The following is a 57,671-nucleotide window of genomic DNA, read 5'->3' on the forward strand; positions in this document are numbered from 1 at the left end:
GATGCCAAAAACTGGTACGGCTGCATTTCAGGCCTCTTTCACATGCTTTCATCCAGACATGTTCTGTAGAGAGTGCCCCTTCAGCGATCTGTTGAAAAGCCCATTTCATATAGCTGGCCTGCGGTTCGTGAATGGCAATGTATTTTTTGCCGTATTCAGTGATCTTGTTTTTGTACCCTACTGGTGCCAGTCCCATCCAGCGGCCTTCCTTTTTCGCCCGGCGCATACCATAGGTGACATTTAATGCTCTTCGTTCGTTCTCTACTTCCGGCATAGACAGGTATACAGCCAGAATGGTCTTGCTCAGGAACACTTAGGTCTAAGTGCTGTTCAATGGCTATAGGTTCAATCTGATAATCTACGGTCAGGGTACGGATCATTTGATAAGCATCAGCTCTGCCAGTAATTTTATCCATTCGGGGCGGTTAAAGGTTTTGGCGGAATAATCTTCAAAAATGATCTTTTTGACATCAATATCATTTTTCGCACAGTGGATTTGCAGGCGTTCCGCCTGGTCTCTTTGTGAAAAACCTTTGTCAGCCTGTTCGTCGGTACTTACCCTGATATATAAACATGCTTTTTTTATGCAATTTCTCCTTTCATTTTTAGTTTTAAATTCGTTTTATCTGAACTGGTCCCGTGGTGTTTTTTTGTCGGACATTTTTTTATCTAAATGCCTGTTAATGAACTGTTCGGCTGATAATTTAGCGAATAAAGAAAATACAAAATAAGATATACACTTTCCGGGCTAATATCTGTATCAAACTTGTACAAACGATTTAACTGCTTTTTGACTGGTTATATTTCGCCTGCCAGTTGGGATGAAATTTTTCATAATACCAATACTCAGGCATTCAAAAATTAAAACTACGCTAGTAGCGATAAATAAATGTTTCCTTTGGCCTTTAAAAAAAACAGGATATCTCTACTAGTGATGAACAGATGTTTTCTTAAATCTTATTTCATTGATCATGATGTATTTAGGCAAAAGTGGTGAAGAACCTGTTTAGTCTTTTTTATAGTTATAAAGAAGTACGATAGTTTGCAACATTTCTGGCTCGTCTATCGTTTCCAGTGCAAAGTTGGCTTTCTGATATTGGTTTAATATATTAAGTTTGTTAAAAAAATCATGTCTAAGTTTTTTGCGTTTTTAACAGTCCTTTTTATTTTAGTATCCTGCAAAAAAGATAAATCACGGGAAGTGTCTTTCAATGAAAGTATATTGCAATTAAGCACACACAACCTGGCAACCTATTCCTTTAGGTCAAACAGTAAATATCTTGTTGTTTTTGAATCAGGGCTTGGCAATGATCATTCAATATGGCAAACCAAGAGAGTTGCTGAAAGTATTGGTGCTAAAATGAACGTCTTGATTTATGACAGGGCAGGCTACGGAAAATCTACCATTGATGATACACCAAGGGATATCAATAGACTCAGGATTGAGCTCGAATTAGTAGTAGAGAAATACGCTAATGGCCGAAAAGTGATATTGGTTGGACATTCTTTAGGAGGAATGGTCATAAGGGATTTCGCCATTAAAAACCCCGGCATGATTGCAGGATTATTGTTCGTTGATCCCTCACACGAAAACGTTCTTCGTCTGACACAGGAAACCGAGGATAAACTTTATAATTCCATCAATAACAGTAATGGTCCAGATTTTGGAGGAACGAGAGAAACCAGACAATTAATTGAAGATGTACAATACATGACAGCCTTACCCAATCTACCAGATGTTCCGGTGGTTGTTTTGACTGGAATGAAATCAGATCCCGGTTCAACGGGAAACACTCAAGATCTGTATAACGCCCACGAATTGTTAAAAAATGGTGTTAGTGACTTCACTCATATCTCAGATACAAATTCCGGGCATTTTATTATGATAGACAACCCAGGTCTTATAATTGAAAAATTTAATCTGTTGATTTCTAAATTGCCGTAAAATCAGGGTCTTTATATAGCACATCCTTGCCTTTAGGATATTCTTAACCTCCTGTAGCTGTAAAATCACCGGAATCAGGCAGAGAAGATTGATTGATAAGCCACTGTAAGTCGTATTGCGGACAGGTATTGAGAATGATGTCATATGCGTTCTGCCGATCTGTCTCGCAATTCCTGCGTTGTATTGAACAGCTTTTTATCCAGGCGCTTTGTTGTTAGTTTGCATGGATTGAAATGATCTTCACAATTTATACCTAAAGCTAGCCGCGGGCTACACATCATGCCGACAGCCAGAAGGTCAGGAAAAACTCAAAGTGGTGACTTCGGTGTAATCCGGTGACCACTTTTTGAGTAAGCCCAATTCTAACTACTAGCCATTTAATTATCTTGCCCAGCCTGATCATTCCAGTTAGTTTACTTGGTATCTCGTTCCCTAATCCCACTTGTGAGAGTAAGAGTATGTTTTATGCCTGTAGATTCTCAACATCTTTTCCGGCGATTATTTTTTTCTTTTCTACCACAAGAAGCTAATATGTGTCTCAGTTGGATATTAAGGCTATTTTATCTTTTTCCATGTGCGTTTATACTTTAGAGTAAAATCTTTACTAAGAGGCTCCTGAGAAACAAGCTCCCTTAGTCGAGCAATTTTTTTCAAATCTTCTATGAATTTTTTTGAGTTCAGTTCAAAAGGGTGCACTGAGAGCTTTAGAGAAATCTAAGGCTTTTTTGTTTTCAGAGATTTTTCGAGACCTGTAATTTGGATCAAGTCACCAACTTTTGGAGCAGGCTGTTTTTTAAGCATAAATTTTGACACGCTAAACAGAAAGTCTTTGCTGTCACGGATGCTCTTATGCCTCTGGAATTTGCGCTGAAAGCTGTCAATTTGCATAGGAATGACTCAGCCGAAACAAGGCCGGGCTGTTGGTAAATAAATTCAAAATAGCTAACTAATAAAGCTATATCGGCCGGGTACTGTCCGGGTACTGTCCGGGTACTGGTCGGGTACTCGTTAGGGTAAGAGCAGTGCTAAAGTAACGCGAGAGCATGGCAAGTCCAAGTCAAAACAACTAGTTGAAATGACTTGGACCTGCCATGCTTACAGCCCGTTTACAACCTGGTGTCACCCCGACCACCACTCAGGCACAACCAAACCATAACTAGTTGAAGATTAATGAAATTATAATTTTTCATTGGACTAACGCACAGACAACTGCAGACCTCTGCGGACAATTACGGACATTTTTTACGCATCAGGATAATCTTTAACGCGAATAGCTTACATTGGTGGAAAGGCATTTATTTATCATGGGAAGTTTAACGGGTAAATTTTCAAAGGGAATCCTGGGCGATTTCATTTTTAAAGCAGCAGTTTGGCGTACAGGTTGTTTCAAAAGTTCTGTACTGGGCAAAAGGAAACAAACGATGGAAACCCAAAGGCATCAGAGAACTTTCGTCAAAGTAGCAAGCCTGGAAAAATCAGGATCTTTCCTCCCCCTAAGAATTCCGCTAAAGCGTTGACCAATCTCTTATCAAAGTAATCAGGAGCGTTTAATACTGATAAATTGAACTATAAAATCAGGAAGTAATTAGCTTATTAAAGAATCGTAACCATCGGCTTTGAACTCAAAAAATATCAGACCCAAAACTTGAAATTTAATCCCTACTCCACAAGTTTATGAATTGATACTGAATTTTGTTGTTCACGTTAAGTGAACGGGAGAAGTAAATTTGCCTATATCATTCTGTATTTTAGTAAATACATTAAATAACCAGATACTATGAAATTTAAACTGATTTCCTCTTTTACTTTCCTTGCCTTATTTTTATCTACGCTTTCCCAGGCTCAAGTTAAACAAGTTAATATCAGTCGTGTTGACATCATGGCCAATCTGCCTCAACCGCTTCAAATTATAGATTGGAAAGCTATGGCACTTAAATTTGACAACACCGTATATGATTTCAACGCTAAAGGGAGATATTGGCCAATGGTTTGGATGGACAGTACCGGGAAAAATTTTAAGGAACCGACTTTAGGGATGTATACGGCTATTGGAGATGTGAGACAAGGCTTACCACACAATAAAGGAATGTTTCATGAAGCACTGGCCAATATGGGTGCTGTTTTAGGCGCTACCCTGGTCGGAATTGATAAAAGCAAACAACAGGACTTAAACTATGCCGGTATGCTGCGGAATTATTTCAATAAAGATACCGGATGGGACATCATGATGAACAATACCGCACCTGAAGTTGCTTTATTGGGCGGTGGTTATGGTCGCGATTGGTGGTACGACATTTATCCCAATGTCTTGTTTTATGCAGTTTACGACAAATACCCATCAGAGCCTGGTTTTGAAATGATGGCCAGAAGAATCGCAGAGAAATTTTACAAGGCCGATTCTATTTTGAACGGCAATTACAAATATTCCTATTTTGACTATGGACAGATGAAACCCATGTCTACACACATCTGTGCCCAACCAGACGCAGCTGCTGGACATGCATACGTTTTGTATTCAGCCTATAAAAAGTTTGGTGATCCGCGTTATTTGAAAGGTGCAATAAGTGCCATGAAGGCTTTGGAAAGTGAAAAGATCAATCCTACTTATGAGTTGCTGATGCCTTTTGGTGCTTATGTAGCGGCCAGGATGAATGCAGAACAAGGAACAAATTTTGATATAGCTAAAATGCTGAACTGGACGTTTGATGGAACTGCGGTTTGCAGAGAAGGCTGGGGATTTCTGGTTGGAAATTGGAATGGTTTCGACATTTCCGGAACTGTAGGCAGTACTGTTGATCATGGTGGGTATGCTTTTTTAATGAATACATTTGATGCGGCATGGCCATTGGTAGCTATGGTGAGGTATAAACAAGAGTATGCAGATGCCATTGGTAAATGGATGTTGAATGCCGTGAATGCGTCGCGGCTTTTCTATCCCCAATACATGCCGGTGGAACATCAAACTATCCCTGATTTGGCCGATGTGACCAAAGGGGTAATTGCTTATGAAGGTTTTGCAAAAGCTTCTACTTTTGACACTTTATACCAGACTTTGAAAGCTCCGGTAGCACAGGGTGACGGCCCCAAATGGGTTCCTGGGCAAAATCCGGAGGTTTCGCAATTTAGTGTATATGGAAGCGGGCATGTCGGGATTTTTGGCAGCATCGTCAAAGAGACAGAAGTGAAAGGTATTTTAGGTTTGGATTTACTGGCTACCGACTTCTTTAAACAAGATGCCTATCCAACACATTTATTTTATAATCCTTACCCTGCACCTAAAAACATTTCGTTCAAAGTTGCCCAGACGAAATCAGATGTTTACGATCTGGTAGCTCAACGCTATGTGGCCCGCAATGTGTCTAAGGCTGTTAATATTACTATTCCAGCACTAAAATCAATTGTTTTGGTGAGTATTCCTGCTCAGGGTAAAATGCAGGTTCAAAATAAATGTTTAACTATAAACGGAGTAATCGTTGATTACAATTACAAATAATTTTCATTTTCTGATTAAAAAAAGAGAATGTATCATTATTGAAAAGATGAACATCCTCTTTTTTGTTTTCATGGATTTTTCTCATTAAGATTTAACATTGTAAAATTAGCCTCTTCTTAAGCCCTCGTCATCTGAGACCATCCATCAGAATTGCTTAAACTTAATTTTCAGGGTATAGCTGGCAAAGCATAAAAATCGTTTTCTTTGAAAAAGGCTCAGAAATATAATTTACGACTTTCTTTTCTTAATAAAATGAATAACTTGTATGCTTTATGGCCAAATATAATGACCTTACTGACAGTGAATTGATTCTTTTGTTAAACGAGGATAATAATGCTGCGTTTAAGGAGATTTATCTCCGGTACGATAAACTTTTGTACTTGTATGCTTATAAAAAGTTGAGAAACAAAGAAGAGGCTAAAGATGTTGTTCAGGATGTTTTTACCTGGCTTTTAAATCACCGCCAGGACATTCATTTAAAAGTGAGCTTATCCGCATACCTATATAAAGCAGTACTTCATAAAATATTTGATATTTTCAAACATAAAGGGATCATTAAAAGATATGCCGAAAGCGGGGAGCATTATATTGAACTCGAGTCTGTCGAAACAGATTACCTGATCCGGGAAAAGGATATTTCTAGTTTAATAGCACAGGAAATTGCCGCAATGCCGCCTAAAATGAGAGAGATCTATATTTTAAAAAGAAAGAACTATTTAAGTACCAAAGAAATTGCCTTGCAATTGGGCGTCTCCGAACATACCGTATCCACACAACTTAAGAGAGCAATGAAACATCTCCGGATAAAACTAGGGTTGGTAGCTTATCTTTTGTGGATCTTAAAAATATAGATTTAAATTATTAATCTGTATATCAGTTTGTTATATTTTTATTTTTAATAGCTGTACCTAATTCATCTTGCTAAATCGTCTTTAATCTTGTTGGGCAGTAACAGGAAAGAATTCAAATGAAGAAAGATGTAAAAGAAGTATTGGATAAGATAAGTTCGGGCAATTATAATCCGGAGGAAGAAGCTATTGCCAAACTTTGGTTGCACCAACTTCACCAGCATGATGAAGCTGGTCTTTCGGAACAAGAACTTCATGAAGTAAGTGACCAGATGTGGTCATCACTGGAGCGAAATAAAAAACAATCCTTACCTCATAAATATCGGAAATCAGTGGTTTATATGGCCGCAGCGGCATCTTTAGCTTTGATCATTAGTGTTGGCCTGTATTTTAATCAGCAGCGGCCGTTAGCTAAATCAATCCAGCCTGAAGCCTATACAAATGATATCCCTGCAGGGAGTAATAAAGCCTATCTGACATTGGCCAATGGGAAGAAACTTGCATTGACAAGTTCAGCTAATGGGACACTCGCAGAAGAAGCAGGAATAAAGATTACTAAAACTGCAGATGGGCAACTAGTTTACACCGTTGCCAATCAGGGTGGGAAGAAGGCTGCAGGTTACAATAGCATTGAAACACCCCGTGGAGGACAGTACCAGTTGAATTTGCCTGATGGTACCAAAATCTGGCTTAACTCAGCTTCTTCCTTGAAGTATCCAGTTTCTTTTGCGGCTTTAAAAGAACGCAGAGTTGAATTAAGCGGCGAGGCCTATTTTGAAGTTGCCAAAGATAAAATACACCCTTTTATTGTGAAAAGCGGAAGGCAGCAGATTCAAGTCTTAGGGACTCACTTTGATGTGAATGCCTATCCTGATGAACAGCTGATTAAAACCACGCTGTTAGAAGGCTCTGTAAAGTTAAATGAACAAGTTGTTTTAAAACCAGGTGAACAATCTTTGCTGACGGGAGAAAAATTCAGTGTGAAAGAAGTGAATGTTAACGATGCCATTGACTGGAAAAATGGAGAATTTGTGTTTACAAATGAATCCTTAACCAGCATTCTGAAGAAAGTTTCACGATGGTATGACGTAGAGATCAAATACATACATAACCCGGTAAACATGCCCACATTTACGGGCTCCGTTTCCCGATCTGAAAATATATCAGGTGTTTTAAAAATGTTGGAAGAGACGAGTAATGTGCGCTTCTCTATTGAAGGAAGACAAATCAATGTAATCACCAGATAAATAGACTAAAAGAGGATCTGACCAATCCGGTAACCACCTAACCAACCTATCAACTAAACCAAAACAAAATGAAAAGAATCAAGGGAAAAGCAAGTTAATAAACCGGTTTTTAAGAGAAAGCCATGAAAGTGTATCAGCACTTCCATGGCAAAGATCTGAGTTAACCCAAAAAACAAAATTGAGATCCGTTCATGTATTAACCCAAGCTTACGAAAGTATGAAATTAAATGCTTTTAACCTAGGTATGCTACGCATATGGCTATATCCTAAACTTTTATTTATCCTGAAATTTGTTATTCAGCAAGCCTTAACAAAGAATAAAAGAAAATTACTAATGAGAATTAACCTGATTGTCGCCATCCTTATAACCTGCTTATTGCAAGTTAGTGCGGCCGGTTTTGCACAACGGATCAGTTATACAAAACAGAATACTACGCTTCAGCAGGTTTTTTTGGAGATCAAAAAACAAGCAGGATTCAGAGTTTTGTATTCTGACCAAAATGTAAATGGTCAGTTGAAAATTAATGTGGATTTTAAGAATTCAGCACTTGATCAGGTGATGGAAATCTTATTGAAAGGCCAGAATTTAACTTATAAAATCGAGCGGAAAACAATACTGATTAAGGCGAAATCCATTATCCCCGTATTGCCAGAAATTATAATTAAAGATGTTGATGTAAAAGGAAAGGTCATAGATAAAGATGGGCGTCCTCTACCTGGTGCATCGGTTAGCGTAAAGGGACAAAAAAGAATAGTTAGTACTGACACAGAAGGAGGCTTCCTGTTAAAAGGAGTTAATGAATATGCAATATTGACCGTCTCTTTTATTGGATATCTGAGTAAAGAGGTAAAGATAATTCCAGGGCAGCTTCTCCATATTATCCTGGATGAAGATGTTAGTCAGCTGAACAATGTAATTGTAGTGGGCTATGATTCTAAGAAGCAAAGTGAACTTACCAGTGCTGTATCAGTCGTTTCTTCAGAAAAATTAAAGGATGTAACTTCCAATAATATCGGGGCAATGTTGCAGGGAAAAGTTGCTGGCTTGCAAGTGATCAATAGCTCAGGTGCGCCAGGATCTGCTCCTGAAATCAGGCTTCGGGGTGTCTCTTCTGTAAATGCCAGCCAAAGCCCTCTGGTGGTGGTAGATGGGATTATTGGTGGAAATTATGACCCCAACGATGTAGAAAGTATCACAGTCCTTAAAGATGCAGGTGCCACTGCCTTATATGGTTCACAAGCAAATGCAGGCGTGATTATCGTTACCACAAAAAGTGCAAAGACTGACAAGATTAATTTTGAGGTTAAAATTTCTTCAGGATTTAAGACACCAGACTTTGGAAAAACGAATTTGATGAACAGTAATGAACTTTATGATCATCAAATGGAGTTTTACCGGGACTATATTGTCGGGGCTCCAGACAATTCTTACAAAATAGATTTAACCAGGTTCTATCAGGAGCGGCCATTGAGTTTAAGGAACCAGGATTATGATTGGTCGAATGAATCCTTTAAACCAGCTCCTATAAACAGCGTTTATCTATCTGCAAGTGGCAGGACAGAAAAGAACAGTTATTACATTGGCGCTTCCTATTATAAAGAAAAGGGAACCTTTCTGAACACAGATTTTCAAAGGATAAATCTAAGAGCAAATTCAACTTATAATTTTTCAAAAAACCTCAGTATCACTAATAATATAAACATTAGTGCACAAAACGGGCACAGTTATGATTACAATGATGTTTATTATGCCTTCCTGAATTTGCCATGGGACAATCCATACGATGAAAATGGATCACCACTATACGTAGACGGAAATTCTACTTTTAAATGGTGGTCAAGAGATAAAGTAAATCCTATTCATTCTGTTGAGAACTCTGATCATCCCACCAAAGGTTTTGATGTGAATTATGATTTCGCCGTAAATTATCATATTAACGATTGGCTGACATTCTCCAGTACAAACCGAGGCTCCGCAGCATTTAATAAAGTGGCAAATTACTATTCGCCACTCACTGCTGGTACTTACCATGGACAAGGATTTCTGAGTGAATTGAACACCTTTAATTATGGCGGAATTTCAAATAATCTCTTGAAATTTAACTTCAGGCTATCAGACCATACCATCAGTGGTTTTGCAGGCGTAGCTTTAGAAGGATCACAGACTGAGCTTTCTGGTGGTTCAGGGAAAGGATTGCCTGCGGGATTAAAAGTATTGAATGTGGTTTCAAACGGTCAGCTGGTAACAGGATTAAATGATAAGAAATATCTTCAATCTATAATTTCTCAAGTCAATTATAATTATAAAAGCCGCTACTTTTTAACCGCCTCCTTTCGTGTAGATGGTTCTTCAGCTTTTCCTAAAGCAAACCGGTATGCATCTTTTCCTGCCTTATCTGGAAGCTGGCTGATCAGTAATGAAGATTTTATGCAGGGTCATAGTGCAATTGATAATTTGAAATTAAGATTTAGTTATGGTGTTACAGGTACACAGGATATTGGTTCTTCCAGATACCTTGGCTTGTATTCTTTAACCACCCAGTACAACGGCTTAATCGGGGCAGTACCTTTTCAGCTGGCAAACCCGCTGCTAACCTGGGAAAGTAAGCACCAGCTTAATGCGGGTATTGATATTGGCTTGTTCAAAAGAGTGAACCTGACTATAGATGCCTATCGGAACAATACTAAAAATCTTTTATTGCAGGTTTCTCAGCCCCTTTCTGTTGGTTTTGAAACGAGATGGGAGAATTCGGGAAATGTAATTAACCGGGGAATAGAACTTGGTCTGAATACCATCAATATTAAAACCAGGGACTTTGAGTGGGCAACAGATTTTACCATCAACTTTAATGACAATAAGTTGTATGGTTTGCCATCAGATATTGTTAAGACAGGCTCCTGGAATATCTCACAGCTCTACAGTAATGGAGGGAATCTTTATGAATTCTATATGCCTAAATGGCTTGGTGTAGACAGCCAGACCGGAGCGCCGGTATGGGAAAAGATCATTAATGATGCAGATGGGAAAGCTATAGGGAGCGAGCGGACGATGAATTATTCGGAGGCCACCACACAAAAAGTTGGAAGTGCACTTCCAAAATATCAGGGTGGATTTAACAATAGTTTTAAATACAAAAATTTCAATCTGCGGATAAGTACTTATTTCAATTATGGTAATAAAGTATTTAGCAATAACCTGCGTTTTATGATGAACGATGGACATGAGCCATATTATAACCAGATACAGATGCCATCGGGATCAAAAGTATGGAGTTTCCCTGGCGATACAGAAGCCACAGAACCAAGTCCTCAGAATTCAGCAAATTCTACTGAAACCTCCACCCGGTATTTGAAAAATGGAAGCTATCTGACCATCAGGAATATTGCTTTGAATTATACTTTGCCTCAGACCTTTGCGAAGAAATTAAATATGGAGCGGATTACTGTTGGTTTAACAGCAGATAATGTGGCCACCTTTTCAAACTTCTTGGGTCAGGATCCTCAAACTACCATTACGCCTGGGAATGCAACACCAGGAGTATCTGACTTTAAATATCCGAATAACAGGCAATACTTGTTCACTGTCAATTTTAATTTTTAAGAAGATGAAGAAAATTATATTTATTCTATTTTTTATTGCAGTAAGCAGTTGTAAAAATGCGGAGGTATCCCCAAGCGATGCGATTAATACAACAGATCTGGTGACCACAGAAGAAGGCTTAACCAATGCCTTAAACGGAGCATATGCTTTATTTAAAGATCATATAACTTTTAATGGTATCGTAGACCAGAACAATATGTATCTCCGTCAGTTCTATCAGTTATCTGATTTTGCAAGTGATGATATTGTTTGCGGACAGGTTACTGAGGATCCTTTATTTTACAGTTTCAATCTTTTACATTCTCCCGGTCAAAGTAATACCCGTTATTTCTGGTATGTGTCTTACAAGATTATAACCGGGGTCAATACTATAATTGATGCAGTAGAGAAATCTGGTAAGAATGATGTTAAAACACAGCAGCTGCTTGGAGAGTGTTATTTTCTGAGGGCTTATTGTCATTTTAACTTAGTCCGCCTGTTTGGTAAGCCTTATGCCGTTGATCCTGGTTCGCCCGGTATTATTCTCCGCACTTCGCTAACGGATGAGGCAAAAAAGGCCCGCTCTACAGTAGCTGAAGTTTATGATGCAGTCATTGCCGATGCAGAAAAAGGAGCTTCACTGATGAGTCTTTCCAGAGGCGTTCAATATGCTTCCAAAGAAGCAGCATGGGCACTTTTATCCAGAGTGAACCTTTATAAAGAAGATCATGCTAAAACCATTGACTATTCAAACAAAGTAATTACTTCGAACCGTTTTAAACTGGAAACAAAAACTACTTATCCTGCTTTGTTTGCTAATGCAAAGGCTGGTAATGAAACTATCTTATGTGTAGCATTTACAGCTATTGATGACTATGGTAAATTCGGATCTATAGCTTCTATGGTTTTTTCTGACGGTAATTCCGGATGGGGAGAAGAATACGCCTCTTCTTCACTGCGAAACCTGATGTCAAAGCATCCGGAAGATGTGAGGTGGTCTTATATAAAACCACTTAAAGATGGAGACGGAGCCGTTCAAAAGAAGAATGGGATTGAAGTCTATTATATCAGTAAATTTTCTTTTCAGGATGGTTCCCCTAATCTAAGCTCTCCGATTTTATTCAGATTGAGTGAAATGTATTTAAACAGAGCAGAGGCAGAGGCGAAAACGGGAAATACAGCAGCAGCACTGGATGATGTGGATCAAATTCGCGCTAACCGGGGTCTGGAAGCATCCCTTTACCATCAAGCACTTCCTTCTGGCTCAACGGCGATGGATGTGGTTCTGGATGAAAAGAGAATAGAAATGGCTTTTGAAGGGCACCGTACATACGATGTATTCAGAAATAAACGAAAGATGAATAAAAGCTATTGGGGTTATCATATCCAGGGCTTAAAGGAAACAGATATAGAGCTCTCCAAAACCCCTGCGGGTTATCAAAATCTGGTTATAGACTATACCAATCCAAGAGTCATTTATTTTATTCCTGTAGACGAAGTACTTAGTAATCCAAAGGCTATTCAAAACCCATAAATCATAAAGTGATGAAAACTATACAAAAATTAGGTTTTATACTGATTCTGATGGGTTCGGTATGGAGTTCCTGCAAAAAAGATAAAAGTGAAAAATTTACCGATTTGTCTTATACATTGGAAGTAGATGGTAACCAGGTGAAATTTAAACCAGTAACGACCGGCATATCCAGCTATAAATGGGATTTTGGAGATGGGCAATCTTCAACAGAAGTAAACCCTGTCCATATATATCCTGGGAAAGGAAAATATGTACCTACACTATATGCAACAGTTAATGGTCAGTCTGCAGAAGCTTCAACAGTGATCAGAATTGCGAAAGGCAGTCCTGTGAAATTAAATGATCAGACACTGGATGATTGGAATACGGTTACTGCAAATGTCATTACTTCAGGTATTAAAGGTGGTGTTTTTAAAAAAGTGAAATATGACTACGATGGAAATTATATCTACATCTATATGGAGATGGCTTCTAAAAAATCTAATGCTGATATTTTTGATTTTTATATAGATTCAGACAATAGTAGTGCTACAGGTCTGCTTGGTAGTTTTTCCGGAGGTGGTTATGACATTCTGTTAGAAGGACAGCTCCTCACTGCGAACATGGATATTTTTTATCATAGCGGTTCCCAAACCAGTTTTTCTTTCCTGCAACAGTCAATCACAGAGGCATATCAAATCGGGACAGTTGTAGAAGAGGGTGGGATATTGAAGTTTGAAATGCGGCTGGTACGTGGTAAGTTGAAAAATCTCACGGGTTCGGGGGCAAGAATAGGCATTATAGCAACCAAAAGTGATTGGTCTGTATCACTTGGGTACGCACCCGATGAAGGGCAACCTGGGTTTCTGCTGGAAATGTTAGAGTAAGTCCAATAAAAATATTTAAAAATAAACTTATATCGATGAAAAATACAGATAATCAAACTGTAGCGGGGAGGCTTATGTCTTTAGACGTGATGCGGGGAATGATCATGATCCTGCTATGCGCAGAAAGTTGTTTAGTCTTTGTGTCTTTAAAAAGGCTGCAAACGGGGACCGGACCATCTATCATTGATCAGCTTTTTCATCACCCATGGCATGGACTTCGTTTCTGGGATCTCGTACAGCCAGCATTTATGTTTATGGCAGGAGCAGCATTATATATATCCTACAGTAGAAAACTGGAAAAAGGGATTACATGGCAGGGCAATCTGAAGCATGTTTTAATCCGGAGTTTTAAACTCTTTCTTTTTGGTGTGGGGCTGCATTGTGTTTATGCGGGGAAACCTGTTTTTGAACTTTGGAACGTATTAACCCAACTTGCCTTTACCAGTATTGTTGCCTATCTCATCATTAACAGGACTCCGTTATTTCAGCTTTTGTTTTCCATAGTGCTGTTGATGATAACCGAAACTTTATACCGCTATATACAAGTGCCTGGGTTTGATCACCCTTTTATGGAGCATCATAATTTTGGAGCTTATGTCGATACCCTGCTTATGGGAAAAATAAACAGCGATGGCTGGGTTGCAATTAATGCTATTCCTACTGCCGCACATACTATTTGGGGCGTATTAGCTGGTAAACTCTTAATCTCAAAACAGTCGGCGGCAGAGAAAATCAAACTGTTGGTATTTGCAGGTATTCTCGGATTATTGATTGGTTTCGGAATGGATTTGATTGGTATTACACCGATCATCAAAAGAATCAGTACCAGTTCCTTTGTTTTCGCATCCGGAGGTTGGGTACTGCTTATGCTGGCAGCGATTTACTGGCTGGTGGATGTAAAGCAAAATATAAAATACGCCTGGGTTTTTACTGTAGTAGGGATGAATGCTATTTTCATTTATATCTTTTTTGAAACCGTTGGGCATGAATGGCTCAATGGTGCTATTGGGATTTTTACTGGAGATATGCTGCATTTATTTTTCAATCTTCCTGTCAGTTTTGCGGGCTTGATCTCTGCTTTAGCCGTGTGGTTTGCAGAATGCTCACTCTGTTACTGGCTGTATAAAAACAAGATATTCTTTAAGCTATAAACTGAAATTTAACCTAAACCGATATGAAAAAAGTAATCATTATTATCCTCCTTGCAGGGCTTTTTAGTGCCTGTTCCAAAGTAAATAATTTAGAACCAGGTCAATCAGCAACCTCAAAAGACAAGACCATGCTGCTTGCTGTGACCAGTTATTATGTAAATGGCACCAGTGGAAACGACGCCAATTCAGGTACAACAGCAGCTACGGCATTAAAAACTATCCAGGCTGCATTAAATAAAACAACAGACGGCGCTGGCAGTACAATTTTTGTGGCTGCGGGAACTTATCAAGAACGGCTGAACTGGCCTAATTCAGGAGCATCCGCAACGGAGCCTATAACCTTGACTAATTATAACAGTGGTACTGTAATCCTTGACGGTACCAATGCAACCAATACTGCACAAAATGCAATGATTGCTATTGCAAGTAAAAGCTATATCCGCATCCAGTCCATCCGGATTGCGAATAATATCCGGGGTTTTGCTTCCGGCATTTATATGTCGGGCTCAGGGACAGATGTCCATTTTACAGATTGTAAGCTATACAACATTGGGTGGACAACCAATGCTGCTGCTGTTCCTTCATCGAGTGATAATGCTAATCCATTAGTTATCGTAGGAACAACTGCAAATTCTTATAACCAGATCTACATTGGGAATAATGAAATTTATAATTGCACAACTGGTTTCAGCGAGGGACTTACTGTGGCAGGTAATGTGGAGAATTTCCTGATAGAGAATAATACCGTGCACGATATCACTAATATTGGGATTGACATGACAGGTAATTATGCCTGGACCGGGGCACCTGCAAATGTCAACTTTGCACGTAATGGTAACGTAAAATACAATAAAGTTTACCGTTGTGTTTCACCAGTGGCCACTTCTGCCGGTATTTATGTAGATGGAGCAAAATGGATTAATATTGAAGGCAATACCTGTTACGAAAACTCAACGGGGATTAGTGCGGGTTGTGAAAACAATAACAATAGCACAGATGGCATCAATATCAGGAGCAACTTTATCTATAATAATGTAGAAGCTGGAATAATAATGGGCTCCAATGCAGCAAATAGTAAGGTGATTAATTCGACAATTACCAACAATACACTATTTAAAAATTACTCAAAAACTGGCTGGGGAGGAGAAATCCATCTTCAAAATACAGATCATCTTACCATCACGAACAACATTATTCAATCTGCAAGTAATATAGTGATCGTAGCCTCTTCCGGTTACACCTCTACTAACCTGGTTTTTGATTACAACAATTATTTCTCCGCTTCGGGCTCTTCAGCTACGGTTACTTTTGACTGGGGTGGAATTAGCGGTATTACTTACCCCTCTTTTGCTGCATTTAAAACTGGAACTGGTTTAGATGCGAATTCAAGTTATGGTATGCCTTCTTTTGTTTCGGCCACCTTGCCTAATCCAAACCTTCATTTAGGCAGCGCCTCTTTATGTGTCAACAAAGGCTTACCCTCATTTGTCGCTCAACCCGGAGAATTTGACATTGATAAAGAAGCGAGAGTGAGAAATGGCCGCGTAGATATTGGAGCGGACGAATCAGCTTATTAAACTTATCCGTTCATCTTAAAGTTATATTTTGAAAAGAATTAAGAATTTATTTGAAATCACCTCTCAGTTTAAATGTCATGTTGATATTTCTTCTCTCAGATCATATGGGACAGGACATATTAATGATACTTACCGGCTAAAGAACCTGGTGAGTGAGGAACATGACTATTTGCTGCAAAAGATTAACCACCATGTTTTTAAAGATGTCCCCAAGCTTACGGAAAACATTTGCAGAGTTATTGCACATCTTAAAAATAAGATGATTATAGCCGGTGAGGGCAATCCCGACAAAGAAGTGATGACAATGGTTGCTACCAAATCCGGCCCTTATTTTTATCAGGATAGCCATGGTGAATATTGGAGAATGTGCCATTTCTTAAAGGATACTAAAACTTATGATGTAGTTGAAACAGAAAAGCAAGCTTATGAAGGTGGAAAAGCTTTCGGGAAATTTCAAGCCATGCTTTGCGATCTTTCTCCAGAAGTGATGTATGAGGTGATTCCTGATTTTCATAATATCGAAAAAAGGCTTGGACAATTGGAACATGCGGTAAATGCAGATTCCTTCGACCGTGTTCAGCAGGTATTGCCGGAACTGGAAACCATACAAGCCAGCGCTAAGTCTATGTTGTTTTTTCAGGAGGATGAACAACGGCTTACTTTGCCCATGCGTGTAACTCACAATGACACCAAGTTTAATAATGTGCTGTTGAATTTAAAAGGGAAGGCACAGTGTATAATTGACCTGGATACGGTAATGGCAGATTACATTGCTTATGACTTTGGGGATGCTATCCGGACAATTATTAATACAGCGGCCGAAGATGAAGCGGAACTGTCAAACATCAAATTGAACCTTCCGCTATTTAAGGCTTACACCAAAGGCTATATGAAAGAAGCCGGGCAATTCCTGAATGAGTGGGAATTAAGGTCTTTGATCAAGGGTGTTCTTTTGTTGCCTTATATGCAGGCAGTCAGGTTTTTAACAGACTACCTTAACGGAGATATTTATTATAAGATCGAATCTCCCCATCATAACCTTCAACGTACCAGAGCGCAACTTCAATTGCTAAAGGAGTTGTTCACCCACTCCAAGAGCATGGAAAAAGTAATATTTAAAGAGGCTAAAAAACATCAGTTAATTAAGAGCTAGAAATCATGGATAGAAGACATTTTTGTGCCAACGGATTAGTTGGATTGGCCGGGCTTACTTTAATGCCATCGGGCGTATTATTCGCGAATGCTAAAGACAAGATCAAATTAGGTTATATCGGTGTAGGCTTAAGAGGGCGGAATCATATCAGCGAAGGGCTTCTTCGTTCCGATGTAGAAATAACTGCGATTTGTGATACGCAGGAAAGCTCTTTGAAATATTGCCGTGCACAGTTTGTAAAGGCAGGCAAGAAACTTCCAGCCGAATATACTGGTGGGCTTGATGCTTATAAAAAACTGCTGGAACGAAAAGATATAGATGCAGTGATCATTGCAACACCATGGGAGTTTCATAAAGAACAGGCCATCGATGCAATGAGAGCTGGAAAATATGTGGGTTGTGAGGTGATTGCAGGCATTACGGTAGAAGACCATTGGGAGATCTTAAAAGTTTATGAAGAGACGAAAATTCCTTACATGACGCTTGAAAATGTTTGTTACCGCCGGGATGTACTTGCCGTATTAAACATGGTCCGGAATAATGTTTTCGGAGAACTGATACATTTAGAAGGAGGATACCAACATGACCTCAGAGGTGTTTTATTTAATGATGGAAAATCTTTTGACGGGAAGGGTGGAGAGTTTGGGCCAAATACAGTTGGTGAGGCTCAATGGCGCACACAATGGAATGCAGACCGGAATGGAGATATTTATCCGACGCATGGTGCTGGCCCGATTATGAATTATATCGATATCAACAGGGGGAATCAGTTTACAAACCTGGTTTCGTTTGCTTCCAAATCAAGAGGATTGCACCAGTATATTGAGAAAAAGTCTCCCGGAAACAAAAACCTTGCAGTAAACTTCAAAAATGGTGACCTGGTTACCACTATGCTGAACTGTGCAAACGGAGAAACGGTGACTTTAACACATGATACGCATTTACCCAGACCCTATTCTTTAGGATTCAGAGTACAGGGAACACGCGGTTTGTGGATGGATGTCGCAGATTCAATTTATATAGAAGGGGAATCCGGAACCTATGATGAATGGGATAAGGCGAAAATATGGCTGGATAAATATGACCATCCCTTATGGAAAAAACATCAGCATGAGGCAGATGGTGCTGGGCATGGCGGGATGGATTGGTTTGTTTTTAACGCTTTTGTAGAAGCTGTTAAACAGCGGATACAAACTCCGATAGATATTTATGACTCCTTAACGATGAGTGTCATCACTCCGCTTTCTGAAAAGTCAATACAAGAGGGAAATATGCCACAGCAGTTTCCTGATTTTACGAAAGGAAAGTGGAAAGATCTTAAAAACACGTTTGCACTGAATAATAAATTTTAAACAACTAGCAATCACCTACAATTATGAAAAACACAATTCTAGTATCAATGCTGATGCTTTCTTTGACTGCTTGTCAAAAAGAAAGTACAAACAATGGAGATAATAATGTCTCGCAGGGTGATCAAAATGAAGCCAATAAAGTATCCTGGTGGCAACCCAAAGCAAGTGTGACATTTGACTGGTGCCTGGATGATCTGAAAAACAGCGATACATTTACCGCAGAAGTAGTCGATGTAGATGCATTTACGACAACTGCCCAGCAGGTAGCGGCATTACATGCGCAAGGTAAAAAAGTCATTGCATATATTTCTGCCGGAACAATTGAAGACGACAGGCCTGATATCAATCTGCTTCCAAAAGAAGTGATTGGCCAGGTGTATCCAGAGTGGCCAAAGGAGCGCTGGCTAGATATCAGACAACGGGAAAAACTAAGACCCTGGCTTAATTCCCGTATTGATCGGATTATCAGTAAAGGGTTTGATGCGATAGAGCCAGATAATCTGGATAGTTACAGTAATGAAACAGGGTTCGATATCAGTATCAATGACACTAAACTATATTGTGATTTTCTGATTAAACTAGCTCATGACAAAGGTCTGGGCATTGGTCAGAAAAATGTACCTGAGCTCTCTGCAGAATACAGTAAGAAATTCGACTGGGTATTAACTGAAGATGCCTTTGATCAAAAATGGGAGAATGATGTAAAACCTTATATCGCACAAAATAAGCCTGTGTTTGCAGTTGAATATACTGATCGGACATCACAAAGTACATTTACGAATACTATATGTCCTAAAGCAAAGAATTTAAAATATTCTGCTATTCTTAAGAAAAGAGAGCTGAATAAATGGGTTTTCACCTGTAAATAGATAAATCGTAATCTTTTCAAGCCATCAAAACCTTAAATGTCTATAAGGGTTTGATGGCTTGGTTTTTTGTATTTAGAATAATTTTCTGTCTTTCTCCTCAATTGGAATATTGTTGATAGCAGCAAACCTCTTTTGCATTAGGCCATCGGCATTGAATTCCCAATTTTCATTCCCATAAGCTCGGAACCACTGTCCTGACTCATCGTTAAATTCATATTCAAATCTAACTGCAATTCTATTGCCGGTGAAAGCCCACAGCTCCTTTTTAAGCCTGTAATTGTGTTCTTTTTTCCATTTATCCTTAAGAAAATTGACTACTTCTTCACGTCCATTGATGAATTGATTGCGATTTCTCCATTCAGTATCTATTGTATAGGCCAGAGATACACGTTCAGGATCTTTACTATTCCATGCATCTTCAGCATTTTGTACTTTAAGTAAGGCTGTTTCTGTATTAAATGGAGGTAATGGGAATTTCTTTTCCATAGCTTTATTGATTTAAAATGTTTAATAATAGAACGATCTGTCTGTTTTTTAATAAGGCAAAAGTATGAATTATTATTCATAAAGCAGACTGATCGGTCTGCTTTGTTTTTATTACAATTAAAGCAATGTTTTTATAGTTTTTTTCGACTGAATAATTGGCCATTGATCTCTGTAAAGATGGCTTTCCAGCATAGAGGATTCAAATAAAAGGTAAATGTGATCTTTTAACAATTGACCTTGTTCAGGAAATATGCTGGCCAGATAATCTCGTAAATTCTGTTTGTGGTGCTGAATAATAGTATATATAGTTTGATCAGCCGGACTGATTTCGGAAAGTATATTCATAAAGGCGCAACCTCTAAAGTCTTCCTGATCATTCATGCTGATCAGAAAATCAAATGCCGCCATCAATTTTTCTTCAGGATCAGTTAACTCTTCAGTGAATTTCATCAACGCATCAAACCAGTACTTGTGACGGAAATTAAGGAAGGCAATGCAGAGCTCTTCTTTAGATTGATAATGCAAATACAAGCTTGCGCGTGCAACTTCAGCCTCTTTGATAATCTGATTGATACCAGTAGCATTATAACCTTGAGTATAGAAAAGTCTGGTTGCTGTTTCCAGTATCCTTGTTTTAGGGTCAGCTACTTTTTTTCTCATTTCACAAAACTAAAGCTTATAATTTAAAAAAGACCTGGTAATTATGACAAGCTATAGTTGCCTGAATTATTAAAATGTATTAAAAATGGAATATATATTCCATTTTTAATACATTTGTCATCTCAAATGAGAATTTATATGAATAAAAGAGAGCAAATATTAAATGCCACATTGAAACTAATAGTTCAGAAAGGTATTGAATCAACCCCGATGTCAGAAATAGCTAAAGCAGCAGATACAGGGATGGGCGCTATATATAATTACTTTCCAAATAAAGAATCTTTGGTCAATGAATTATACTTTTATTTGAAAACTAAAGAATCGTCCATAATTGCTGAAGGATATGATAAAAGTCTTTCTGTCAAACAAAGATTTGTTTACTTGTGGAAGAAAATGATTACTTATTTCCTATCTGAACCATTGGATTTTATGTTTTTAGAGCAATTCTATTATTCCCCTGCCATTGATCCAAAAGCCAAACATCATGGAAGCCTGTACCTTAAAGATCTTGATGAAGTTTATCTCGATGGTCAAAAGCAGCAGTTGATGAAAGATGGAGACGTTAAAGAGTGGATAGGTTTTACAAGTGGGTCTCTCGTGTCGCTGGTTAAACTGCATCACAGTAATTATATCGCGCTCAAAGAAGTAACTATTGATAATTATATCCAGGCAGCCTGGGATGCAGTAAAAAATTAAATCTACCAAAATAGGAATGATTGTTCCAAGTTAAGTGAATTGTTAAATGAAAAATAAAATAGCCTACATCGGGTGCCTTAGCCTGATAGGCATGATTACAACGGAGTTCGGTGTAATTGGAATACTTCCTCAGGTAGCCGATTATTATCAGATTAGTATTGATAAAGCAGGCATGTTATTAAGTGCCTATGCAATGGTCGTTGCGCTGGCCGGCCCTTTCATGACGATGTTCGCATCCGGTTATAACAGGAAATATCTGATGGCCTTAACGATGGCTATATTTCTGTTTACCGGAATTGTATCCTCCTTTGCACCTCCATTCTGGCTGTTGATGCTGGTCAGGGTTTTACCTGCTTTTCTTCACCCGGTATTAGTCTCAACAGCTGTGGCTGCAGCAACCGCTCATGCAGATCAGAAAGACGCCCATCAGATGATGGCGATTGTGATAGGGGGGATTGGAATCGCTACGATCACTACAGTTCCATTTGCAACTTATATTGCCGGATTGTTTACGAGCTGGCAGTCTTCCTTTATGGTACAGGCAGTGATTAGTTTAACCGTACTTATAGCGATTATAGCCATGCTTCCATCGATGCCGGTTGCGGAGAAAAAATCATATAGCTCGCAGCTCCGTATCTTGAAAAAACCTGTTTTTATGGCAAGTGCTCTATTTTCATTTCTGATGATCGGGTCAATTTTCAGTACCTATAGTTACTTTGCTGATTATCTAAGCAAGGTTAATGGAATGGATGAGCAAACAATTAGTCTGATGCTTTTACTATTTGGATTAACAGGCGTTCTGGGGAATTACGTTGCGGGTAAACTATTGACCAGGAATATCACCAGGATAACTGCAGTTTTCCTGGCCGCATTAACCGTTATTGCTGTGCCCATCTATTTTTCAGGGCCTATGTCTGTGACTACCATTCTTATCATAGGGGTCTGGGGATTTATACAGACTCCATGTTTTCTGACCTCGCAAGCTTATATGATAGAGACTGCACCAGAAGCACCTGAATTTGCAAATAGTATATCAATTTCTTTTGGGAACCTGGGTATTTCAATAGGAACGGCCATTGGCGGAGTTTCTATTGCTGCGCATGGAATACACAGCACGCCATGGGTTATGTTTGCTTTTGGCGGAGCAGCATTGCTGATGATGCTGATTAAAAGAATGCTGGAATCATATCAGTCATAAAATCAATGCATGAACCTGGTCTTATAGCCCAATAAAACAGCAGCAACACCAGATAATCAAGAGCCTAATATGCAGCAGTATTTTGAAAAAAAGTAAGTATAGTAAATTAATAATTATATATTTGCAGCCTTGAAAAGATTTATGGTTACCTGTAATAAAGAGAAGAAATTTTCTTGTTTATGGCACTGAATTCTTCTGAAGGAAAATGGTCAATTGGAACAAAATGCTCGTTTTTTTGGCTAAGGCTGATTTATAACTTAAACCTTTTCTTGTTTATTCAGTACTTTGCTGAGGATATAGTCAGGGATTAATGTGATTTAAATTAACAAAAATAAATAAATTGTTTTCAGTGGTTAAATCTCTTTTTTTTAGAAGCTAATATAATCAACTGAAAAGCCTTAAGCAAATTGCGGAAAGGCTTTTAAAATTTTAAAGACAACCCAAATGCTAAATTTTGTTCTCTTTGGCCCACCGGGTGCAGGTAAAGGCACCCAATCACAAAAATTGATTGATCGTTATCAATTGATACATATTTCTACTGGTGATCTTTTTAGAGCACACATTACTAATCAAAGCCCGCTTGGTAAACAAGTGAGTGCGCTTATAGCAGACGGACAGCTTGTCCCGGATGAGATTACGATTGCTATGCTGGAAGAAGAAGTAGATAAGAATCCTGAAGCTAAAGGATTTATCTTTGACGGTTTCCCGAGAACAGTAGCTCAGGCAGCAGCATTAGATGAGTTTTTGGAAAGTAAGGATAGTTCTATCGCAGTTGTAATTGCATTGGACGTTGACCAGGTTGAACTGACCAAACGGATTGCCGAACGTCAGAAGTTAACCAATAGGGTTGATGATCATGCAGACAAGTTACAAAAGCGTATTGATGAGTATTTCAGCAAAACAGTTCACGTTTTGCCATATTATGAAGCACAGGACAAATTAAGAAAAGTAAACGGCATAGGCCAGATCGATGAGATCTTTGCTGAGTTGTGCGAAGTGCTTGATAAATATTAATTAAAATAATATAATGAATAGCGGGACGGATGTAAGTTCTTCCCGCTATTTTTATTAGTAAGAAAAAATAAAAGGTTATGTCACAGGGTTCGAATTTTGTAGATTATGTTAAGATATGCTGCCGTTCAGGAAAAGGAGGGTCAGGTTCTTCGCATTTACACCGTGATAAGATGACCTCAACAGGTGGTCCGGATGGTGGTGATGGTGGTAGAGGCGGACATATTATCCTGAGAGGGAACGCTCAGTTCTGGACCCTTTTACACTTAAAATACCGCAAGCATATTCTTGCTACCGATGGCGGACCTGGTTCAAGTTCTACTAGTACAGGTAAGTCTGGTAAAGACGAATACCTTGATGTTCCTCTGGGGACTATCGCTAAAGATGCTGAAACCGGAGAAGATCTTTTTGAAATTACTGAAGACGGACAAACTGAAATCCTGACTGCAGGAGGTAGGGGAGGACTTGGAAACTGGCATTTTAAAACTTCTACTTTACAGACCCCGCGTTTCGCACAACCTGGAGAGTCAGGTACCGAACAATGGGTCGTGCTTGAATTGAAAGTTTTAGCTGACGTTGGTTTAGTTGGGTTCCCGAATGCTGGAAAATCTACTTTGCTTTCTGTCGTTTCAGCAGCAAAACCTGAAATCGCTGATTACCCATTTACAACACTTGTCCCTAACCTGGGGATTGTTTCTTACCGTGCGAATAAATCATTCGTCATGGCTGATATTCCTGGGATTATTGAAGGTGCATCTAAAGGAAAAGGTTTAGGGTACCGTTTCTTACGTCACATTGAACGTAATTCTGTACTCTTATTTATGGTTCCTGCAGATACCAACAGAACGATCACAGAAGAGTACGAAATTCTTAAATCAGAATTGCTTGACTATAACCCGGAGTTAATGCAAAAACCTCATTTATTGGCAATCACTAAATCTGATATGCTGGACGATGAGCTGGTAGCTGAAATTAAGAAAGATCTTCCTGCAAATATTCCTTCAGTATTTATTTCTTCAGTTGCACAAAAAGGGCTTGTGGAGTTAAAGGATATGATTTGGCAGGCGATTGATGCTGATCAGACCTCTCCTTTGCCAAAATAAATTTTCTGATTTTTATTGAATTATTTGTTATTATTCTTAATTATTTTTAAATTAGGGTTAACAATCAGTGCCTTACCATCTGCTCTTCTAATTCTTCCGCTTCTCATTCAGAATAGAATTTCTCCTGCAGATCAGAATAGGCACAGGTTTTGCACATCTTCAATTTAAATTTTTAATGTATGGATAAGAGATCATTTTATTTCCTTTTTACAATATTAGCTGCTTCGATGCTCATTTTAGGAACTTACAAAGTTACCAAGAAAAAAAATCATAACCCGAATACACATAACGAGTCTACTAAAGTCATTAAGTAGAGGTTGCCATTAAAAATGGCAGCCTCTACTTCCCCCGTAATACAACATCAGTTGAAAGACAACGGCTCATTGCTGAGCAATATAATTTGTCTTCCTTAATATTTCCTGCTTTTCCCTGATCTTGAAGAGCTATTAGCTATTCATTTAATTTTATTGATTAGCTTTGACTTATAATGATGTCAAAACTAAATCTTTTCGACTTTTCACAAAAGATTGATTATAAAGTAGAAATTCTTGCCGGTTTAACGGTCGCTATGACCATGATACCTGAATCTTTATCCTTTGCTATTCTTGGTGGATTTCCACCTTTAGCAGGCTTATATGCTGCCTTTATTATGGGGCTGTTTACTGCTGTTTTTGGTGGAAGGCCAGGTATGGTTTCGGGAGGCGCAGGTGCCACAGTAATTGTATTGATTGCACTGATGAAATCTCACGGTATAGAATATGTCTTTGCTGCGGTTGCGTTAGCTGGAATATTTCAAATTCTGGTAGGCATATTTAAGCTGGGTAAATTTATCAGGCTTGTTCCTCAGCCCGTAATGTTCGGATTTGTAAATGGCCTTGCTATTATTATCTTTATGTCACAGCTAGAACAGTTTAAAACTGTAGTTAATGGACATTCGGCATGGCTATCAGGTAATCCACTTTGGATTATGCTCGGGCTGGTTGCGCTGACTATAGCAATTGTAGTTTTTCTGCCCAAAATAACCAAAGCAGTCCCTTCTTCACTTGTCGCCATTATTGTTGTATTTGCTATCGTATTGACATTAGGTATTGATACTAAGGTTGTAAAAAATATTGCTGCAGTAAGCGGTGGTTTTCCTCCCTTTCACATCCCGGCAATCCCTTTTAACCTGAACACGCTCAGTATAATCTTTCCATTTGCACTAATTATGGCAGGTGTAGGATTGACTGAAGGATTACTTACACTGAACCTGGTAGATGAAATTACTGGAACAAAAGGAAACAGCAGTAAGGAGTGTATTGCGCAAGGCGGTGCGAATATGTTAAATGGTTTCTTTTTCGGAATGGGAGGTTGCCCGATGATTGCCCAAACCCTGGTCAATCTTTCTGCGGGATCAAGAGCCCGGTTATCGGGTATTGTAGCTGCTTTTACAATTCTTATGATCATTATCTGGGGTGCACCAATTATTGAAAGAGTGCCCATGGCAGCATTGGTGGGCGTGATGGTGATGGTTGCAATAGGCACCTTTGAGTGGATGAGTTTCAGGATTATAAACAAAATGCCTAAACAGGATATTTTTGTGGGGATAATGGTTGCTGGAATTACAGTTTGGCTGCACAATCTGGCGTTAGCCGTACTGATCGGGGTAATTCTTTCAGCGCTCTTTTTTGCCTGGGATAATTCTAAACGTATACGTGTCAAAAAATATACAGATCAAGCAGGAGTAATGCATTACGAGCTACTTGGTCCCTTATTTTTTGGATCTGTTACTACATTCACTGAACAATTTGATATTTCTTCAGATCCGGAACAGGTAGTAATAGACTTTAAAGAAAGCAGAATAGCAGATATGTCTGCCATAGACGCTATTCACAAATTGACAAAAAGATATTTTGAGGCTAACAAGACTTTGCAGTTGCGACATCTGAGTGCTGATTGCAGGAGTTTATTACAAGATGCAGCTACCGTAATTGAAGTTAATATTCTGGAGGATCCGAATTACTTCATTGCAACAGATAGAAGATATAAAAATTAAAATCAGAACTTATGATCATCAGGAAAAAAGAAAACTGGCTAAGGATGCTTTTCATCTGGAAAGGATCTGTATTACCTCAGATTCTCTTTCGATTATTGCTTTTGTTATTCATCTCCATTGTCATAGTCTATTTCCGCGGCTCATTCTTTAATTATAAAATACAGTTGAACCCGGGGCCATTTACACTTTTTGGAATTGCCCTTGCCATCTTCTTTGGCTTTAGAAATAATGTTAGTTATGAACGATTTTGGGAGGGTAGAAAGCTTTGGGGCTCTTTATTGAATACAACACGTTCCTTAACCAGACAAGCGCAGACTCTTGTTCAAACAGAAGATAAGGAAGAAATTAACAAATTTGTAGATTTGCTGATCTCATTTACTTATGCGCTGAAGCATCAATTACGCCATACAGATGCGACAAATGATATTGCTGAAATCTCTGGCGAAAACTTAGCAAATAAATTGAAACCTGCTACTTACAAACCTGCTATGCTGATCAAAGAAATGGGGTTATGGGTGAAAAAGCATAGATTAAAAGGAGACTTTGATTCCATTCTTACTGTCAGTTTTGACCAGAATTTAAGTGAGTTATCAAATATTGTAGGCGGGTGCGAGCGAATTGCCAGTACCCCAATCCCATATACCTACAAAGTATTGCTTCACCGTACTGTTTACATCTACTGCTTCTTATTGCCATTTGGTTTTGTAGATAGCTTAGGCTGGATGATGCCAGTTATAGTTTCTTTTATAGCCTATACTTTTGTTGCTTTAGAGGCTGTTGCAGATGAGCTGGAAGATCCTTTTGGATTAGAGCCGAATGATCTTGCGCTGAATTCACTTTGCAGGACTATAGAAAATACTTTACTGGAACTTTCTGACCGTGACCTTAAAACACCAACCCCTGAAAAGGATTATATATTGAATTAATGTCATTACACGCTATTTCTGTGTAATAATCACAATAATTGATTTTGGGCAGCGTTTAATTTTACGATTATCCTATGATAATTGCGATTGATTACAGACTATTGTTAAAAATTGTTAATTATCAGATGGAAACTGATTGTTTTTGCGACATTTGAGTAGTAAACAGGTCATTTTAGACCTCGTAATCATACAAATTCGTTCATAATTGGGTCAGTGGGTGGCTATTTCCCCTTTAATTACAGAAGAAATAAGTGTTTTCTTAAACTGGCTCAATTTTTATATAGATAATATTGTGTATCTGTCTCAGATACAGAAAAGAAAAACCCGTTCATACAGGTTTATATTTGGTTAGAAAAGGGATGTGTCTGGATGGAACATCCCTTTCTTGTTTCTTAGGTTATTATATTCCTGTTTATTAGTGCGTTAGGTTTGATTCGAAGATAAAGTGTTAATGAATCTGTTAATTGGTTTTTATTCTATTCTGTACTAATATAGAAGTTTTGGAAGGATTTTTAAAGATTATATCCCTGCTTTTATCCCTGTTGTAGCTCTAAAGTATCCCATTCTCCTGGAAGCTATAGTATCCATCTTTGCTAATGATCAAGTGATCTAAAATCTCTATATCAAGTATTTTAGCACCCTCTTTCAATTTCTTTGTGACTTCAATATCTTCGGCTCCCGGTTCCAATTCTCCACTTGGATGATTATGTGAAAGTATAATTCCACTAGCACCCGCTTTTAATGCAATTGCAAATACCACCTTTGGATCGACTAATGTTCCATGTATTCCACCTTGTGAGATGTCAACCAGACCTAACACTCGGTTCTTTCTGTTTACGAGGATGATTTTGAAATCTTCTAAGTACTCGATTCTGTCTTTACTCCATTGCTGTATTAACACTCCGTAAGCATCCTCACAACCTCTAATTCGAGGTCTATCTGCAATCTTGTACTTAGGCTTGAACGCTAGTTGAACCTCTGCCACTTTGAATAATTTTGATTGTAATACCATATGATTTTAATTAATTATGGTACTCAACCAAGCTTTCAGCTCAACTAAGTCAAGAAGCAACGGAATAAATGGGTGGTGTGGTTGGCATGTGAGCGTTTATGCCGGAATTTCTTGAAACATGTTGAATTGAGAAGCTTAACTTTGTGTAATATAAATTAAAATATGATAAAAACCTATAGGATTTAAAACATGTCTTCATCTAGCTTTCCAAGACCACTCTGTGATAATAAATCTCTATATAATTGACCTTGCCCTGAAGATCCCGGAATATATACTTCTTTTGTGAAATTAGCTTCAGGGATTTGTATACTCGCGAAAATTCGAATAAAATCATCCTTTGATATGATTTCCCCTATCCGATTAAAGCTCAGATATGCATCTTTAAAGAATCTCATCAATGCAGAAAATCCGGTAGATTTATTAAGAATGTTGTTATCCGCTCCTGAGTTCCATGCGTCTGGCCATTTCATACTAACCGCATAAAAATAATTAAAAATTATTTGAGCAATTTGAATATCATTATCGTCCAATATAAATATATTACGCAAAAATAATCTATGCAACTCCTTCCCAGAAATTAAAGGGAGTTTTGAATCTTTATCTTTATGGACCTTGTAAAAATTTCTGTCTGACTGGGGATCGCTTGTGATATATTTTAAGAGAGATTTAACAAAAGTATCCTGTGTAATTGTTTCTGTTTCTTTATTTACAGCAGTTCCCAAAATCTTAATTTTTTTATAGAAAGGACTTCCTTCTTTTTTATTTAGAGCACGAGCAATATTATGTGCCGTTTTTTGTGGGCTCCTTGTTTTTGCAAACGCAAATAAATCCGCTACCAATGAATTGCTGACATTTTTCTGTTCCTTATTTATTGTTGCGAATACAATTGCTTGATCCTCAAGCTCCATATCTATGTAAATAGTTACAATTAACTGAAATTGACTTTGGTCTCTTTCAAAATGTCTAAGACCAGCAATTCTGTGCTGGCCATCTAAAACCTTTGCAACGTCATCTTTATAAAGAATTTTCATGGTATGTGTCTCAGGATTATAAGTTGCATAATCCGAAGAGATTGATAAAATGATGCTATTGGGGAAAGTGGCATCTATTAAATTAACATACTTCCCAATTTCATTCTCCCTATTGGGATTTAATTCTCTTTGAATACCAATATAATCTTCGACTTCACGATTTTCAATTCCAATTTCCATACGACGAACATCAGCAAAACAAATTGTTTCTAGATCACCACAGTTTATAATTGCTATGTACATTGAGCCAATTGGCTGAATCGCTTCTAAACATTGAATTTCAATATATTGTTCATTTTGAACCTCTATCTCACGCATTTTACTTAAACTAGATTATCTTCAATTATTTGTTGTTCTTCTCTTCTTTCTTCAGCAACATCTGTAGTAGGTCTTCTTACCAAAACCTGCGATATAACAAAAGAGATTAAGGAAAATATAAGTACAATAATAGAAACGTACTTGGCAAATGTAATGTTTGTTTCATTGTCAGCCTTCATCATTGCGTAGAGCATTGAAATAATTATCATAGCACAAACTATGATCTTATTTAGGATATCCTTCCAATCGCTTTCCTTTACTCTAGTCTGATTATAAACTAGATATGAGGCACTTAAAAATGATATCCCATAAAGTAGTACATCTCCAGACAGCAAGGTCTCACCAAGGGTTGCGATTTGACCTTTCCGCCAAAAGTTTAAAGATAACCAAATGGTCGGCTGAACGGTAAACACTAAAATTAAGAGAGTATCAATTAATGCTGGCAGTATAGCTTTTTTTAAGTTATTTTCCATTGACAATATTTGTAAAGATTAATTCATTGTAGGCAGTTCTTTTTGCCCCTTTTCCGCCAATTGAACTAGGTCTGTTCACTTTTGAGTAAATTCCAATATCTTTATATAGCTCTTCTATACTGATATGTGCAGCATTTGTCATAATAAAATAAGCCCCTAATTTATTTAATTTCACCAAAAATTCGTTGAGTCTAACTTGATCTTCCCAAGCGAATATCTTTTGGTTATATTTAACAAAGCCATTATTCTCATGAGCCACCGTATAAGGTGGATCTAAAAATATTAGATCTCCTTTTTTTATTGTTTCAATTGTATCGAAAAAATCCATACAACTTATTGAAGTATCAGAAAGCATATTGCTTCCGTCAACCAAATTTTCTAAATCAAATAATTTCGCAAGGTTCCTATTACCAAACGGGACGTTATATTCTCCATTTTTATTAACTCTATAAATACCATTGAAAGAAGTCCTATTCAAATATAAAAACTTAGCTGCGTTATCAACGGAATCAGTAAATACTTGGGATCTCATATTATAATAAAATTCCTGTTCATTTTTGAAACTTGATAACCTTTTAATTATATCATTAGGTTTTGATTTAATTAACTGATAAGTTTCAACAAGCTCTCCATTTAAATCAGACAGATAAGATGAATTTTGGATAAATCCTTGTGATTTTAGATAAAAAAAGACAGATCCACCACCAAGAAAAGGCTCATAATAATTATTAAACTTATCAGGCAGATATTTGTGTAATTCTTTAATAAGCCAGTTTTTTCCACCAGCCCATCTTAAAAATGGTTTAACTATAATCATGAGAGCTATTAAAGCCAATTAACAAAGTGTTATATGTTCAAATATAGCTCAATCTACTAAATATGCAAATTTAACACAAGTAAAATTATCAAATAATAAATTTAATTATTTTACTTTTAATTGAAGTTGTCGCTTTAACATTTCACATATTCTGATCAACAAAACTCATTGTAATTGTTTTTTGTTAAACTTAACTATTATTGTACGTCATACTTCTCAATTAATTCCGCATATTGTTTATAAATCCGTTTAAATGGACCTTTTTGGTAGCTCATTAATTCTATTGGGTCATCTAATAAGTCCGCCAATTTAACTCCACTATCCACGTACTCAAATCCATTTAATAATTCATTATTAACGATCATAGGTCTAATAGAAACATCATAACCTTTATGCTTATGACGTTCTAAAAAGTGCAAGAGGAAATCCGTATTACTGAGTCCACCTCCTGATCCTTCAAGAGCAAAATAACCTTATCCAAACTGGGTAATCTTTTCTGTAACTCTTTCAACAATAACAGGAATAACTAAATTCCAAGCACCTGAATCTTTATGTTTTTGAATGAATAGATAAACAGTTTTTGCTTATTCGGAGATATGTCTTTTATGATCTATAATCAGTTAATCCTTCTATAGTGATGATAAATGCATTTTGGCAAGGTAAGCGACAAATCATCTTTATCCATTCTTTCTAATTCTGTATCTTCTCGATAATTAAAATACAGATCACCGTTCCTATTCTGGTAAACTATTAGAGAATAGGAGAGCAGGATATCGACGACCTTATTAGGTTCCATATCAAAGTTCAATTCAGAAATTTTCATTAGAATCAAATCGTATTTTAAGCCTTGATTTTCAATTATAAAAGGAAATAATAATCTAAAAATTATGTCTTTCTCGCGCTCATTGAAATGCAAACTTAACTCACTTTTGATTTCAGCCAAATTAATGTTAATATATTTCTCAAGTATCCTTTTAAGATTAATGCTACTAATAGGAAAAGGATACTTTTCATTGCTTAATACAGATAGAAAGGTTATAACGTCCCGTGGTCTGTAAAATGTAAAATCTAAAACGGATTTAAATGAAGATTTCAAAACATTGTCATTCTTAAATAATGAATTCCATGGGTCATTAGAAAATTTAATATTGTGATTCTTGAAATTTATTTCAATTCTTTTGTTAACTAGCTTTTTCAAAGGATTGTTGTTTTCATCAAGAGATGAGGCATAATGATTATACCAATTAATGACAATTTCATAACTTGCAAATATTTTTGCTGAGTCTGGAAATTTTGATATAAGATTACCTCTTATATCGTCTCTTATGAAAACAAGTATTTTCGCTTTGTTATTTAAAAATATGTTATTATTATAATATTTGGCTAGTCTTAATAACTCGATTATTTTTTGATTATCATAATCATTTTTAATATCATAATTTATGTCTAGATCGTCGAATAATAGCCAAAATTCTAGTTCTCTATTAACGGGGTAATCTAAAATTAGCTTCACAATATCCTTAAGGGGATCTATTATTTTAAAAAATGGTGCTTTCGTAACTTTGACATCAAAATACTTTTTAAACACTCCACCAAATGCGTGAGTTAAGACCCCAAAACTGACTTCACCTCCCGATTTTTTAAATCCTTCATCTATCTGAAATTTATCGACATCAATAATACCAGAATTGTTTTCAAGAAATTTCTGTAACTTAGAGTAAGCCATAGTGTATTGACTATGATGGTTCTTGACTATTAATTTCACAATATTGATTAAAATAAGCCATTCAAAGAGCAGCATTTCATTTCTCTTTTCATCTAATGTGTGTTGAATTGACTTCTGAATATCAAAATCACTTATTCGTAAAATTGTTGCAAAAGAATCATTAGTCAAGTCAGATTTGTCTTTGATAAACTTTGCAATGGCCGATTTACCAACCCCTTTTCTTCCTGAAAAGATGAATTTACCTCTTTGTAAATTATCTAAAATATCCAAGTAGTCTTCAAAATAATCAATCAACTTGTACCCATTGATATTTTCACCTTCCGCTTCTGGAGATCCAAAATAGAATCCTTTGGTATCATTACTAGGCAGTGACTTATTTTTCTCAAATATCCCCATAAATATACTTTCTTAAATTAAAAATATCCCGATAGCAGCTAGCTTTCCGTTACGTTGACAAGCAAGATATCGATTAAATTTATTATTTGCATTGAAAAATTACACTAACCGAAAATATATAAAACAAATATATTTTGCTAATTATAGTATCCTTTTAGGATAACCTTTATCTTTGCTCGTCGCCTATGAACTGATCGAAGACATAAAAGGAAAAATACGGTAGTACGACTTTGACTATAGTTATTGCTGTAATTTGTAAAGCACGAATTTCAGACAATTAAACACCATTTGCTAACGATTTTATTTTGGCTAGAAGATCTTGATGCTGATGTATAAGATTTTCTTCTTTTGCTAATCGGATCTTAAATGTATCAACTGTAAATTCGAGAGCTTGTTTCTCTTTTTTCTGTAGAAAATAGAAGGTGTAAATTTCCATTTCTTTCACGGTTGAGCAAGCACTATCCATTTCTGTAAGCATTTCCCATAATTCGGCAAGCGTTAGTGCGTATCGACTTTTGAATTGCAGCTCCACATATGAATATTTATAAAGCAAGCTTTTCTCGATATGTTGAAATGTAGCCGTGCTGACAATATTTTCGTCGCGGAAATTGATATCGATTAGCAGCCAATTCTTCAATCCAATTCCTTCAATAATGTCTCCTGCTCTATTAAGGAAGCAGAACAATTCTGTTGTATAAAAAGTCTTACCGTAAGAGGGATAAGGATATTTAATACAGCAGACATGATAATCTGGATTGCCCGTAATACTCATAACATTATTTTTGCTTTCTCTGACGGTATTGTTGGGAAGGATCGTAAAATAGACAGGTGAAACTGTAATCGTTGGATTAGCGGATCTCTTATCTGCATAAGCAGCATCAAATAAAGATTGAAGTATGGGAAGTCTGTGCATAATAACTGTGTAAGCATTTATAAAGCAATTTAATTAAATCTTTGGAAACAGCGATATATTTTAGCTCACCTAACCAAGCGAATTGAGGTTAAAATGTACGCAGAGGTAATGCCATAGGCATGACTGCGTGCTATGTCGTAGACACAAGACGAAGTCGATGTTTTAGCCGACGCGTGGTGAGCATATACTAAAGGATGGCTGAGGTATTTAAAATCAACAGAGAGAAACGAAGGAGATTTTGAAGGCGAAGGAAGCTATCACGGAGCAATGAAGTTTGCGGAAAGCATTCATGTATGACAGATATAATTTAAACTGAGTGAATCCAGGATAAACTTATCCTAGATGAACGAAGGCATATCTGGCATTCTTAATGCACCGCTTATAGATGCGGAGTACCGATTTTCCTGCGACTTGCTTTGTTAATCCACAACAGGAATGATAGAACGAATAGTCTGTACTGCCACAGGTTTGATATCACCGCAGGAAGTTTATAATATAACTGAATGACCACTCCATCCCTTTCACGGCTTAAGCCGCTTTTCTGTGGAAGGGATGATGTTGGGAATGTTGTATTGTTCAAATTATTCTTAAATATCAGAACAATGCAGAAAGAGTAAACAGAAAGAAGCAGAATGGAATCAGCATCAACCATAGGTATGGTTTAATAGTCACCTTAATCTTACATATCTTTTCAATAATAAAAAGTAACAAAGAAAAGAGTGCGATTAAGAATAAGAATACAGCTAATTTCCCTAATACGTAATCCATAGGATTCTCTTTAATCAGTTTGTCGAATTGCTTAGATGTGCCCAAATAAAAGAAGTTGCATATAAATGAAACTGGCACACATATACCAAAGAGTATTGCTCTCAAAGTGGGGTAAACAAGTTCTTTAAGTGTTTTGTCTGAGAACATAGCTTTAATACTTGTGTTGACTTTTATAATTAAACTGATTAATTTTTGAGTTTTCTTCTGCCATGTATTGTTTATAGTCTAATTTAGTTCCATTATACCACGCAAAGACGGTGTGATTAGGTGTTGATTGTGGAATCTGGCTTTGCCAACTATATCCATAATCTCTGCCTGTTTTTATCATTAAGGTACGTAAATCAGCTAAAGCATTCCAAACATCTGATCCTTTTGTATCACCGTGCATAGTAAACAAATCGTTAACCAGCCCGCCAAAATCTTTATATGCAATGGCAATGCGTTCAACACCACCATGTACAGGATTATTATTAGTTGCCCAATCTCCGCTAGCTTTACCAGTATAGCCTAATTGGTAGGCTCTTACTCCCTGTGGGCTATCAAAGTTGCCACTATCAAATGATGATAAATATATAATAAAAGTTACCTTCCATCCTTTTTCTAAGAGTAATTTAGCTAACCCGGCTGCATATGCACAGCCTTCACTATGGCCAACTATATAAAAGGAATGTCTTGTTTTGTCCATTCCATGTGTTAGCGTGGCCAATTTCTTAGCATTTCTTGCACCAGTTTCAATTTTGTTCCGTAGAAATGAGGTTTCTGATAATCCATATCCGAATTTATCGCTTATCTTCTTATACATGGTTCCTGCCCATTCGTAAGTAGAATATTCCTCATAAGCTCGTTCGGCTCTGCCACCAAGAACTTCATCAAGAACGACCATACTTGAGCCGTCCAAACATACAGATCCTTCATCTATTCTTTCATTTAGTCCAAAAAAATGTTGAGCTGCACGTGCGAAAGAGTTAAAGTCTCCACCATTCCAATAGGTCTTACCAGCGCTATCTGCTCCCGCAACCCTTCCAATCCAATTATTCTGCCAATGACCATTTATAAAAATGATCTTTCCTTTATTTATCATAACATAATGGATTAATCAGGCCAATCATTGTTATGATCTATACCATTTACTTTAAGTCTTTTAGCTGACAATACAATCGAAGTAACCATGCTTGATGAACCAACTGCATTAAAGTTAGTATGGTATTCCACACAATAGGCGTCCTCAAAAGCAACTCTTTGAAAAGCACTCTCTTCGTCAAGCTTCATAAATGTCACCAAACCTGTGCGTCTTTTATAACTATCAACCATCCATTTAAGTAAAAAATCATCCGGTGGTGTAGTAATCTGTATGAATACGTTTCCGCCTAATGCAGGAGAGCTTGGCCTTCCCTTATCATCAGTTTGTTGCCGGAAAGAATAATTGCATTGCAAAATGTCATACCCTTTAACCGGGTTATCTGCAAATTTTAAAACAGCTTTAAATGACGACATATAATTTGATTTATGTTTCTATGAGTAGATTATTAAAAGTAATAATTAATATCAATATACAGATATTATAATAAGCATGAATTTTATCCATTGGTTAATTATCATCGCACTCAGCATTTCATTTCTAATAATTACACTCATTTGTGTAGTAGGTGGTATGAAGGTTATCTGATGCCTCCAAAGGCTCTTGCTCAATTACTATAGGTAAAAAGTTTAAATGAAAAGAGCCACAAATGCGGCTCTAATCTTGGTGTGTTGCAATATGTTCTTAAACGTTATTGGCACTGGTAAGTGAAGTTAACAGTATTCACTCCGTTAAAATAACCGCCACTTGCTTGCCTTGTAATCTCCAATGATACAATTTTACCGTCCGTATCCTTTTTATAAACATAAGTATCATTAAAATTCTGTGTAACTCCTGATATTGTCCTCTGCTTGGTAATACTTTTAACCAAATTCTTTGATCCTTTACCAAGGAAAGCAATATTAAAGTTTGAATAAGTACTCTCATTGAATACTAGCGAGCTATGGAGAGCATTCTCATATCCTAATAGGTTTTGTACCGCTTCGGCATCATAATACGTAATGTTTACTGTTTCAAATCCATCAATAATAACCTTCGTTAAATTGCCATTGGTATAGGAAAGTATAAAGTTAGATGTCGTTGGATTCGGTCTGTAAGCTTTTTCTATTAGATAGCCATCAGAATCGTATTTATAGGTATCAAACTTATCTAATATAATACGACCAGCAGCATCAATATTGAATGACTGATTTTCAGTTCCTTTAGTATCCGTAAAGTTGACTCTATCTGTTTGATATGTAAATATTCCATTGCCATAACCATAAAGGTTGGTTACTTTGGAAATCTTACCAGTAGCATCGTAACTGTAGGTAGAAGCCGGATCATTATTTTCTTTAATTGATACGATTTTACAGTTACCAGAGACTTTCTCAGGCTCATTAGTACCACTCTTCTTACAAGAGCTTAGTGCAAGCACCGCCATTAACATTAACAAGTTCGTTGTTTTCATATATTACTATCTATTATTGGTTATTTAAAAGGTAAATGATTTGCTTGTTTAAGTCTTATAATCGTCTAAGTATGTAAGCAGCCTTCAAATGATGCTGCCCATAATTGCTTTGTGCTTCATATGATTGTGTCACTGTGATTTGTGAGCTTAGCCACTGTGGATTTATGCGTGGCCCGCCTGTCCATAATTTATCATTAAGATTTCCTTCGCCTTCGAACGTTACTTTCGTAATCCCATTAGTATCTGAATAATACTGTCTCTCGTAGCTTCCCGAAAATGCACCAAACCTTTCAATATAGATTCGGCCTTCATAAAACATCACCTGTAATACACCGCCTTCTTTTAGACCTAACCCTCCAGGAATATCTTCTCTAATACCGCTTTGAGTCCTAATATCAACGATTTTATAATTCTTAGGCTTATTATAAATCTCTTGAATGAGCTCTTGATCTGTTTTACCTTCCATTAGCTCTTCTTGTTTTTCTCTAAAGGATTTCTCTGTCTGTTTACAAGCGTAAACAATATTGATGCTTAGCAGCATAAGGACAATTAACATTTTGTTTCTAATCATAATCGAGTTTTGAGTGTTGTAAAATTAGCAATTACTTAGATATAACTAAGTAATTGCTGTTAATATAATTTCGTGATTAGTGGCGTGTCTAAATCAACTATAAAATCAGAAATAGAGTTGTTCGCAATTAAAAAGGTAAAAGCTCTCAGAGAGGAAGCAAACTTCTCACAATCAGAGCTCGCATTTAGATTAGGAGTTTCTAATGGGTTCATTGGACAAGTAGAGAGCAATAAATTTCCTGCTAAATATAATCTTGACCATATTGATAAGTTGGCAGTTATATTTAACTGCTCACCGAAAGACTTCCTCCCTGAACATCCAGTGAATAAAGACTCCTCAAAGTCCATATTATAATTTGCGTTTAAGAAGGAACTCTTTCTTCTGTTGTCACAGTCACATAATCCTTTTCCTGATTGAATAACCTGCTAATAAAGAATGGCTGAATATCAGTAGCGGAATGATCTATTCTAATGCAATTCTCAATATTAATATCTGAGGATTCCAGATTAGTACATCTAAATACAATCCTTAGCATTCTGTTGAATAGCTTATCACCAAAACGTGTTAGTGCATCTTCATCATAGGATACGTAAATCATCTTGTATCCAAATCTGTTCATTGTAAGCGTATAGTTATAAAAGAAGCATAGCCATTCATTTATAAGTTTGGTTTCCTTTCCTGATTGCGTATGATCAACAGTCACAGAAATCCGGTATTTCAGCGTTTCAAATGCTGTTAATAGTTCTTTAGTGTGCTTAACAATGTTGTGATATGCTTTTTCAACATTTTCATTTCTTAATTCTAAGTTCTGTGTGAGAACTGTTTCTTCGCTTGGTGCAATTATTGTCATTTCATTTAGGGTTTTAAGGGTTTCTAATTTTGTTACTGGCTGTGTTTTTTTAGACATAACGATATAATGCCCTGAGATTTCAGAGCTTGCTTTTAATTGGGTTTAATGAATTATTACTGGTTTATATATGTTGTATTGCGGGAAGGAAAATGGATGGATTAGACCTGCGTATTTCAATGGAATGAAATTGTCGCGTACGTCTATCGAGTGGTTTTAGGATTCTCTTCGGGTGAGTTTTATCTATTATAAAAGAAAAGATGCAGTCTGATTGACGTGCCTTGTTCTTAACTGAGGTTTGTCTTTTCTAATAGGTAATCATTTCCCATCCAGATCTCGAAGGGGTCTTCGATGATAGAGGATCTGAGAGAATATGCCTCAAAAATTATTTAAAAAATATTTTTGGTAGATTATAATAAATAAAAAAAGTTCTTCTGTTTAAGGAAGAACTTTAGGACAGTAGAAAAAAGGGTTAAACCTTTATAAATTCTGTCCTATTTCTCTATTAAATTTAGACCCAATAATCTTATATCCTTTCTGCTCTTTTCCACCTTTAATTGTCTTTCGAGGTCCAAGATGGAAAAAATCTTTTAATAAAATCAGGCTCGGATTTAGGTCGAGATCATGCTTTTTAATTGCCAACTCAAGTTTATTGATAATAATTTTAGTGGTAGCTTCAAATCCATCTTCAAAGCTATTGTGTAAAGATTGAATAAAACCGAAGTTCGATTTTTGCACGGCCTCGCGTTTCTCACGTACTGCGGTTTTCAACTGTTTCTTGGAATAGCTGTTTTTGTATAATTGTTCTGCCCCTAATTCATAGTATCCTCTGACTATATCTGGAAAGTTCCTTTCAAGTTGGTTGATTACATCTTGTTTGTTATCAATCACAAATTTCATATCATCTTCTTGTTCCAACTTATTTAATGCATCAATAAGCTGACTCGTCAGTTCTCTTATCGATAAGCCATATTTATTTGGTTTCAAATCAGCGTCTGAAAGCAAATGAGTTTCCATCCTCAGAGTGGGTAAAAAGTGCATCGTCTTATAAGCTTCAAAAAGTGTCTTATGGTTTAGATACAATGCTTTAACAGCTTCCTCGTAAAAAAAATTATCATACATAAAATGATTTTTTGTTCCATCCTCATTAACGAAGTCAGAATATTTGACTAAAAGCAGAGCTTCTGCTAATGTTGCTTCTGCTCCTGGATTAGTTGCTGACTGGTGTAATGCTTTAATTACATTATAGGTTTCCTCGCATCCCTCAAGGTAACTTATAGCCTCATTCTCATCTTTTGTTTTTAGAGTAGAGTCAAAATTTGAGATAGCAATTATACGGTCAACCCCATTTCTGAATCGGCCAACGATTTGAATTGCGTCACTTTTCGGATCAATCATAGTATGGTGTGCAATATGAAGATTAGTTACCATGATTACCACGGGTTGAATATCCATTTCTATATCCACAGCCGCATTAAATCTGCTTGTAAAAAAATTATGTTTAGGAAATTCTTCTGTTAGATTATCATATACTCCGTTGATCCCATTAATTGATAGTTCACTTCCCTTGTTGCTGGAGCAGTAGATGCTAGTCTGGTCGGCTATACCTAAGTCGTTGATTGTACTAACAATCCCTTGGAGTGAATTGTAAAATATACAGATACGCTCAGATTCTAAGCTTTCGACAACATTTTTTAAGGTCTGAGAGATGTTATTAGTTACTATTAACTCCAATCCCTTTTGATAATCATAATCAGGCTTGATTATAATGTTTTGAAACTTATGTTCTTCGAAGCGTGGGTCGGATGGGATTACTGCTGTTGCAGAAATATATGCCTTATTTTCGAAGGAGAAGAAGTTCTGCATAGGTTTGATGATAGTGTATCTGTAGTTGACATCCTTCATTGTCCGGTCACATTCGTCAAAAAGCAGGAAATAGTCCGAGTATAAATTAATGTTTAAATTATTGGCGGCTTCTAATACCTTGCAGAATGATTCTGGAGTTACGAGGATTTTTTTAAACTTAATACTATCATTTCTCAAATAGTCCATAATCATAGGCACGTCAATGCCTTCAAAAATGCCCAGTATGCCTTTACCTTTTTTACCTTTGATCACAGGCACATTTGGTTCAATAATAATGGAATGTCTTTCACAAAAAAGTTCAAGCGTTGTAGCTCCTATACCCGTAGCTGTTTTCAATATAATTGAGTTGGTTGGTAATTCTGTCAAAATATCGCTTAGATATTGTCCTTTACTGATGGTTATAATCTTGGTTTTCATTGTTTAAAAATTAGGGCATTGGTATGCCTATCAGCAATTTTTGCTGTTGTGGTTTGGAAATAAAAGTTTAGAAAAATGGGAGAGAAGATTTCTCTCCCAAAAAATAGCTATTCAGCTAATTTTGTAGCCTCAGTATAGAGCCCTTCAATGTCGAGGTTGACATTATATTTGTTAAAGGCATATCCGTGAAGTAAATGATCTATCCACGGCAGCGACTTGATTTTGATATTCAAATCTCCATTAGAACCTTGAATTTTCAGATAATAATATTCGTTACCATCCTTTGAAGCATAAGGTAGGTTATGGTTTATTTTCCTGTTCTCTTTCATCATTTGAATAAATCCTTGGAACTCACGTAGTGCAGGCTTGTCATCGCCAATAAACTTTAAGAATTCTGATTTCGTCACAATTCCAAAATCAAAATTTTCAATGAAGAAAGTTTGATTGTCAATCACTGTCTTGTTCTCTTCAACTATGGCATTTAGCTCATTTTTTTTCTTCCTTTGTTCTGATACAATGAAATCTATAATACTGCTGTTTTTTAAATCTTGGTCTTTCATTCTTTTGTTGTTTGTGGGTTGTACAGGTATGCTTGGTTCAATTACTATTGAATGTTTATTTGCCATAATGTTGATATCGGTTTTACCGACTCCTATTTTTGTCTTAATCATCTGGAATGTTATAATTTTAGGGCATAAGAATCCCTGCACGATCTGTGTCGTGATTTTTTGTGGTTAAATAATTAATTGAGTTTACTTTTGGTATTTTACAATTGACAATTCACGTGTGCACCCGTAACAGTCATGCTAAAACATCTTTAACTTATGAGGCATCAAAAGTCAATATAGAGATCAGATCCTCTAAAGGCCACCAACCTTGATGAATATTCTCTTGATAACAAAGTAAGAAGTGATACATGTCATGGTGATACAGCAAGTGAATTTTGACTTTCGCATTTGGAAGTTTGAATTTACATTTTATTCTTCCGCACTCAATGGAATCAGCATCCGAACTGTAAGATGACAAGTGGGTCAATTTGTAAGACTTACTGGTAAGCTCAAATACACGCTTTAAACTTTCCCTCTCTGAACAGGATAATCGATTGGTATATTCCATAAATTCAGCCTTCGTGAAATATCCTTTATCATTTGTTTCCGAAAAGAATTGGTTCAGTACAGATTGATCTTCGCTGTCTATAGCAGCAGCATTAATTGGAGTTTGATCCATGATTTGTTTATTTTAGTAATCCGAACAATATCGTTCACATCACTAACAGCAAATCATGTTCTCTAATTTTTGCCACTCAAGATTTGTTTTTTTCTTTTTAAGTGGCGTTTAATAAGATGGATTTCAGGTGTAAACTCTTTAAAGATTATTTCTGGAAATTTTACATCCTTGTATTTCGGATCTGTTTTAAAGAAGGACCAAATGTAATTTGCCTTATTTCTAGGACTATGGTGTCTAATTAAATCCTCAGGTCTCATCAAATTGAAAAGTAAAAGTATTGTATAAATGAACTCTCCCTGGTTTTCGTCAAGAGTCTTTTTTTTACCTTTCCAACCCATTTCAGTACGCATATAATGCCAAACTAAATTGCACACGCGCTTCTTGAACAAGTGGGTTAAATCCTCTATAGACTGGTGGAATGTTACGCTATTAATCAAGTTTCTGACTTTTCTCTGTGTAAGTTTCTGACTTATTGATAATTGGACAGATAAAAAAGAGAAATGCGGACTGCTCAGTTCTTGGATGCGATTTGTGATTAGAAGATCTATGATCTGTCTCTTCTCCTGCTGATTTCCATCTACTAAAATCTGCACATCCGTAATTAGCTTAGGTTTCTTATTCTCGACAGTAGAGGTCAACTTTGGATTGATCCTAATTTCAGTACCTAAAATGAACTTTTTTTTGATTTCCAAAAGCCTGTTCAGATCGTTTAGTATATATAGGGCATTATCAGACATATTTATATTTTCGCTTGATGCTGACAGTTCTATTCGCTGTCGTGACTCCATGACAAAGTTCCATTCTAGTTCAATAAGATTTTGAACCATAGCAAGAATATTATTTTGATGTATAGACTTATCTGCAGATTGTGGAAAAGTTTTGTCAACTATAGTATTATAAGCATAAGCTGGAAAAATTGTGGACTCATTAACAGGTAAAATATAAATTTTAATACACTTAATATATTTTTCTGGAGATCCTATATTGATGAAAATTTTAGATGCTGCATGGTGCTTTATTATTGTTTTTAAACTGGCTTCGACTGATATTTCTTTTACGTTCAGATTAGAATGGATCATCAACAAAAATACTAGATTGTCTTAAACAAAAAAACGGAACAGATTTCAATCCATTCCGCTTTAATTATAATGAGGTTACACCTCATTTAGATCTCTCTCCATAGTTTTAAGCTCGTAAGGCTTCACTATCCTTTTTGTTTGTAAATAAATCTCTGTGGTCGAGATACTGCTATGATTGGCTCTTTCTTTTATCAGATAGTGATCCACGCCTGCATTAAACTGATTTGTGATTGAGGTGTGTTTGTTTTCATATAGTTTTATATCGTTGAATTGTGGGTAAAGCTTGCGGAATCTGCGCATCAGGGTAGCTAACTCTTTATTTCGATGTGGTTTACCTAGTTTGAAGATATTATGCCCACCATATAAATACATTTCCTTATTAATTGTCAGCCCGTATTTTATTGTGTTATTCCTTATTATTGTGATCAGCTCTTGGGCTTTAGAAGAGAGTATTACGGTACGAAGGCTGTCATTCTTCTTATTGATAATCTTCAATGTACCATATTCAAAATCTATATTTCCAACTTGAATCAAGACCTGTTCGGCAAGCCTAATGTTATTTTCATATAATAGCAATCCGCTCAGGTAAAGTCGGGTAAATGTATACTTCTCTTTAAATTCAAGTAGATGATAGAACTCATTGAAAAGATTATCTGGTATAACTTTGAATCGTTTATCCTGTCTTGCTGAGTTTAACTTCTTTAGTTTCTTCAGATGGTTCTTAATCGGAAACTCATTATAATCCATTAACCAGCCGTAAAATTGTGTAACATATTGGAAGTGCTGATTTACTGAGGCATTAATGAGCTTTTTGGTACTTGTGTTATAGGTGTTATTTAAAAGGTCAATTCTGTAATTGAGCCATAAATCAGTACTTAGATCGCTTAGACATATTCTTTTATATCTGTCTATACTAAAGTATTTAAGTAATTTATTACTGTGATGCTTGTACCCGCAAAGGCTGACCTTATCAACCGTACCTTCTTTGTTCTGTAGTGTCTTATAAAGAAAGAAAGCTTCAATCGCTTCTCTTACATTACTTCTCATGGATACAGTTGAAACTGCTGCCTCATTTTGCAATTCATGAGTTATTAGCAATATATCTTGTTTGAAAATCTCAGTTAATGAAGCTTCAATCTCAGATTGCTTTATTTTCTCTGATATTTCTAAGCTATTAAAGAACTCGATGGATTTAGTTTTAACGCTTCCCTTACCGTAGTACTTCTTTTGTCCGTTGTGGTTATAATCCAGATAGTACTTCTGTTCCTTTGCATCCTTACCCGGAACATTTAGGTAAATCTCAATGCCATTAGAATTTGCTAAGAAGAACTTAGTTGATTTGGTTTTAGAATTGGTGGCTTTCATGATAAATGATCTTCATTTATCCCCGAACTCATCCCTATACGTCTATTGAATAGCTAATAAGTGCCTTTAAATGGTATCCAAGTACGAAACCCGTTCATACAGGTTTATATTTGGTTAGAAAAGGGATGTGTCTGGATGGAACATCCCTTTCTTGTTTTATTTCTCTTCCAGACTAATACCTAATTTTCCTGCTATATCCTACAATAATTTAAAATAGCAGCTACCTTTTCTAAATGAGTTTATTTAGCTTACTATTCCTGGAAATTATCATAATAAGTGAAATCCTTTGTGATCAATCCATTCTCAATAGTAAAGATGGTACAAATAGGTAATTCAAATTTAGAATTATCAGGCGCTGTTCCGGTAGAAACAAATTCTACAATTACATTTTTATCTCCTGAAGGATAAATATTGACTATACTATCCTTAACATCTGGAAACTGCTCACTCAACTCATTATACTTCTTTATAGTCTGTTCCCTTTTTTGTTTTACAATCCCATTTCCTAAAGAAGGATCTTTGAACTCAGCAGTTTCAGCATACATACCAGCCATTTTTGTCCAGTCATGTTTATTGAAATGATCAAAATAAACCCTTATAAGATCTTCATTATTCTTTAATACCATATTTTTATGAGCTGCACTGTGACAGGAAACTAATGTTAATGTGGTTAAGAGATAAGTGACTAAATGTTTCATTACTATAAGCTTTTAGTACAATTAATGTAATTAATTTTACTGGAAATCACAAAAAAAGGGATGTATCCTTAAAGAATACATCCCTACATGTCTAAAGACTGAGTATTGTGATTATATTTTATTAGCGCTGGTCAGAATTTCAGGAACTCCATCTGTTACTAATATCGTATGCTCATGTTGTGCAACAAAACCACCTTTATTTCCTTTCAATGTCCAGCCGTCTGCCTGTTCAACTGCCATGTTTGACGTTGTAGCAATAAAAGTTTCTATAGCAACCGTTGAGTTTTTCTTAAACCTTTGCGTATTGTATTTATCATAACAGTTCAAAATGCAATCCGGTGCTTCATGCAAACTACGGCCAACACCATGACCAGCTAAATTACGGATCACAGTAAAACCATGTTTTCTTGCCTCAGTTTCTATTAACCTGCCAATATCCGCAATTTTAACACCACCTCTGATCTTGCTGATTGCTTTATAAAGAATATCTTTAGAAGCATCCACTAAAGGCTGATGGTTATTTATATCTTCTCCTAATACAAAAGAACCTCCATTGTCAGCCCAGAATCCATCAAGTTCAGCAGATACATCTATATTGATCAGGTCACCATTCGCAAGTATTTTTTCTTCAGACGGGATGCCGTGAGCAGCTTCATTGTTAATACTAATACAAGTCCACCCAGGAAATCCGTAAGTTAATTTAGGAGCAGACTTCGCACCATAACCTGCTAATATTTTTCCGCCGAACTCATCCAGTTCTTTCGTGGAGATACCCGGCTGAGCGAATTCACGCATTTGTTTAAGCGTATTTGCAACAGCATCACTTACACGTTGCATTCCTAATAATTCATCTGCTGATGTGATTGACATAAAGCCTTTTTTAGTTTAAAATATACAGACAAAGATACAATAATTCTCTTCGGAGACTGGAGGGACAATTGTCCCATAACCAGTCGAAGTCCCAAATCGTACCCTACAGCTGATTCCTGGTTATCTTTCCTTTGACAATGAATAACCGGTTAATAGCCTGTTTATCCAGAATGGTATCACCTTTATAATCGGCATTTGCAGCACGCAAGATAATTTTACCTGGCGTAGTATGCTCAAACAGCAATTTTACAGTCGTAATATTATTGGCGCTTTCATCAGCCATAATTAAATAAGCCTCTCCCCATTGGATAATGTCTTTGTTCACGACTTCCCGGATAGCAATTATTTCTCCGCTCGAATATTTTGGGACCATACTATCCCCATAAACTGGTAAATAGGCATCACAGTCATTAAAGGGGCGGAAGTTTACATAATACTCTGGCTTTTCCTTTAAAAAATTAAGCTCTTCGGATGAAAAATCGGAAGGATTAACATTAATAAAAGGGACACCTTCTTCAGGTTCAGTATTCAGCTTGTTCGTTTCTCTGAGCAACTCATCTATTGAGTATATTTTTCCAACACCAGTGGCTAGCCAGCTTTCATTGATATGATAGTGTTTGATCACATCCTCTGCGAGCCTTTTACCAATCATTCTGGACCCGTTTTCTATAGGCGAGAAGTTGTTTACATGTTTAGCTATCGGGCTATAGAATTCCTGAAGCGTCATTTTCTTCGCCAACCGGATTTCTTTCAATCTGGCTCCGAAATGTTTTCTTTGATTATCGGTCATTTATCTAATGGGGAAAGTTAATTGTTAATTTAATGCAGATTATAAAGGTAAGTTAAATTATCATTACTTTATAATTTATTGCAAAATAAGAAATAAAATCCTTTTAAAGTATGCTCCCTGAATTATTATTTAAACATTGTTGTCCTTTTATCCCTGAAACAGCAATTATGCCGTGGTTAATTTCAAGTTTTAATACTGAACCTGGAAGAGACTAAAATTAAACGGCTTCTAAATTGATATTTTTATAACTTTGGAAGCATCAAATAACTAGCATATATGTATAAAACACTGCAACCTGTTCTTCAACAGGAATTAGAACAAATAGAAAAAGACGGGTTATACAAACGGGAAAGAGTAATCATCACACCTCAGGGAGCTGATATCAAAGTAAGTACTGGTCAGGAAGTGGTGAATTTTTGCGCTAATAACTACCTGGGATTGTCTTCAGATCCAAGAGTAACTGCTGCTGCGAAAGCTGCAATTGATAAATATGGTTATGGAATGTCTTCTGTCCGTTTTATCTGTGGAACTCAGGATGTACATAAAGAATTAGAACAAAAACTATCTGAATTCTTAGGTACCGAAGATACTATACTATATGCAGCAGCTTTTGATGCCAATGGAGGAGTGTTTGAACCTTTGTTTAACGATCAGGATGCAATTATCTCTGACGAACTGAACCATGCCTCTATCATTGACGGTGTGCGTTTATGTAAAGCAAAACGTTTCCGTTATAAACACAGTGATATGGCAGACCTGGAAGAGCAGTTAAAAGCAGCAGCTTCCTGCCGTCACCGTATTATTGTTACAGACGGTGCATTCTCTATGGATGGTACTATTGCACAATTAGATAAGATCTGTGATTTAGCTGATAAATATGAAGCGCTTGTGATGATTGATGAATCTCACTGTTCCGGATTTATGGGTAAAACAGGAAGAGGGACTCATGAACACTGCGGTGTAATCGATAGAATAGATATTATTACAGGTACTTTAGGTAAAGCACTAGGCGGTGCTTCCGGAGGTTTTACAGCGGGGAAAAAAGAAATTATTGATATGCTTCGTCAGCGTTCAAGACCATATTTATTCTCTAATACACTGGCTCCTGCAATTGCAGGTGCTTCAGTTGCGGTATTGGATCTGTTAAATGAAAGTACAGCACTAAGAGATAAATTAGAGCACAATACACTTTATTTCCGTCAGAAAATGACAGCAGCAGGGTTTGATATCAAAGAAGGTATTCACCCAATTGTGCCAGTGATGCTATACGATGCTAAACTAGCACAAGAATTTGCGGCAAAAATGCTGGAAGAAGGCATTTATGTAATCGGATTCTACTATCCTGTTGTTCCTCAGGGTAAAGCGCGTATCAGAGTACAGCTTTCTGCCGGACATGAACAACACCATTTAGACAAAGCAATTGCAGCTTTTATTAAAGTAGGTAAAGAATTGAAAGTAATCTCTTAGGCTATTCTATATAAACTAAAGACCAGCCGCCATTTCTGTTCAGGGAATGGCGGTTTCTTGTTTTAACGTCAAAAATAATTCGCATTTGCCGGTTATTAAGATATTAATGAAATAGCTGTATATTTGGCATTATGTTGCAAGCTAAGATTACAGAATATACTACGGAAATAAATGCTTTTTCTACGGAAAATGCTGACGAATTAGAACAGTTCAGAATAAAATTCCTTGGAACTAAAGGAATTATAAAAGATATTTTTGATGAATTTAAGGCTGTATCTCCTGAAGAAAAGAGAACGCTTGGAAAGGTACTAAACGAGTTCAAACAACTTGCAGAAGCAAAATATCAGACACTTAAAGAACAAGACGCTACAGAACTGACCAGAAAAGATGCTGGTCTGGATTTGACACTTCCTGGTGCAGGCTTTGAGGTAGGTGCCCGTCACCCGCTGGCTTTAGTCAGAAGAGAGATTGTTGACATTTTCAGCAGACTTGGATTTGTTGTGGCAGAAGGGCCTGAAATAGAAGATGACTGGCATAACTTTTCTGCCTTAAACTTTCCTGAAGAACACCCGGCAAGAGATATGCAGGATACCTTTTTTATCAAAAAAGGCGGAGCGCATGGAGATATCGCCTTAAGAACACATACTTCTTCTGTACAGGTAAGAATGATGGAAGCTGGGAAACCGCCTTTCAGAGCTTTAATGCCAGGACGTGTTTACCGTAATGAAGCAATCTCTGCAAGAGCACATTGTTTTTTCCACCAGGTAGAAGGACTGTATGTAGATGAGAATGTATCATTCGCAGATTTAAAGCAAACCTTGTTCTATTTTGTACAGGAACTATACGGTGAAGGTACTAAAGTACGTTTCCGTCCTTCTTATTTCCCATTCACAGAACCTTCTGCAGAGATGGATATTTCTTGTACCATTTGTAAAGGGGCAGGTTGTCAATTGTGCAAATATAGCGGCTGGGTAGAAATATTGGGTTGTGGTATGGTAGATCCGAATGTATTGGAAAACTGTGGTATTGACAGTAAAAAATATAGCGGTTTCGCATTTGGTATGGGTATCGAACGTATTGCGAACTTAAAATTTGAGATCAAAGACTTACGCCTATTCTCAGAAAACGATCAGCGTTTCCTGAAACAATTTAAAACTTCGTTGATTTAAACCCATCTATGAGCAAAATTGCAGGCCTTCTTTTCGTGTTTTTTTTATTTTCCGCGTGTGGGAAACAAACGAATATGATACCTAATGCAGGTGTTGATATTATCGGGTTTTTTAACCCCGCACAATTATCAGATCTGAAAGCGAAAGGCGCAATTTTAATTAATGGTGGGGTTGCAGGGGTGATTATTGCCTATAATGTGAGTCTGGATGGTAGTGGGGGATACAGCTACAAAGCTTATGACCGTTGCAGCACCGTAAACCCGGAAAACAGGTGTGCGGTGACTATAGAAAACCCATACAATGTAGTTGACCCATGTTCAGGGGCGAAATACTCACTGATAGATGGTACCCCAACAAAAGCACCAGCTAAAACTGCATTGAGAACATATAATATAACCATTTCAGGAAATAACAGTTACCGAGTCACTAATTGATGGAACCAGAAAAAATTAAAGAGAGCATCATTAGAGCTGCCAAAGAACTATTCAGGAAATACGGGTATCACAAGACCAGTGTAAATGAGATTGCAAAAAAGGCGAGAATCGCCAAAGCAACCATTTATAAATATTTTGAAAGCAAGGAACAAGTATTAGATGCTATTCTGATGGATTATCTTGACCTTAATTTGCATGAAATATTAAAAAACAAAGCCCAGTTTGTTGATGAAGAAGAACACCTGAAAGCATTGGTCATGAAAACCTGCAGGCTCACCTATACCGTTTGCAACGAATTTATAGGGTGGGACTTTGTCAGGGAAAATGCCAATTCACAAGAATTCCTCAAACACCTTTCAGACCAATTGGAATCGCTACTGCTTTCCGCTTACCTTGGCCTGGACCATTTCAAAAATAATCCATCCAGAAGAGAAGGACTTGCATTTTTATTGAAAGCAAGTAAAAGTATTGTCTTCTCTTTCGCCTTTACCTCTGTAAGTGACTCAGATGTTCGTAAGAACTTTGTCAGCTTCCAAAAAGAAATGCTGCCCTTTCTGGTTAAAGCAGCACTTTAGAGCCAGCGTATAAATTGTTTATAATTTGTTAATATCAAACTAGTATACCAATTTGGTTTTCGGTATATAAACCTCTATATTTACTTTGTAACGTCATTTATAATGAGCAAAGAGGTTTTAGAGATTTCGATCCTGGTAGAAGAGAAATTTGATGTCAGCTTTAACCTTGACGGAGGCCTTTTGGGGATTATCCTGAAGGTTTTCGGAATTGGGAGCTGACCAGTCAATTTCACCACACTGATGGGTATAAGTATATCCAGATAAAATCCTTGTGCCCTGATTATCCGTTGTAATTTTATCATCTTACTATTCAGGAAGCTAAAAAAAATAGGAACTGTTAAATACAAGTTTTAGCTTTGCAGCAGAATGAGTAGAAATAGAAAAGCTGGAACGGTTACAATCCTGCCCAATTTAAGTATAATTGATATTGCTGAAGAAGGCAAAGGAGTAGCCAAAGCAGATGAATTAGTTGTGTTTGTAGATAAAGCCGTACCAGGTGATATCGTTGATGTCAAAATCGTAAAAAAGAAAAAGAATTTTGCAGAAGCAGTAATTGAAACACTGCATACCGCTTCAGACATGCGGACAGATCCGTTCTGTGAACATTTTGGTACTTGTGGAGGCTGCAAATGGCAGCACATGCAATATGACGCACAACTGCACTTTAAACAAAAGAATGTTGAAGCAGCACTACAGCGTCTTGCAAAAGTAGATACTTCTTCAATGGAGCCGATTTTAGGTTCTGCTGAAAACAAATACTACCGTAATAAACTAGAATATACTTTTTCCAACAAACGCTGGTTAAACGCCCAGGATATGACCGATCGCGAAGATCTGGAAATGAATGCACTCGGTTTCCACGTTCCCTTGCGTTTTGATAAAATTCTTGACATTCAGCATTGCTATCTGCAGGCAGAACCATCAAACAAGCTAAGAAATGAGGTAAGAGCCTATGCACTTAAAAATGAATTGAGCTTTTACGACCTGCGTAACCACGAAGGAAGCCTGAGAAACCTGATCATCCGTACCTCTTCTACAGGAGAAGTCATGGTTGTAGTTGTTTTTGCTTATGCAGAACCAGCGCAGGTGAACGGATTAATGGAGCACCTTAAAGTTAGTTTTCCTGAAATAACTTCCTTGCTTTACATCCTTAACCAAAAAAAGAACGATACTATATTTGATCAGGATGTGATCACCTATGCAGGAAGAGACTATATCTTTGAAGAAATGAACGGGCTTAAATTTAAGATCGGGGCAAAATCATTTTATCAGACCAACTCACTTCAAGCACACGAACTTTATAAAATCACTAAAGAATTCGCAGGCTTTAAAGGCGATGAATTGGTATACGACCTTTATACAGGGGCAGGGACCATCGCTAACTTTATCGCAGGCAGCGTAAAACAAGTTATCGGAGTAGAATACGTTCCCACAGCTATAGAAGATGCTAAATTCAACTCAGAATTGAATGGCATCGAAAACACTGTTTTCTATGCTGGTGACATGAAAGATATCCTGACCACAGACTTTATTGCAGCGCACGGTAAACCAGATGTTGTAATTACTGACCCGCCACGCGCAGGAATGCATACCGATGTAGTTGAAAGATTATTAGAAATGGAAGCAGAGAAAATTGTTTATGTAAGCTGTAATGCAGCCACACAGGCAAGAGATCTGGCTTTATTGAAAGAGAAATATGAAGTAAGCCGTATTAAACCGGTTGACATGTTTCCGCATACACAGCACGTAGAAAACGTTGTTTTATTAAATCTAATCAAATAAATTAGCACAGATGGATATAGAAGAGTTATTGCCTCAACAGCCTGAAGAAGGGAAAACTGAAAAAAAGGTAAGCCCATTGGTTAGCCTGGAAAAAGATCTGGAACTTTATGCAGAGTCTATCAGAGAAATTGCGTTGGAGATTATTGCTGAAGGAGTATCTCAGAATCCGATATTTGTTGCACACCAGCATACAGTATCCATAGGGGAGATGATTTTAAACAAAGAAGAACTGAATACCAATTGGAATATTCAAGCTTCGATGGTAGAAGAATTTATTGAAAAAGGGATTATCAAACCTGAGCTTAAAGAACTTTTCCTGAAGAATTATAAAAAACCAGAAGACTTTATGTGTGTATTTGTAATTGTTCCAGAAGGGGCCAATTTCATATTCTACCCTTATAAAAAGTAATAAAAAACCCCTGACCAATGGCAATAGGTCAGGGGTTTTGCTTTTAAAAACTCAAAAATTAATTTATCCTGTTCACATTGCCACTTCTGGAAGAGTTGTTTTTTAAACTTGCCCCTCCTTTATAATTGATACTACCACCACTGCTTGAAGTAGTTTCCAATGCTTTTGACACATTGATTTCAATATCTCCACCAGAACTGGCCGCCGCATTTGCATAGTCAGTTTTTAGTTCTAAAGCGCTCACATTAGCGCCAGAACTTGCTTTAACATCCAGATTGGACGCTGTTCCGGAAAAAGAAGAGGATGCCCCGCTGCTTGATTTTATCTGAAGATCCTTACAAACGATACTCGCAGACATACTCGCACCAGAAGAAACCTTCGCATCTAAAGCATCAGTCTTTAAAGTATTTTCAGTCTTTAAAGAACTTCCACTGCTTGCAGCTATACTATTCAACTTTTTATAAGTAATATACACCTTAGCGCTTTTATTTTTCAAAAACCTTGAACCCTGATTATCTTTCCAGCTCACTCTTACATTTCCTCCGTTATTTTCGATCACGACTTCATCGATAAAATTACTACTGGCTACGATTTTAGCAGATTCTGTATTGCCCTGTGTAATAAATAAATCAATTCCTGCATGGACACTTACCCCGGAAACATTATTTAAGGCTACGTTTTTAGTATTTTGAGCCTTTAAAGTAAACGCACTGAATGTAGCAGTGATCAGTAAAAGCAATGTTGATTTGAGTAAAAAATTCGATTTCATCATCTTGGTTTTATTAGTTTATCTAAATTAGACACACAGACCTCATAAACGTTGCATTATTTTGAAATTATTTTTCTGATATTTGGTTGAGCTAATAAATCCTTCTTTTTATCCCATAAACAATCACAATTTAGATGGCCGATTCACAATTACTTATTCTAGATAAAAAACAAATTCAACAGAAAATTAACCGTATGGCTTATCAAATCCTGGAGGATAATTTAAATGAGAAGGAAATCGTACTTGCAGGCATATGGGACAGAGGATATAAACTTGCACTGAGACTGAAAACAGTTTTACAGGAAATCTCTGACCTGACTGTAACTATGCTTAGGATTGATCTGGAAAAAGAGAACAGTTGCCTCAAAGCAACCACAGACGTGGAACCAGCTAAAGTGAAAAATAAAGTGATCATTCTTGTTGACGATGTATTGAACAGTGGTAAAACCCTTGCTTATGGCTTTGGTGTATTCCTGAATACTCCGCATAAAAAGATCCGCACCGTTGTACTGGTGGACAGAAGTCATAAAATATACCCGGTAGCAACCGATTTCGTAGGTCTGCAGATGGCCACTGTATTAAAAGAGCATGTAGATGTCGTTCTTGACGTAGCAGGGCAGGAGGATGGTGTTTATTTAAGCTAATATGCTTATTCTTACCTTAATCTATGTCATTCTTATCTTTCTTGTCCTTCGGTTCTCCGTAACTGTGTTTAATTTCCTGTCTAACCCTAAATTGGGAGTTTACGGCAGGCACTTCGATAACAAAGTTTCCATACTCATTGAAGCTACACCCGATACAGCAGTTTTACTGGAACTGCTCCAAACCATCCAATTACAAGACTATGACGCTATAGAAGTAATTATCCAGTGCAATGAAAATGCAGCACAATCAGCAGAGCTGACTAATTTCTGTGCAGCCGACCGTCGTTTTAACCTCAGTAAACAGAAAACCGGTGCAGTGGAAGATGAAGCAACCGGTGAATATTTTCTGTTTTTAGGTACCCATACTATTATTTGTGATGGATTGATCAATAGCCTGATCTATCGAACCAAGGTTTTTAACCTCACACTTCTAAATATCATTCCTACGCAATCCATCAGTGGATTCTTCAATTATTGTTTGCTGCCGTTAAATAATTTTGTACTCCTGAATTTAATCCCACTACGGCTCATCCGTCTTTTTTCCAGTCCTGTCTTTTCTGCAGGAACAAACCAATGTATGTTCTTTGATGCCGCTACCTATAAAAAATACGAATGGCACCGCCGGATGAAAGGAGAGATACCCGAAGCCCTTGAAATCGTTAAAGCCGTTAAACAAGAAAAATTTAAAGCGGAAACTCTGGTCGGAAATAAACTGATTTATAGCTACGTGTCTGAATACCAAAACGATTTAATTCAAAAAACCGGTCAGCGTTTGTTAAGGAACTTTGGGAACAATAGCTTTGTGGCCCTTTTATACCTGTTATTAATTATAGGAGGCCCACTTTATATCCTCGCTGATTATGATTACAGGTTATTTATTCTTCCGGTAGGACTCATTTTTCTGAGCAGGATTATGATTTCTTTCCTATCCGGACAAAACGCTGTCTGGAACATTTTGCTTCATCCCGTTCAAATGTTTTTCCTGGTCATCTCTTTACTGCAGGCAATTTTGGTCAGGATCTTTCTGCCGCGCAAAAAATAACTAGTATGGATATGAAACTCTTTTTGCGTAATTTTGTAGTATCAATTGAAAATAAAGAATATGAAATACGATTTGGCCGTTACCATAGATAAAGCCTCAGGATTCTGTTTCGGGGTAGTATATGCTATAGAAATGGCTGAAGATATTTTAGCTGAAGAAGATTATTTATACTGCCTTGGTGATATTGTGCATAACGATGAAGAAGTAAGACGTTTAACCGATAAAGGCCTGCGTATTATTGACCACGAACAATTACAGCAGCTGCACGATGAAAAAGTACTCATCAGAGCTCATGGAGAGGCGCCTTCTACCTATCAGCTGGCACTGGAAAATAACCTGATTTTAATTGATGCTTCCTGCCCTGTGGTTTTAAAACTGCAAAACAGGATTAAAAATTCCTATGATGATAAAGAACAGATCTTAATCTTTGGAAAACATGGTCATGCAGAAGTAATTGGATTACAAGGACAAACAGATGGTAACGCTATTGTTTTCCAAGATCTTGCCGAACTTGACAACGTAGACTTACCCGGCAAATTTACCCTTTACAGTCAGACCACAAAAAGCACAGATAAATTCTATCACATCAAAGAGCAGCTATTAAGCCGCGGATATGAAGTGAAAGCAAATGATACGATTTGCAGACAAGTTTCTAACCGTTACGAAGACCTGGAGAATTTTGTAGTGAACTATGACAGGATAATTTTTGTATCCGGTAAAAAATCATCTAATGGAAAAGTCCTTTATGATGTCTGTAAAAAATACAATGAACACTCTTATTTCATCTCCAATATAGAGGAGCTGGACATGAGCTGGTTTAGTGTAAACGACAAAATTGGTATTTGCGGAGCAACCTCTACACCGATGTGGTTAATGGAGCAGGTCAAAGCCAGATTAGAGTCTTTTTAACTAAAATATTGTTCATCATTAAAAAGTAATTATTCAAAAGCCGTTCTAAGGCAAATCAAGCATACTGTATATTTGCTGCAGCAATCAGCTCCGGTTAATATCTGAGTTGTTTCTTTACATAAACTATGGGAAAAAAGGGTGTATTATTAGTGAATTTGGGAACTCCGGATAGTCCGGAAGTAAAAGATGTGCGTAAATATCTTGATCAGTTTTTGATGGATGAGCGCGTAATTGACATCAGTACATTAAGCAGGACACTGTTGGTTAAAGGGATTATAGTCCCTTTCCGTAGTCCGAAAACTGCTAAACTTTATAAAGAAATCTGGGATGAAAATGGCTCACCCCTTTTGTATTACAGTAAAATACAAGCTGCATTAGTCCAGGAACAACTGGGCTCAGCATACCATGTCGAGCTGGCTATGCGCTATCAGAGCCCTTCTATTGAAGCTGCACTGGAAAGAATGAAAGCAGGATTGGTAGAAAGTATCCAGGTTATTCCTTTATTTCCTCAATATGCTTCAGCAAGTACAGGATCAGTAATCCAGAAAGTAATGGAGATTGTTGGTAAATGGCAAACTATTCCACCAGTATCTTTCGTGAACTCTTTCCATGATAACGAAATGATGATCAGTACGTTTGCTGACAATGCGAAAAAATATCAGCCAGAAACTTACGATCAGATCTTATTTAGTTTCCACGGCTTACCAGAACGTCAGCTTAAAAAATGCGATCACTCCGGCCAGCACTGTCTTAAAAGTGCTGATTGCTGCGCTACATTAACAGATGTGAATAAATTCTGTTATTCCGCACAATGCCATGATACCGCAAGGCTGATTGCTGCCGAACTGAATATCCCGGCTACACAATACTCCGTATGTTTTCAATCCAGGTTAGGAAAAGAACCATGGGTACAACCTTACACTTCTGATACCCTTAAAGAACTAGCTGCAAAAGGCAAAAAAAGATTATTGGTATTCTGCCCGGCTTTCGTTGCAGATTGTCTGGAGACACTTTATGAAGTAACAGTTG

56 protein-coding genes (2 of these 56 only partly in view) are annotated in these 57,671 nt (G+C 36.9%); 31 read left to right on the plus strand and 25 right to left on the minus strand.

What is annotated here, in order from left to right; genetic code table 11:
* The 3 genes in view from AY601_RS26140 to AY601_RS26150 are tightly spaced (each overlapping or abutting the next) and all read right to left on the minus strand, a layout consistent with a single transcriptional unit that may run on beyond the window.
* Nucleotides 1–274 carry the beginning of a recombinase family protein gene (locus tag AY601_RS26140; protein ID WP_335340596.1) on the minus strand. It extends 455 nt beyond the left edge of the window, so the window shows 274 of its 729 coding nt (coding positions 1–274); its start codon is at nucleotides 272–274; its stop codon lies beyond the left edge, outside the window.
* Nucleotides 156–416, minus strand: a complete 261-nt coding sequence (locus tag AY601_RS26145; protein WP_068406754.1) for a hypothetical protein — start codon at nucleotides 414–416, stop codon at nucleotides 156–158. The genes AY601_RS26140 and AY601_RS26145 overlap by 119 nt, the downstream gene beginning before the upstream one ends.
* Complete coding sequence (locus tag AY601_RS26150; RefSeq protein WP_335340597.1) at nucleotides 377–586, minus strand: recombinase family protein; 210 nt, start codon at nucleotides 584–586, stop codon at nucleotides 377–379. The genes AY601_RS26145 and AY601_RS26150 overlap by 40 nt, the downstream gene beginning before the upstream one ends.
* 543 nt (nucleotides 587–1,129) lie before the next feature.
* Between AY601_RS26150 and AY601_RS24890 the strand changes: the two genes are divergently transcribed.
* The 13 genes from AY601_RS24890 (at nucleotide 1,130) to AY601_RS24950 (ending at nucleotide 19,615) form a co-directional block, all read left to right on the plus strand.
* On the plus strand, nucleotides 1,130–1,945 hold the full coding sequence (locus AY601_RS24890) for an alpha/beta fold hydrolase (RefSeq protein WP_068406757.1): 816 nt from the start codon (nucleotides 1,130–1,132) through the stop codon (nucleotides 1,943–1,945).
* A gap of 1,304 nt (nucleotides 1,946–3,249) precedes the next feature.
* Nucleotides 3,250–3,462: a hypothetical protein gene (locus AY601_RS24895; RefSeq protein WP_068406759.1), complete on the plus strand. Its 213-nt coding sequence runs from the start codon at nucleotides 3,250–3,252 to the stop codon at nucleotides 3,460–3,462.
* Nucleotides 3,463–3,722: 260 nt separating this feature from the next.
* Nucleotides 3,723–5,438, plus strand: coding sequence for a hypothetical protein (locus AY601_RS24900; RefSeq protein ID WP_068406763.1), 1,716 nt, complete (start codon nucleotides 3,723–3,725; stop codon nucleotides 5,436–5,438).
* A 272-nt stretch (nucleotides 5,439–5,710) separates the two neighbouring features.
* On the plus strand, nucleotides 5,711–6,289 hold the full coding sequence (locus tag AY601_RS24905; protein WP_068406766.1) for an RNA polymerase sigma-70 factor: 579 nt from the start codon (nucleotides 5,711–5,713) through the stop codon (nucleotides 6,287–6,289).
* 116 nt (nucleotides 6,290–6,405) lie between these two features.
* Nucleotides 6,406–7,533 carry a FecR family protein gene (locus AY601_RS24910; RefSeq protein ID WP_068406773.1) on the plus strand — a complete coding sequence of 376 codons (1,128 nt, stop codon included), beginning with the start codon at nucleotides 6,406–6,408 and terminating at the stop codon, nucleotides 7,531–7,533.
* A 334-nt stretch (nucleotides 7,534–7,867) separates the two neighbouring features.
* The gene (locus AY601_RS24915; protein WP_084359611.1) at nucleotides 7,868–11,134 is read left to right on the plus strand and encodes a SusC/RagA family TonB-linked outer membrane protein; all 3,267 of its coding nucleotides are present in this window, start codon (nucleotides 7,868–7,870) and stop codon (nucleotides 11,132–11,134) included.
* Nucleotides 11,135–11,138: 4 nt separating this feature from the next.
* Nucleotides 11,139–12,647 (plus strand): RagB/SusD family nutrient uptake outer membrane protein, encoded by a 1,509-nt coding sequence (locus tag AY601_RS24920; RefSeq protein WP_068406776.1) that lies wholly within the window; start codon nucleotides 11,139–11,141, stop codon nucleotides 12,645–12,647.
* An 11-nt stretch (nucleotides 12,648–12,658) separates the two neighbouring features.
* Nucleotides 12,659–13,513 (plus strand): PKD domain-containing protein, encoded by an 855-nt coding sequence (locus AY601_RS24925; protein WP_068406779.1) that lies wholly within the window; start codon nucleotides 12,659–12,661, stop codon nucleotides 13,511–13,513.
* A 35-nt stretch (nucleotides 13,514–13,548) separates the two neighbouring features.
* On the plus strand, nucleotides 13,549–14,664 hold the full coding sequence (locus AY601_RS24930; protein WP_068406782.1) for an acyltransferase family protein: 1,116 nt from the start codon (nucleotides 13,549–13,551) through the stop codon (nucleotides 14,662–14,664).
* Between the two features lie 23 nt (nucleotides 14,665–14,687).
* A complete protein-coding gene (locus tag AY601_RS24935; RefSeq protein WP_068406786.1) occupies nucleotides 14,688–16,241 on the plus strand; it encodes a right-handed parallel beta-helix repeat-containing protein in 1,554 nt (517 codons plus the stop codon).
* A 28-nt stretch (nucleotides 16,242–16,269) separates the two neighbouring features.
* Nucleotides 16,270–17,394, plus strand: coding sequence for a phosphotransferase enzyme family protein (locus tag AY601_RS24940; protein WP_068406788.1), 1,125 nt, complete (start codon nucleotides 16,270–16,272; stop codon nucleotides 17,392–17,394).
* Between the two features lie 5 nt (nucleotides 17,395–17,399).
* The gene (locus AY601_RS24945) at nucleotides 17,400–18,746 is read left to right on the plus strand and encodes a Gfo/Idh/MocA family protein (protein ID WP_068406793.1); all 1,347 of its coding nucleotides are present in this window, start codon (nucleotides 17,400–17,402) and stop codon (nucleotides 18,744–18,746) included.
* Nucleotides 18,747–18,769: 23 nt separating this feature from the next.
* The gene (locus tag AY601_RS24950; protein ID WP_068406795.1) at nucleotides 18,770–19,615 is read left to right on the plus strand and encodes an endo alpha-1,4 polygalactosaminidase; all 846 of its coding nucleotides are present in this window, start codon (nucleotides 18,770–18,772) and stop codon (nucleotides 19,613–19,615) included.
* Nucleotides 19,616–19,687: 72 nt separating this feature from the next.
* On the opposite strand, the gene AY601_RS24955 is transcribed toward AY601_RS24950, so the two are convergent.
* Nucleotides 19,688–20,101, minus strand: a complete 414-nt coding sequence (locus AY601_RS24955; protein ID WP_068406797.1) for a nuclear transport factor 2 family protein — start codon at nucleotides 20,099–20,101, stop codon at nucleotides 19,688–19,690.
* Nucleotides 20,102–20,218: 117 nt separating this feature from the next.
* Complete coding sequence (locus tag AY601_RS24960; RefSeq protein ID WP_068406800.1) at nucleotides 20,219–20,761, minus strand: TetR/AcrR family transcriptional regulator; 543 nt, start codon at nucleotides 20,759–20,761, stop codon at nucleotides 20,219–20,221.
* Nucleotides 20,762–20,899: 138 nt separating this feature from the next.
* Between AY601_RS24960 and AY601_RS24965 the strand changes: the two genes are divergently transcribed.
* The 6 genes from AY601_RS24965 (at nucleotide 20,900) to AY601_RS24990 (ending at nucleotide 27,730) form a co-directional block, all read left to right on the plus strand.
* A complete protein-coding gene (locus AY601_RS24965) occupies nucleotides 20,900–21,457 on the plus strand; it encodes a TetR/AcrR family transcriptional regulator (RefSeq protein ID WP_068406805.1) in 558 nt (185 codons plus the stop codon).
* Between the two features lie 46 nt (nucleotides 21,458–21,503).
* Entirely contained in the window at nucleotides 21,504–22,655 is a 1,152-nt protein-coding gene (locus AY601_RS24970) for an MFS transporter (RefSeq protein ID WP_068406808.1), read from the plus strand.
* Between the two features lie 444 nt (nucleotides 22,656–23,099).
* Nucleotides 23,100–23,669, plus strand: a complete 570-nt coding sequence (locus AY601_RS24975) for an adenylate kinase (protein ID WP_068406811.1) — start codon at nucleotides 23,100–23,102, stop codon at nucleotides 23,667–23,669.
* A 77-nt stretch (nucleotides 23,670–23,746) separates the two neighbouring features.
* Nucleotides 23,747–24,769, plus strand: a complete 1,023-nt coding sequence (obgE, locus tag AY601_RS24980; protein WP_068406814.1) for a GTPase ObgE — start codon at nucleotides 23,747–23,749, stop codon at nucleotides 24,767–24,769.
* 487 nt (nucleotides 24,770–25,256) lie between these two features.
* Entirely contained in the window at nucleotides 25,257–26,804 is a 1,548-nt protein-coding gene (locus tag AY601_RS24985) for a SulP family inorganic anion transporter (protein WP_068406817.1), read from the plus strand.
* Nucleotides 26,805–26,815: 11 nt separating this feature from the next.
* A complete protein-coding gene (locus AY601_RS24990) occupies nucleotides 26,816–27,730 on the plus strand; it encodes a bestrophin family protein (RefSeq protein WP_068406820.1) in 915 nt (304 codons plus the stop codon).
* 550 nt (nucleotides 27,731–28,280) lie between these two features.
* Here AY601_RS24990 and AY601_RS24995 read toward each other — a convergent pair.
* The 10 genes from AY601_RS24995 to AY601_RS25045 all read right to left on the minus strand — a co-directional run bounded on the left by AY601_RS24995 (nucleotide 28,281) and on the right by AY601_RS25045 (nucleotide 38,283).
* Entirely contained in the window at nucleotides 28,281–28,742 is a 462-nt protein-coding gene (locus AY601_RS24995) for a JAB domain-containing protein (RefSeq protein ID WP_068406822.1), read from the minus strand.
* Between the two features lie 182 nt (nucleotides 28,743–28,924).
* Nucleotides 28,925–30,091, minus strand: coding sequence for a DGQHR domain-containing protein (locus tag AY601_RS25000; RefSeq protein WP_068406825.1), 1,167 nt, complete (start codon nucleotides 30,089–30,091; stop codon nucleotides 28,925–28,927).
* 5 nt (nucleotides 30,092–30,096) lie between these two features.
* Nucleotides 30,097–30,564: a hypothetical protein gene (locus AY601_RS25005; protein WP_068406827.1), complete on the minus strand. Its 468-nt coding sequence runs from the start codon at nucleotides 30,562–30,564 to the stop codon at nucleotides 30,097–30,099.
* Nucleotides 30,554–31,381, minus strand: a complete 828-nt coding sequence (locus AY601_RS25010) for a DNA adenine methylase (RefSeq protein ID WP_068406830.1) — start codon at nucleotides 31,379–31,381, stop codon at nucleotides 30,554–30,556. The genes AY601_RS25005 and AY601_RS25010 overlap by 11 nt, the downstream gene beginning before the upstream one ends.
* 616 nt (nucleotides 31,382–31,997) lie before the next feature.
* A complete protein-coding gene (locus AY601_RS25015) occupies nucleotides 31,998–33,503 on the minus strand; it encodes a P-loop ATPase, Sll1717 family (RefSeq protein WP_068406834.1) in 1,506 nt (501 codons plus the stop codon).
* A gap of 277 nt (nucleotides 33,504–33,780) precedes the next feature.
* Nucleotides 33,781–34,416 (minus strand): hypothetical protein, encoded by a 636-nt coding sequence (locus tag AY601_RS25020; RefSeq protein ID WP_068406838.1) that lies wholly within the window; start codon nucleotides 34,414–34,416, stop codon nucleotides 33,781–33,783.
* 919 nt (nucleotides 34,417–35,335) lie between these two features.
* Nucleotides 35,336–36,265: a hypothetical protein gene (locus AY601_RS25030; protein ID WP_068406844.1), complete on the minus strand. Its 930-nt coding sequence runs from the start codon at nucleotides 36,263–36,265 to the stop codon at nucleotides 35,336–35,338.
* Nucleotides 36,266–36,276: 11 nt separating this feature from the next.
* Nucleotides 36,277–36,678, minus strand: coding sequence for a type VI secretion system tube protein TssD (gene tssD, locus AY601_RS25035; RefSeq protein WP_068406848.1), 402 nt, complete (start codon nucleotides 36,676–36,678; stop codon nucleotides 36,277–36,279).
* A 275-nt stretch (nucleotides 36,679–36,953) separates the two neighbouring features.
* Nucleotides 36,954–37,712 (minus strand): DUF4595 domain-containing protein, encoded by a 759-nt coding sequence (locus AY601_RS25040; protein ID WP_068406851.1) that lies wholly within the window; start codon nucleotides 37,710–37,712, stop codon nucleotides 36,954–36,956.
* A gap of 55 nt (nucleotides 37,713–37,767) precedes the next feature.
* Nucleotides 37,768–38,283: a hypothetical protein gene (locus AY601_RS25045; RefSeq protein WP_068406854.1), complete on the minus strand. Its 516-nt coding sequence runs from the start codon at nucleotides 38,281–38,283 to the stop codon at nucleotides 37,768–37,770.
* A gap of 84 nt (nucleotides 38,284–38,367) precedes the next feature.
* Here AY601_RS25045 and AY601_RS25050 point away from each other — a divergent pair, with 84 nt between their 5' ends.
* Nucleotides 38,368–38,637, plus strand: coding sequence for a helix-turn-helix domain-containing protein (locus AY601_RS25050; protein ID WP_232324668.1), 270 nt, complete (start codon nucleotides 38,368–38,370; stop codon nucleotides 38,635–38,637).
* Between the two features lie 7 nt (nucleotides 38,638–38,644).
* Here AY601_RS25050 and AY601_RS25055 read toward each other — a convergent pair whose 3' ends face one another.
* The 9 genes from AY601_RS25055 to AY601_RS25095 form a co-directional block, all read right to left on the minus strand.
* Complete coding sequence (locus tag AY601_RS25055) at nucleotides 38,645–39,190, minus strand: hypothetical protein (RefSeq protein ID WP_068406858.1); 546 nt, start codon at nucleotides 39,188–39,190, stop codon at nucleotides 38,645–38,647.
* A gap of 420 nt (nucleotides 39,191–39,610) precedes the next feature.
* Entirely contained in the window at nucleotides 39,611–41,413 is a 1,803-nt protein-coding gene (locus tag AY601_RS25060; RefSeq protein WP_068406861.1) for a hypothetical protein, read from the minus strand.
* Between the two features lie 107 nt (nucleotides 41,414–41,520).
* A complete protein-coding gene (locus AY601_RS25065) occupies nucleotides 41,521–42,084 on the minus strand; it encodes a hypothetical protein (protein ID WP_068406864.1) in 564 nt (187 codons plus the stop codon).
* A 151-nt stretch (nucleotides 42,085–42,235) separates the two neighbouring features.
* Nucleotides 42,236–42,640, minus strand: coding sequence for a hypothetical protein (locus tag AY601_RS25070; protein ID WP_068406867.1), 405 nt, complete (start codon nucleotides 42,638–42,640; stop codon nucleotides 42,236–42,238).
* A gap of 62 nt (nucleotides 42,641–42,702) precedes the next feature.
* Nucleotides 42,703–43,719 carry a hypothetical protein gene (locus AY601_RS25075; protein WP_068406870.1) on the minus strand — a complete coding sequence of 339 codons (1,017 nt, stop codon included), beginning with the start codon at nucleotides 43,717–43,719 and terminating at the stop codon, nucleotides 42,703–42,705.
* Nucleotides 43,720–43,794: 75 nt separating this feature from the next.
* Entirely contained in the window at nucleotides 43,795–45,084 is a 1,290-nt protein-coding gene (locus tag AY601_RS25080; protein ID WP_068406873.1) for a tyrosine-type recombinase/integrase, read from the minus strand.
* Between the two features lie 251 nt (nucleotides 45,085–45,335).
* A complete protein-coding gene (locus AY601_RS25085) occupies nucleotides 45,336–45,782 on the minus strand; it encodes a nuclear transport factor 2 family protein (RefSeq protein WP_068406876.1) in 447 nt (148 codons plus the stop codon).
* Between the two features lie 111 nt (nucleotides 45,783–45,893).
* Nucleotides 45,894–46,652 carry a type I methionyl aminopeptidase gene (map, locus tag AY601_RS25090; protein WP_068406879.1) on the minus strand — a complete coding sequence of 253 codons (759 nt, stop codon included), beginning with the start codon at nucleotides 46,650–46,652 and terminating at the stop codon, nucleotides 45,894–45,896.
* Between the two features lie 103 nt (nucleotides 46,653–46,755).
* Nucleotides 46,756–47,442, minus strand: a complete 687-nt coding sequence (locus AY601_RS25095; protein WP_068406881.1) for an XRE family transcriptional regulator — start codon at nucleotides 47,440–47,442, stop codon at nucleotides 46,756–46,758.
* Nucleotides 47,443–47,718: 276 nt separating this feature from the next.
* Here AY601_RS25095 and kbl point away from each other — a divergent pair, with 276 nt between their 5' ends.
* From kbl to AY601_RS25130, 7 genes are all read left to right on the plus strand, one after another.
* The gene (gene kbl, locus AY601_RS25100) at nucleotides 47,719–48,909 is read left to right on the plus strand and encodes a glycine C-acetyltransferase (RefSeq protein ID WP_068406884.1); all 1,191 of its coding nucleotides are present in this window, start codon (nucleotides 47,719–47,721) and stop codon (nucleotides 48,907–48,909) included.
* Nucleotides 48,910–49,040: 131 nt separating this feature from the next.
* Complete coding sequence (gene pheS / locus AY601_RS25105) at nucleotides 49,041–50,078, plus strand: phenylalanine--tRNA ligase subunit alpha (RefSeq protein ID WP_068406887.1); 1,038 nt, start codon at nucleotides 49,041–49,043, stop codon at nucleotides 50,076–50,078.
* Nucleotides 50,079–50,152: 74 nt separating this feature from the next.
* Entirely contained in the window at nucleotides 50,153–50,512 is a 360-nt protein-coding gene (locus tag AY601_RS25110) for a hypothetical protein (protein ID WP_157288104.1), read from the plus strand.
* Nucleotides 50,512–51,087 (plus strand): TetR/AcrR family transcriptional regulator, encoded by a 576-nt coding sequence (locus AY601_RS25115; RefSeq protein ID WP_068406893.1) that lies wholly within the window; start codon nucleotides 50,512–50,514, stop codon nucleotides 51,085–51,087. The genes AY601_RS25110 and AY601_RS25115 overlap by 1 nt, the downstream gene beginning before the upstream one ends.
* Before the next feature lie 102 nt (nucleotides 51,088–51,189).
* The gene (locus AY601_RS25120; RefSeq protein WP_068406897.1) at nucleotides 51,190–51,306 is read left to right on the plus strand and encodes a phenylalanyl-tRNA synthetase subunit alpha; all 117 of its coding nucleotides are present in this window, start codon (nucleotides 51,190–51,192) and stop codon (nucleotides 51,304–51,306) included.
* A gap of 147 nt (nucleotides 51,307–51,453) precedes the next feature.
* Entirely contained in the window at nucleotides 51,454–52,869 is a 1,416-nt protein-coding gene (gene rlmD, locus AY601_RS25125; protein ID WP_068406900.1) for a 23S rRNA (uracil(1939)-C(5))-methyltransferase RlmD, read from the plus strand.
* Between the two features lie 10 nt (nucleotides 52,870–52,879).
* Nucleotides 52,880–53,278 (plus strand): hypothetical protein, encoded by a 399-nt coding sequence (locus tag AY601_RS25130; protein WP_068406903.1) that lies wholly within the window; start codon nucleotides 52,880–52,882, stop codon nucleotides 53,276–53,278.
* A 58-nt stretch (nucleotides 53,279–53,336) separates the two neighbouring features.
* Here the strand turns inward: AY601_RS25130 and AY601_RS25135 are convergent, their stop codons facing one another.
* Nucleotides 53,337–54,050, minus strand: coding sequence for a head GIN domain-containing protein (locus AY601_RS25135; protein WP_068406906.1), 714 nt, complete (start codon nucleotides 54,048–54,050; stop codon nucleotides 53,337–53,339).
* Between the two features lie 131 nt (nucleotides 54,051–54,181).
* Here AY601_RS25135 and AY601_RS25140 point away from each other — a divergent pair, with 131 nt between their 5' ends.
* From AY601_RS25140 to hemH, 4 genes are all read left to right on the plus strand, one after another.
* Nucleotides 54,182–54,691: a phosphoribosyltransferase family protein gene (locus tag AY601_RS25140; protein WP_068406910.1), complete on the plus strand. Its 510-nt coding sequence runs from the start codon at nucleotides 54,182–54,184 to the stop codon at nucleotides 54,689–54,691.
* 1 nt (nucleotide 54,692) lies between these two features.
* Entirely contained in the window at nucleotides 54,693–55,733 is a 1,041-nt protein-coding gene (locus AY601_RS25145) for a hypothetical protein (RefSeq protein WP_068406912.1), read from the plus strand.
* 60 nt (nucleotides 55,734–55,793) lie between these two features.
* Nucleotides 55,794–56,642 carry a 4-hydroxy-3-methylbut-2-enyl diphosphate reductase gene (locus tag AY601_RS25150; RefSeq protein WP_068406915.1) on the plus strand — a complete coding sequence of 283 codons (849 nt, stop codon included), beginning with the start codon at nucleotides 55,794–55,796 and terminating at the stop codon, nucleotides 56,640–56,642.
* Nucleotides 56,643–56,767: 125 nt separating this feature from the next.
* Nucleotides 56,768–57,671, plus strand: the 5' portion of a protein-coding gene (hemH, locus tag AY601_RS25155; protein WP_068406918.1) for a ferrochelatase. It continues 122 nt past the right edge of the window; 904 of the gene's 1,026 nt are visible here — the first part of the coding sequence; its start codon is at nucleotides 56,768–56,770; its stop codon lies off the right edge, out of view.

It is taken from the genome of Pedobacter cryoconitis (genome assembly GCF_001590605.1).
In the GTDB taxonomy this organism is placed as follows: Bacteria; Bacteroidota; Bacteroidia; order Sphingobacteriales; family Sphingobacteriaceae; genus Pedobacter; species Pedobacter cryoconitis_A.

Coding starts and splice junctions, on each gene's coding strand:
- AY601_RS24950 (WP_068406795.1), top strand. CDS start 18,770: ATGAAAAACACAATTCTAGTATCAATGCTGATGCTTTCTTTGACTGCT.
- kbl (WP_068406884.1), top strand. CDS start 47,719: ATGTATAAAACACTGCAACCTGTTCTTCAACAGGAATTAGAACAAATA.
- AY601_RS25135 (WP_068406906.1), bottom strand. CDS start 54,050: ATGATGAAATCGAATTTTTTACTCAAATCAACATTGCTTTTACTGATC.
- AY601_RS25055 (WP_068406858.1), bottom strand. CDS start 39,190: ATGTCTAAAAAAACACAGCCAGTAACAAAATTAGAAACCCTTAAAACC.
- rlmD (WP_068406900.1), top strand. CDS start 51,454: ATGAGTAGAAATAGAAAAGCTGGAACGGTTACAATCCTGCCCAATTTA.
- AY601_RS26145 (WP_068406754.1), bottom strand. CDS start 416: ATGGATAAAATTACTGGCAGAGCTGATGCTTATCAAATGATCCGTACC.
- AY601_RS25015 (WP_068406834.1), bottom strand. CDS start 33,503: ATGGGGATATTTGAGAAAAATAAGTCACTGCCTAGTAATGATACCAAA.
- AY601_RS25120 (WP_068406897.1), top strand. CDS start 51,190: ATGAGCAAAGAGGTTTTAGAGATTTCGATCCTGGTAGAAGAGAAATTT.
- AY601_RS24955 (WP_068406797.1), bottom strand. CDS start 20,101: ATGGAAAAGAAATTCCCATTACCTCCATTTAATACAGAAACAGCCTTA.
- AY601_RS24905 (WP_068406766.1), top strand. CDS start 5,711: ATGGCCAAATATAATGACCTTACTGACAGTGAATTGATTCTTTTGTTA.
- AY601_RS24890 (WP_068406757.1), top strand. CDS start 1,130: ATGTCTAAGTTTTTTGCGTTTTTAACAGTCCTTTTTATTTTAGTATCC.
- AY601_RS25130 (WP_068406903.1), top strand. CDS start 52,880: ATGGATATAGAAGAGTTATTGCCTCAACAGCCTGAAGAAGGGAAAACT.
- AY601_RS25070 (WP_068406867.1), bottom strand. CDS start 42,640: ATGGATCAAACTCCAATTAATGCTGCTGCTATAGACAGCGAAGATCAA.
- AY601_RS25000 (WP_068406825.1), bottom strand. CDS start 30,091: ATGCGTGAGATAGAGGTTCAAAATGAACAATATATTGAAATTCAATGT.
- AY601_RS25110 (WP_157288104.1), top strand. CDS start 50,153: ATGATACCTAATGCAGGTGTTGATATTATCGGGTTTTTTAACCCCGCA.
- AY601_RS25065 (WP_068406864.1), bottom strand. CDS start 42,084: ATGATTAAGACAAAAATAGGAGTCGGTAAAACCGATATCAACATTATG.
- AY601_RS24975 (WP_068406811.1), top strand. CDS start 23,100: ATGCTAAATTTTGTTCTCTTTGGCCCACCGGGTGCAGGTAAAGGCACC.
- AY601_RS24965 (WP_068406805.1), top strand. CDS start 20,900: ATGAATAAAAGAGAGCAAATATTAAATGCCACATTGAAACTAATAGTT.
- AY601_RS24970 (WP_068406808.1), top strand. CDS start 21,504: ATGAAAAATAAAATAGCCTACATCGGGTGCCTTAGCCTGATAGGCATG.
- AY601_RS24915 (WP_084359611.1), top strand. CDS start 7,868: ATGAGAATTAACCTGATTGTCGCCATCCTTATAACCTGCTTATTGCAA.
- AY601_RS25095 (WP_068406881.1), bottom strand. CDS start 47,442: ATGACCGATAATCAAAGAAAACATTTCGGAGCCAGATTGAAAGAAATC.
- AY601_RS24920 (WP_068406776.1), top strand. CDS start 11,139: ATGAAGAAAATTATATTTATTCTATTTTTTATTGCAGTAAGCAGTTGT.
- AY601_RS24995 (WP_068406822.1), bottom strand. CDS start 28,742: ATGGTATTACAATCAAAATTATTCAAAGTGGCAGAGGTTCAACTAGCG.
- AY601_RS24900 (WP_068406763.1), top strand. CDS start 3,723: ATGAAATTTAAACTGATTTCCTCTTTTACTTTCCTTGCCTTATTTTTA.
- AY601_RS25030 (WP_068406844.1), bottom strand. CDS start 36,265: ATGATAAATAAAGGAAAGATCATTTTTATAAATGGTCATTGGCAGAAT.
- AY601_RS25010 (WP_068406830.1), bottom strand. CDS start 31,381: ATGATTATAGTTAAACCATTTTTAAGATGGGCTGGTGGAAAAAACTGG.
- AY601_RS24935 (WP_068406786.1), top strand. CDS start 14,688: ATGAAAAAAGTAATCATTATTATCCTCCTTGCAGGGCTTTTTAGTGCC.
- map (WP_068406879.1), bottom strand. CDS start 46,652: ATGTCAATCACATCAGCAGATGAATTATTAGGAATGCAACGTGTAAGT.
- obgE (WP_068406814.1), top strand. CDS start 23,747: ATGTCACAGGGTTCGAATTTTGTAGATTATGTTAAGATATGCTGCCGT.
- AY601_RS25005 (WP_068406827.1), bottom strand. CDS start 30,564: ATGGAAAATAACTTAAAAAAAGCTATACTGCCAGCATTAATTGATACT.
- AY601_RS25145 (WP_068406912.1), top strand. CDS start 54,693: ATGCTTATTCTTACCTTAATCTATGTCATTCTTATCTTTCTTGTCCTT.
- AY601_RS25045 (WP_068406854.1), bottom strand. CDS start 38,283: ATGATTAGAAACAAAATGTTAATTGTCCTTATGCTGCTAAGCATCAAT.
- AY601_RS25115 (WP_068406893.1), top strand. CDS start 50,512: ATGGAACCAGAAAAAATTAAAGAGAGCATCATTAGAGCTGCCAAAGAA.
- AY601_RS24910 (WP_068406773.1), top strand. CDS start 6,406: ATGAAGAAAGATGTAAAAGAAGTATTGGATAAGATAAGTTCGGGCAAT.
- AY601_RS25140 (WP_068406910.1), top strand. CDS start 54,182: ATGGCCGATTCACAATTACTTATTCTAGATAAAAAACAAATTCAACAG.
- pheS (WP_068406887.1), top strand. CDS start 49,041: ATGTTGCAAGCTAAGATTACAGAATATACTACGGAAATAAATGCTTTT.
- AY601_RS25085 (WP_068406876.1), bottom strand. CDS start 45,782: ATGAAACATTTAGTCACTTATCTCTTAACCACATTAACATTAGTTTCC.
- AY601_RS24990 (WP_068406820.1), top strand. CDS start 26,816: ATGATCATCAGGAAAAAAGAAAACTGGCTAAGGATGCTTTTCATCTGG.
- AY601_RS24985 (WP_068406817.1), top strand. CDS start 25,257: ATGATGTCAAAACTAAATCTTTTCGACTTTTCACAAAAGATTGATTAT.
- tssD (WP_068406848.1), bottom strand. CDS start 36,678: ATGTCGTCATTTAAAGCTGTTTTAAAATTTGCAGATAACCCGGTTAAA.
- AY601_RS25020 (WP_068406838.1), bottom strand. CDS start 34,416: ATGCACAGACTTCCCATACTTCAATCTTTATTTGATGCTGCTTATGCA.
- AY601_RS24945 (WP_068406793.1), top strand. CDS start 17,400: ATGGATAGAAGACATTTTTGTGCCAACGGATTAGTTGGATTGGCCGGG.
- AY601_RS25150 (WP_068406915.1), top strand. CDS start 55,794: ATGAAATACGATTTGGCCGTTACCATAGATAAAGCCTCAGGATTCTGT.
- AY601_RS24895 (WP_068406759.1), top strand. CDS start 3,250: ATGGGAAGTTTAACGGGTAAATTTTCAAAGGGAATCCTGGGCGATTTC.
- AY601_RS25075 (WP_068406870.1), bottom strand. CDS start 43,719: ATGATCCATTCTAATCTGAACGTAAAAGAAATATCAGTCGAAGCCAGT.
- AY601_RS25080 (WP_068406873.1), bottom strand. CDS start 45,084: ATGAAAGCCACCAATTCTAAAACCAAATCAACTAAGTTCTTCTTAGCA.
- AY601_RS25060 (WP_068406861.1), bottom strand. CDS start 41,413: ATGAAAACCAAGATTATAACCATCAGTAAAGGACAATATCTAAGCGAT.
- AY601_RS24960 (WP_068406800.1), bottom strand. CDS start 20,761: ATGAGAAAAAAAGTAGCTGACCCTAAAACAAGGATACTGGAAACAGCA.
- AY601_RS24930 (WP_068406782.1), top strand. CDS start 13,549: ATGAAAAATACAGATAATCAAACTGTAGCGGGGAGGCTTATGTCTTTA.
- AY601_RS24925 (WP_068406779.1), top strand. CDS start 12,659: ATGAAAACTATACAAAAATTAGGTTTTATACTGATTCTGATGGGTTCG.
- AY601_RS25040 (WP_068406851.1), bottom strand. CDS start 37,712: ATGAAAACAACGAACTTGTTAATGTTAATGGCGGTGCTTGCACTAAGC.